This is a genomic window from Corynebacterium guangdongense, from assembly GCF_030408915.1.
GTDB classification, from domain to species: Bacteria; Actinomycetota; Actinomycetes; order Mycobacteriales; family Mycobacteriaceae; genus Corynebacterium; species Corynebacterium guangdongense.
Map to the genome: position 1 here is coordinate 1584119 of NZ_CP047654.1, position 55745 is coordinate 1639863.

Genomic DNA, 55745 nt, shown 5'->3' on the forward strand with positions numbered 1-55745 from the left:
ACACCGAGGAGGACGTGGACACGATGGTCCGCAAGATCGCGGAGCTGCGGATCCTTGACGGGGAGGTCAACGTCGTCGACGCCCGGGCGCCCGTACTGCTCGTCAGCCAGTTCACGCTCCAGGGCCGGACCGCGAAGGGACGGCGCCCCTCGTGGACCGATGCCGCGCCGGGTGAGGTCGCCCAGCCACGGTTTGAGGAGGTGGCGGCTGGACTGCGCTCCCGGGGCCTGGAGGTGGAGACCGGCCGTTTCGGCGCGCTGATGAAGGTTGCCTCGGTCAACGACGGCCCCTTCACCGTTCTGGTGGACACCCGCTGAACGCCTGCCCTACCCCCTGCGCCACCCCCGGTGCGGAACGGCTGGTAACGCTTCGGGAACTTTATCCGGGCGTCAGCCGTTGGAGGGGTTAAGACTGGACTTCAAAGGAGGCCACGGATGACATCACCATCCTCCCAGGATTTTTCCGAGAACACCCAGAACGGCGAAGAAAAGGTTGATCGCCGTTCGCGTCGCAATCAGACCAACGACAATCCGTCAGCAGACCTGGTGCGCGTGTATCTCAACGGCATCGGCCGCACGGCCCTGCTGAACGCCGAGGAGGAGGTCGATCTCGCCCAGCAGATCGAAGTCGGCCTGTATGCCCAGCACCTGCTGGACGATCCGGACGCCAAGCTGACCCGCGCCCAGAAGCGCGACTACAAGATCCTCGCCCGCCAGGGGCGCAAGGCCCGCTCCCACCTGCTGGAGGCCAACCTCCGTCTCGTGGTGTCGCTGGCCAAGCGATACACCGGCCGCGGCATGCCGTTGCTGGATCTCATCCAGGAGGGCAACCTCGGACTCATCCGCGCGATGGAGAAGTTCGACTACGCCAAGGGATTCAAGTTCTCCACCTACGCCACCTGGTGGATCCGGCAGGCCATCACCCGTGGCATGGCCGACCAGTCGCGCACCATCCGCCTCCCGGTGCACCTGGTAGAGCAGGTCAACAAGCTCTCCCGCATCAAGCGCGAGCTTTACCAGAACCTGGGCCGTGAGGCCACGAACGAGGAGCTGGCGGACGAGTCCGGCATCGAGGAATCGAAGATCGAGATGCTGCTTCGGCAGTCGCGTGACCCGGTGAGCCTGGACATGCCGGTCGGCGCGGACGAGGAAGCCCCGCTCGGGGACTTCATCGAGGACGCCGAGGCCACCGACGCCGAATCCGCGGTCGTCGCAAGTCTGCGCCACTCCGACATCCGGGACGTGATCGGCACGCTGGAACAGCGCGAACAGGACGTCATCCGGCTGCGCTATGGCCTCGACGACGGCGTCCCGCGCACCCTGGACCAGATCGGCCGCAAATTCGGGCTCTCGCGCGAGCGCGTGCGTCAGATCGAGCGGGAGGTCATGAGCAAGCTGCGCGACGGCCACCGCGCCGATCGCCTGCGCGATTACGCCCTCTAGCGGGCCCGGGCCCCATCACCCGCCGTCGACGCCGAGCGTCGCCCGGCGGGTGCATGCGTTAAGAAGCGCTTATTAAGCCTCCCCGCGATTCGGGTAGGATACCTATAGTTGTCACGACCGCGCACGGGCCCGGCCGGCCACGCGGCGGTGCCCGCCGCCGCGGGTCACCATTGGAAAGGGGAACCATCAGATGAGGGAACTCGTCGACACCACCGAGATGTATCTTCGCACCATCTACGAACTGGAAGAGGAAGGCATCACTCCCCTGCGGGCCCGTATCGCCGAGCGCCTGGAGCAGTCGGGGCCGACCGTGTCCCAGACCGTCGCCCGCATGGAGCGGGACGGTCTGCTCATCGTCCGCCCGGACCGCAGCCTGGAGATGACCGAATCCGGCCGCGAACTGGCCACCTCCGTGATGCGCAAGCACCGCCTGGCCGAGCTGCTCCTGACTGACGTTCTCAAGCTGGACATCCACCAGGTCCATGACGAGGCCTGCCGCTGGGAGCACGTCATGAGCGAGGAGGTCGAGCGCAAGGTGGTCGAGCTGCTCCCCGACGTCTCCCGCTCCCCCTTCGGCAATCCGATCCCGGGACTGAGCGAGCTGGGCGTGGAGGTCACGGAGCAACCGGACGCGGGTGTGCGCGCCATCGACCTCAAGCAGTCGACGCCGGTGCGCGCCCGGATCGTCCAGATCAACGAGATCCTGCAGGTGGACGCCGCCCAGTTTCGCGCGCTCAATGAGGTCGGTATCGTCGTCGGTGCCCAGGTCGACATCGTCAACAGGGATTTCACCGTCACGATCACCACCGAGTCTGGTGCGACGGTGGAGCTTTCCGACGACCTCGCGCACGCCGTGCGCGTCGAGAAGATCGACGCCTAGAACCCCCTTTCCCGAAGGAAGCGATTTTCTGTGAAGCTGCTGGTCACCGGCGGAGCCGGCTACGTCGGAAGTGTGTGCGCAAAGGTACTCCTCGAAGCCGGGCATTCGGTCACCGTCCTCGACAACTTGACCACCGGAAACCGCGAGGCCGTTCCGGCCGAGGCAACCTTCGTCCAGGGCGACGTGCCGGACATGGCCAGCGAAATCCTCGCCGACGGCGGCTACGACGGCGTGGTCCACTTCGCCGCCCGCTCGCTGGTCGGCGAATCCATGGAGGTGCCCGAGGAGTACTGGCGCGACAACGTCGTCGCCACCCTCGGCCTGCTCGAGGCGATGCGTCGCCACGAGGTCACCAACCTCGTGTTCTCCTCCACCGCCGCCACCTACGGCGAACCGGAGCAGGTGCCGATCACGGAGGACATGGCCACCAACCCGACCAACCCCTACGGCGCCACCAAGCTGGCGATCGATTACGCGATCACCTCCTACGCCCAGGCGCACGGCATCGGCGCGACCAGTCTGCGCTACTTCAACGTGGCCGGCGCCTACGGGGAGGTAGGCGAGAACCGCGACGTCGAGACCCACCTCATTCCACTGATCCTGCAGGTGGCTCTCGGTCACCGCGACAAGATCTTCATCTTCGGCGAGGATTGGCCCACCCCCGACGGGACCTGCGTGCGCGACTACATCCACGTCCGCGACCTCGCTCACGCCCACGAGCTCGCGCTGGAAACCAACCGGCCCGGCAGCCACCGCATCTACAACCTCGGCTCGGGCGACGGCTACTCCGTGCGCGAGGTCATCGACATGTGCCGAACCGTCACCGGCCATCCGATCCCGGCCGAGGTCGCCCCGCGCCGCGCCGGCGACCCGGCGACGCTGATCGCCTCCTCGCGCAAGATCATGGAGGAGCTCGGCTGGGACCCGCAGTACACCGATCTGGAGACCATCGTCACCGACGCGTGGGCCTTCACCTCCCAGCTCGGCGACCGGGCCCACAGCGCCCGCCGGGCCCGGACCGTCACTCCCAGCCGCTGATCGTCCCGTAGCCACAGCCGTCGCAGTCCGAGGCCACCCGCCCCGCGATCCGGCGACTCTCAACCACCGCCGACTCCGTGATCTCCGCGAGCCGACCGATCAGCGAGGCCTCCAGCAGGCACCCGGTGAGCACATGGTCGGGGAACTCCTCCATTGACGCCATGAGGGCGTGCTGGGCCATCATCGGCAGCTGTCGCCGCGCCTGCACCACGGCATAGGCGCACAGCGCATTGGCCCGGACCGTTCCGGTGAACGTCCGGGCGACGGCCAGCAGGACGGGTGCGGCGGCGGGGCCGGCCTCCACGAGGGTGTGCAGGGCCAGGTCGCGGGCCCGGACATGAGCCAGCGCGACGCCCACGGAGGCCAGAAGCTCGACGTCGCCCTCGGCGGCGTCGGTGAGCGCCGCAGGGTCGCCCACGTCATCGACCTCGCCGATGGCGTACCCGGCGTCGACGGCCAACGACAGGAGCCGGTGGTCGTCCCGGTGACAGGGCCGGGCGAGAATCGGATCGACGAGTTCCTCCACCAGTCGCTGCACCAGGGCCGTGTCGGCGTCGGAGAGGCGCCGGTTGCCCGGCCCCAGCTTCTCGACGGCCTCCGCCCGGGTCGGCTCCGGCAACGACCCGGCGCGGTGCCACGGGTCCATGGCCACAGTGGTGACGATCTCGGGGAGCTGCCCCGCCGTCCAGGGGTCGGTTTCCGCGGGTGCGGCGGGTCCGAAAACCATCGAGTAGGTCTCCCCGGCAAGGATCTCCGGGACATACCAGCACCCGGCGATCGGCAGGTCCCTGTCCCCGGAGGCGGCGTGGAGCGCCCCGGCGACGGCATCGCCGCGATCCAGGTCCCCACTGACGATGACGGCGAAGAGAAGGTCGCAGTCCAGGGGCGTTCCCGGCGCGGCGGCCATGTCGAGGAGGGCGGTGAACGCGCAGTCGTCGTCGAGGTCGACGCGCAGGACGGGTCCGAGGGCGTAGCGGCCGGAGTCGGGGTGGAGTCGGTCGAGGCCGATCATCAGCAGAGACTCCTGCGGGTAGAAGCCGAGAATGGCGGGCAGATTGGCGATGAGCGGACCGGGGTTGGCGAGGACGGCGGTGGTCTCTGTCTGGCTGGTGTCTCGGTAGGTCATGGCCGTCAGTCTCACCGGCGTCGTCGGCCCCCGCGCGGCGTGGCCCGCCCGGGGGCCAAATCCTGTGGATAACCCGGGTTGTTAAATTGAGGGTGGCCGGGCCCGGGAATTTTCTGGCCGGTCCGGCCGTTGAACCCTGTATGGGCGCGAACCCCGTCCCGGGGGCGCGTTAGAGTCGTTGAGTAGCGGTTTGAGGCAAGGAGGCCTGTCATGAGCGACGAAAACAGGATGTATGAGTTGGAGTACCCCTCCCCGGAGGTGGGTTCGGACCAGGCTGACGGTCCGACGATGATTATCGCTCTCCAGGGGTATGCGGACGCCGGTCACGCCATTGACGGGGTCTCCCGGCATCTGCGGGCCGCGCTGGAGTCGGCCACGATCGCTTCGTTCAGCAATGACGAACTGATTGATTATCGTTCCCGTCGGCCGGCGGTGACCCTGGAGCAGGATCATCTGGGGGAGTTCACCGATCTGCAACTGGACATCCGTGTGCTGCGCGACGCCAATGACAAGCCCTTCCTCCTGTTGTCGGGTCCGGAGCCGGATTTCCGCTGGGAGAGCTTCACCCAGGCGGTCGCGGACCTGGCCGACAAGTACCGGGTCGGGCGCACCATCAGCCTCTACGCCTCCCCAATGCAGGTGCCCCACACTCGTCCCATGGTGGTGATGGCGCACGGCAATTCCAAGGACCTGGTCGGGGATCTGGTGACCTGGGATGCCCGGCTCACCGTTCCCGGCGCGGCTGCGCTGTTCATCGAGCGGGAGCTGCACAAGCGCGGCCACAATGTGGGTGGCTTCACGGCGCAGGTGCCGCATTACCTCTCCCAGTCGCCGTACCCGCTGGCGACGCACCAGCTGCTGACCGCCATCCAGGACGCGACCGGGCTCAAGTTCCCGCTGCGCAGTCTGGAGGCGGACATTCAGCGGGCGAACCAGCAGCTGGGCCAGTACATGGAGGCCAACCCGGAGATCATGCATCTGGTCCACGCACTGGAGGCGCAGTACGACCAGGAGCTGGAGCGTTACCGCCAGAAGCATCCGGACATGCGTCTTCCCGGCGAAGAGGCGATGCCCTCGGGCGATGAGCTGGGTGCCGAGTTCGAGGCCTTCCTGGCCTCGATCGAGGACGGGACCAATGCCCCGGAGGAGCCGACCAGCCGGGGCCGCGGTGAGCTCAACGGCCCGTCGTCGGAAAACATCTTCCCGCTCGGTGAGGACGCCGGTGAGACCGATGAGGACACCGACCCCGGGGAGGACTCCGGCGAGGGCCGGCGCCCGGAGTAGGCGCGCCCCTTCCTTTCTGCTCCACGCCCGCCGGGTCGACGCGTCAGCGGTACCCCGGCGGGCGTGCGCGTCGATACACCGAGGGGGTGAAGTACCCTGGCAGGCGTGACTCTCGCCGAAATGCTTCCTGACCTGACAGACGTTCCCGAGTCGCTTCTGGATGAAGCCATCTGGGGGAGCTTCCTCTCCTGGACGCGTACCCGGGGCATCAGCCTCTACCCGGCTCAGGAGGAGGCGTCCCTGGGGGTGCTGGCCGGTGACAACGTCATCCTGGCCACGCCCACGGGATCAGGCAAGTCGATGGTGGCCAACGCGGCGCACTTCATCGCCCTGGCCAAGGGGCAGCGCACGTTCTACACCGCGCCGATCAAGGCACTGGTGAGCGAGAAGTTTTTCGCACTGTGCGAGATCTTCGGACCCGAGAACGTCGGCATGATGACCGGTGACGCAACGGTAAACGGCAAGGCCCCCATCATTGCGGCGACCGCGGAGATCGTCGCCAACATCGCGCTGCGTGACGGCGCTGACGCGGCGATTGACCAGGTGGTCATGGACGAGTTCCACTACTACTCGGAACCCGACCGCGGTTGGGCGTGGCAGGTACCCCTGCTCGAGCTTCCGAAGGCGCAGTTCCTCCTCATGTCGGCGACCCTGGGTGACACCGCCTGGCTGGAAAAGGACCTCACCGCCCGCACCGGCCGTGCGACGACCTATGTCGGCGGTTCGGAGCGCCCCGTCCCCCTGGACTTCCACTACGTCTACTCCCCCGTGCACGAGACCATCGAGGAGCTTCTCGACGCCGGCAAGGCCCCGATCTATGTCGTGCACTTCTCCCAGCGGGAGGCCACTGAGCGTGCCCAGGCGATGACCAGCCTCAAGATCATCGACGAGGAGACCAAGCAGCGCATCGCCGCCGAGATCGGCGACTTCAAGTTCACCACCACCTACGGCAAAGAGCTGTCCAAACTGCTGCGCCGGGGCATCGGCGTGCACCACGCGGGCATGCTGCCGAAGTACCGACGACTGGTGGAGAAACTGTCGCAGACCGGACTGCTCAAGGTCATCTCCGGCACCGACACCCTGGGCGTGGGGATCAACGTGCCCATCCGCACTGTGCTGATGATTGGACTGGCCAAGTACGACGGCACGCGGCAGCGCATCCTCAAGTCCCGCGAGTTCCACCAGATCGCGGGCCGCGCCGGGCGGGCCGGTTATGACACCGAGGGCACCGTCGTGGTCGAGGCGCCGGAGCACGAGATCGAGAACGTCAAACTGCGCATCAAGGCGACCACGGATCCGAAGAAGGCGAAGAAGATTCGCAAGAAGTCCGCCCGCGAGGGCGAGGTCACCTGGTCGGAGAAGACCTATGAGCGGCTCACCGTCGCCGAGCCCGAGCAGCTGAACAGCCAGTTCAGGGTCTCCAACTCCATGTTGCTCAATGTGCTGGCCCGCCACGGCGAAACCTACGAGCACATGAAGCACCTGTTGCGCACGAACCACGACACGCGCAGCAAACAGAACGCCGACATTCTCACCACATTGGAGCTCTTCCGCGGCCTGCTGAGAGCGGGCCTGGTCAAGCGCCACGTCAAGGGCCGGGACATCTACGGACGCACCTACCACCTGGTCAAGGAACTGCCCCGGGACTTCGCGCTCAACCAGCCGCTGGGTCCCTTCGCCCTGGCTGCCCTGTCGCTGCTCGACCCGGAGAGCGAAACCTACACCCTCGACATCATCAGCGTCTTCGAGGCGATCCTCGACGACCCCCGGCAGATCCTCAAGGCGCAGGAGTCCGCCGCCCGGGGCGAGGAGATCGCCCGGCTCAAGGCGGACGGGGTGGAGTACACCGAGCGCATGGCGCTCATCGAGGAAGTCACCTACCCCAGGCCGCTGGAGGAGCTGCTCGAGCAGGCCTTCGAGACCTTCGGGGAGGGCAACCCCTGGGCCAAGGAGTTCGAGCTCTCCCCCAAGTCCATCGTCCGAGACATGATCGAACATGCGATGACCTTTTCCGACCTGGTCGCCACCTACTCCCTGGCGCGGTCGGAGGGGGTCGTGCTTCGCTACCTCACAGACGCCTGGCGCACGCTGCGCAATTCCGTCCCGGCCGAGTACGTCACGGAAGAACTCGCCGACATCATCGAGTGGCTCGGCGCGCTGATCAAGCAGGTCGACTCCTCGCTGGTCGACGAGTGGGCCCGGATGGGCGACGAGGACACCCCCATCGATGAGGAGACTCTCCAGCGCGAGCTGGCCTTCGGCGTCGAGGACCCGGAGGCGCTGACCGCCAATCCGCGAGCCTTCACGGTCATGGTCCGCAACCTCTTCTTCCGCCTGGTCGAAATGTTCGCCTTCGAGCGCGAGGAGCAGCTCGAGCAGATCGTCGGGTACCTCGGCGACGAGGCGCCCGACTGGGCAGCCGCCCTGGACGACTACTTCGCCGAGTACGCTGACATCGACACCACCAACGCCGGCCGCGGCCGTGAGTACTTCCACGTGGAAAAGCACGACCGTCGGTGGACGGTGCGCCAGACGATCAAGGATCCGGAGGGCGACAACTCCTTCGCACTGGTCGGGGTCGTCGATCTGGACGCCTCCGATGAGGCCGGGGAGGTCCGGCTCGAGCAGCTTCGGGTCGAGCAGGTGTGAGGCCTTTTCGATAAAATCGAAATGGGTCCCGCCCGGATGGCCTGAAACTTATTGCCTGTATGTATAGTTATAGCCATGAGCAATAAGGAGTATCGCCCGACGTTGGCCCAGCTGCGCACGTTCGTGACGATTGCCGAGAACAAGCACTTCGGTACCGCCGCCAACAAACTGAGCATTTCCCAGCCTTCACTTTCCCAGGCCCTGGTGGCGCTGGAGACGGGACTCGGAATCCAGCTGATCGAGCGTTCCACCCGAAAGGTCATCGTCACCCCCGCCGGCGAGCAGCTCCTGCCCTACGCCAAATCGACGCTGGAGGCCGCCGACGCCTTCCTGGCCCAGTCCCGTGGCGCGCACGGCACCCTGACCGGCCCGCTGACCATCGGCCTCATCCCCACGATCGCCCCCTACATCCTGTCGGGCCTGCTCTCGGCCATCAACGAGGAGTTCACCGACCTGGAGCCGCGCATCGTCGAGGAGCAGACCAAGTACCTGCTCCAGCAGCTGCGCGACGGCCAGATCGACGTTGCCGTCATCGCCCTGCCTTCGGAGGTCACCGGCATGATCGAGCACTCCCTGTACACGGAGGATTTCGCCGTCGCACTGCCGGAAGGCCACCCGCTTGCCAACCGCAACGACCTCACGCTGGAGGATCTCGCCGATCTCGAGCTGCTGCTGCTCGACGACGGGCACTGCCTCCGCGACCAGGTCCTCGACCTGTGCCGACGGGCCTCCCTCAACCCCTCCGAGGTCACCAACACCATCACCCGCGCCGCCTCGCTGACGACGATCATCCAGCTGGTCATCAGCGGTCTCGGCGCGACCCTGGTCCCGATATCCGCCATCGAGGCCGAGGCCCGCCGACCGGGTGTGGCCATCTCCTACTTCGCCGAGGGGGTCCAGGCCGAACGCGAGATCGGACTGGTCTACCGCTCCTCCTCCACGCGCTCGGTCGAGTTCCTGCGCCTGGGTGAGCTAGTCACCTCCGCCTTCCAGACGGCCGTCGCCGAGCAGGAACCCGTGCGCTCCGAGGCCGTCGTGAAGTAGCCCCGCCCACGTCCCGAAAGCCAGGGCACCCCGCAGAAGCCTTCTGTGGGGTGCCCTGGCTCTTGTCGCGGTGGCGGCCGTGTCAGCGGGCCGGAATCGCCCCACCGGCCGCCTGGCGGTACATGTGCGCCTGGGCCAGGTACCACGGGCCGACGAGGAAGATCGCCGCGACGCCGAAGGTCAGCACGACGGCCAGGACAGCCAGGACTCCGGCCGCCGCATAGGTCAGCAGCAGCCGCAGGTAGTTCCGGATCCCGGCCCGGAAGCCCTCCCGGACGGAGCCGAGAAGATCGGCCCGGCGCTCCACCAGGTAATAGGGCATGAACACGACCAACGGGTTTAACAGGACGCTGACCAGGAGCACCAGCGCGAGCGCCCCGACCAGGGCAGCCAACCACGCGGCAAGCTCCGCCTCGGTGGCCAGGTCGAGCGCCGTCGGATCGGCGAACTGGTCGACGGAGCCCAGGAGGATCCCGCCCGCCACCAGCGCCATCAGCGCGGTCGTCAGGAGGCCGATGATGAACTGCAGCAACAGGGTCGGCCAGAAGTTGACGTCCCGAGTGAAGTGGCCCCACCCCATACCCGGCTCATCGACCTGGTGCAGCGCTCCACGCAGGGCGAACACGCCGACCGCCACCAGCGCCAGGCTGACCAGAACATTGAGCACGGAGCTGACCGCCATACCCGCGCCGTTCACCCCCGGCGTGCCAACGAGGCCGCCGATCGCACCGGCCAACCCCGAGAAGGCCATGAAGACCAGCACCCCGAGAATCCAGACGGGCCAGTTGCGGTAGGCCTGCCGAAACCCCCAGGAAATGGCACGCATGACGTCAATTCGACCGCTGCCCTGTTCCATGGCGGCCGCGCCGAGCGGCCGGGGTCGGTACCCGCCGTCGACTCCCTGGCGGTAGCCCATCCCGTAGCCCATTCCGTAGGAGGGGAAGGCGTGGGGACCGGCGTCCTCCGGATGGGGTGTCGGCCGGTAGGCGGGAAGATCCGGGGAGGCTTTGTCGGCGCCGTCACGTCCGGCCTGGTCGTCGTCGTTGGGGGATCCGTGGTACGGACTGCTCATCGCTGGCTCGCTTTCTTCCGGGTTTGCCGTCTCCTACGCTATCAGCGCCCGGGCCACTGTCGCCGCGCCGAATTCCCGCTGACCTCGCGGAAAGGTAGGCTGTCAAGTCGACTATGACTAGTGCTGCTGATGCCCCCACCCGCGATGAACTCTACGACGCGCTCGCCGGAGTCTCGCTCGCCGACGAGCGCTCCTTCCGGCGACGCCTGCGCAAGGCCCGCGCGCCCAAGGCCCTGAGCGCGATCGGCGACGAGATCGCCCAGGCCGCCGCCCGGGTGTCGGCGATCGACGCCGCCATCCCGGAGATCGAGTACCCCGAGCAGCTCCCGGTCTCCGCCCACCGCGACGAGATCGCGGAGGCCATCGAGAACAACCAGGTCGTCATCATCGCCGGCGAGACCGGCTCCGGCAAGACGACCCAGATCCCCAAGATCTGCCTTGATCTGGGGCGGGGACGCCGCGGCCTCATCGGCCACACCCAGCCGCGCCGACTCGCGGCCCGCACCGTCGCCGAACGCATCGCCCAGGAGCTGGGACAGCAGATCGGCGAGACCGTCGGCTACGCCATCCGCTTCGACGACCGGATCTCGAAAACCTCCGCGGTCAAGCTGATGACTGACGGCATTCTGCTGGCGGAGATGCAGCGCGACCGATACCTCAACGCCTACGACACCATCATCATCGATGAGGCCCACGAGCGTTCGCTCAACATTGACTTCCTGCTCGGTTACCTGAAGACGCTGCTGCCCCAGCGCCCCGACCTCAAGGTGATCATCACCTCCGCGACGATCGACCCGGAGCGTTTCGCCGAGCACTTCGCGTCGGCCGACGGCTCCCCGGCCCCGATCATCGAGGTGTCCGGGCGCACCTACCCGGTGGAGATCCGCTACCGCCCCCTCCAGTTCGAGGCGGCGGGCAAGCTGGTCGATCAGGACCCGCTGGACGGACTGTGCGAGGCCATCGAAGAGCTCATGGCCGAAGGCCCGGGCGACATTCTCTGCTTCTTCGCTGGAGAACGCGACATCCGCGACGCCATGGAGGCCATCGAAGGGCGCCGCTGGCGGGGCGTGGAAGTCACCCCCCTGTTCGGGCGACTCTCCAACGAAGAGCAGCACCGAGTCTTTAGCCCCCACTCGGGCCGGCGCATCGTGCTGGCGACCAACATCGCCGAGACTTCCCTGACCGTGCCGGGCATCCACTACGTCGTGGACACCGGCACCGCGCGCATCTCCCGATACTCGACCCGCACGAAAGTGCAGCGTCTGCCGATCGAGCCGATTTCCCAGGCGTCGGCGAACCAGCGTTCAGGACGTTCCGGCCGTGTGGCCGACGGTATCGCCATCCGTCTGTACTCCCAGGAGGACTTCGAGTCCCGCCCCGAGTTCACAGACCCGGAGATTCTGCGCACCAACCTGGCCAGCGTCATCCTCCAGATGATCTCGCTGCACCTGGGTGACATCGAGGCCTTCCCCTTCATCCAGCCCCCGGAGAACAAGGCCATCCGGGACGGGGTGAACCTGCTCCACGAACTCGGCGCCCTCGAGGAAACGAAGGACGCCACCGACTCCCCGCACGTGCTCACCAAGGTGGGCCGCGAGCTCTCCCGACTGCCGGTCGACCCCCGGATGGCCCGCATGCTCGTCGAGGCCAACCGTCTCGGTGTCCTGGACGACGTCACCGTCATTGTCGCGGCCATGACCATCCAGGACGTGCGTGAACGCCCCACCGAGGAAAAGGCGCAGGCTGATCAGAAGCACGCCCGCTTCAAGGACCAGAACTCCGATTTCCTGGCTTCGCTCAAACTATGGGACTACATCAACGAATCCCGCGACGACCTCTCCGGCAACCAGTTCCGCAAGCGCATGAAGTCGGAGTACCTCCACTACATGCGTATCCGCGAGTGGTACGACCTCGTTCGCCAGCTGCGCGACGTCTCCCGCCAGCTCGGCTGGTCCCGCCGGGAGGACGTCGCCACCCCGCGGGATCCGGACGGCATCCACCAGTCACTGCTGACGGGACTGCTGTCGAACATCGGAGCGCGGATCGGCAACTCCAAGGAGTTCCAGGGCGCCCGTGGCACCAAGTTCATGGTCTTTCCCGGGTCTGCGCTGGCCAAGAAGCCCCCGGAGTTCATCATGGCCGCGGAGCTGGTCGAGACCTCGCGCCTATGGGCACGCGACGTCGCCTCCATCGAGTCCGTCTGGGTCGAGCGCGCCGGCGGTGCCCTGCTCAAGCACACCTATTCCGAACCGGTGTGGTCCCGCAAACGCGGCGCGGCCATGGCCCACCAGAAGACCACCCTATACGGGGTGACCATCGTCGCCGACCGGCTGGTCCCCTACCACCGGGTCGACGCCGAGGCCGCGCGGGACATGTTCATCCGCCACGCGCTCATTGAGGGTGACTGGAACACCCACCACGAGTTCTACCGCCGCAACTCCGACCGTCTGGCCCACGCCGCCGAGTTCGAGGAGAAGGCCCGCCGACGCGGCCTGGTGGTTGACGAGGACACGCTCTTCGACTTCTACGACGCCAAGCTTCCGGACTCGGTGACCACCTCGCGTACCTTCGACCGGTGGTGGAAGACAAAGGGGACCGAGGACCCGGACTTCCTCGACTTCGATCCCGCCGCCCTGCTCAGTGACGATGCCGCCGCCATCACCGGGGAAGCCTTCCCGGACACGTGGCGGGCCGGAAGCCTGACCTTCGATCTCTCCTACCTCTTCGAACCGGGCCATCCCCGCGACGGCGTGAGCGTGCACGTGCCCGTTCCTCTGCTCGCCGGCGTGAGCACCGAGGGGTTCGACTGGCTGGTGCCTGGTCTGCGCGAGGAGCTGGTCACCGAGCTGATCAGATCCCTGCCCAAGCCGGTGCGCCGCACGGTCGTTCCGGCACCGGATTTCGCTGCCCGGGTGATGCCGTTGCTGCGCCCGCTGGAATCCCCCCTCATCGAGCAGGTCGCCGACGCGTTGCGTCACCTGGGGGGCCACGGCATCAACGCCATCGACTTCCAGCCCGCGAAGTTGCCGCCGCACCTGAAGATGACCTACGCGGCCGTGGACAAGCGCGGCAAGATCATTGACTCGGACAAAGATCTCGCCGTTCTCCAACAGCGCCAGGCCGGTGCGGTCCGGGCGTCGGTGAGCAAGCGGGCCCGCAACGTCGAGACGGATTCGGTCCCGACGTGGACGGGTGAGAATCTCGGTGACGTCCCGGAGGAGATCACCCAGACCATCGACGGCCACCAGGTGAAGGCCTACCCCGCGTTGGCCGCCACCAAGGACGGCGTGGAGGTCAAGGTTCTGCCCACGAAGGCCGCCGCTGACGCGTCCATGATGACGGCGACGCTGACGATGCTCATGCGCTCCATCACTGTCAACGCCAAGCAGATGGTCAAGGGACTCCCCCTGCAGCAACGCGTGGCCATCGACCATTACCCGCACGGCGGCCTCGACGGCCTGGTCGAGGACGCCCGAGTCGCGGCCATCCGCGACCTGATGATGAAGAACGGTGGCCCGGTCCGCTCCCCGGACAAGTTCGAGGAGCTGTGTGCCCGGGTCGCCCCCGGAGTCCCAGGAGAGGTGCGTCGGGTGGTCGTGGGGCTGGCCCCGGCGCTGGTGATCCACTCGAAGGTGGTCGCGGAACTGGACAAGTGGTCAGGTCCCGCCATCGACGACATGAACCGCCAACTGGACTTCATGCTTCCCAGGCAGGCGATCACCGTCCACGGGCTGATTCACCTGCAGCACCTCGGCCGATACCTTGACGCCATGCTCATTCGGCTCCAGGAGATGGGGCTGGATCCGGACAAGGACGCTGACCGGCAGGACGTGGTCGAATCGGTCAAGCGGTACCTCTCGACGAAGCTGAAGACGTTGCCGACACACAGGGCCAATTCCAAAGCCGTCCGCGACATCGGCTGGATGATTCAGGAACTGCGTGTCAGCCTGTTCGCACAACGTCTGGGCACCGCCCGGCCCATCTCGGCCCGCCGGATTGAAAAGGCGGTCGACAAACTCTAATCGTCGCGGTCGCGTCGGCGCATGAGCCGGATCTCCGACTCGAAGTCCTCCGCGCTGTCGAAGGACTTGTACACCGAGGCGAAGCGCAGGTAGGCCACCTCATCCAGTTCGCGCAGCGGATCGAGGATGGCCAGGCCGATCTGGTTCGCGTCGACCTGGGAGCTGCCGTGACCGCGCACGGTCTCCTCCACCTCCTGCGCGAGCTTTTTCAACGAGTCGTCGGACACGTCCCGCCCCTGGCACGCACGACGGACGCCTCGGATGAGTTTTTCCCGGCTGAAGGGCTCGGTCAGCCCGTTGCGCTTGACCACCAGGAGAATGGCCTTCTCCATGGTGGTGAATCGGCCGTGGCACGAGGTGCATTCCCGCCGACGACGGATTGTGGTGCCGGCGTCGATGACGCGGGAATCAATGACTCGGGACTGCTCATGGTGGCAGAACGGGCAATACACGTGGGGTCACCGTTTCAGAATGGTGGGCGGAAAAACTGCTGAAGGCCAAGTGTAGACCCGGCCCCGACCGGGACTGAAGCCGCCGCTGAGCGGCGCAGCACCCCGGCCTACTTGGCCACTTCGGCGGTCACGGTGGAGACGTAACCGGGCTCCAGGGCCGGTTCCGCCTCCGCCAGCAGGTGCAGTGAGCCGGCCACGAGAGTGAAACCCAGCGCCGCCCCGAGCAGGAAGGTTCGCCGGTTCTCCCGGCGAATGTCGCCGGCGCCCCGGAGAGCCCCGGCGGGAGATTCCCCTTCGGTGGCGGACAGTGGCCGGGGGCAGTTCGGTGTGAGTGTTCGAACGGGGGCGCCGACCTGTGCGCCGCACCGGCCCGGCGTCGGCTCCCAGACGGAAGCCGCAGGGACCACCCGGCTGATCGACGTGTTGTGGCGACGGTTGGTGCTGTTCAGAACGGAGGAATGGGTCATCGTCATGGTCCTGTCTGTGGGGGCGTTGAGGTGAAATCTACGAGGGCGGGCCGACACCGTTCGACCAAAACCGCTCACACGTTCGATACCGCTCGTGTGTTCGATTAAAGCATTCGTTCGAAAATTTGTCCACAGTTCCGCGATCCTGCTCGAACATGAGTGCAGTTTCGTGATAGGAAAGAGGGTGACGTCTGCTTGACCCGGCAGAACGCCCGACAAAACCAGGAGCATCCATGGCCGAGAAGAAGACGGCGAAGAAGAGCGGCAAGCAGAAGCCGGACGCCGCAACCCTAAGTGACCGGCAGCGACGGATTCTCGAGGTCATCCGTGACGCCATCGTGCTGCGCGGCTACCCGCCCAGCATCCGGGAGATCGGTGACGCCTGTGGCCTGCATTCGACCTCCTCGGTGGCCTACCAGCTCAAACAACTGGAGGAGAAGGGCTTCCTCAAGCGCGATCCCAACAAACCCCGCGCCGTAGACATTCGTCACCTGAATGAGAACGGGATGGGCCCGGCGGCGCCGGCATCGACCGGTCGGGCCGCCGCGCCGGCGAAGGCCGGATCCCCGGACGACACGGTCGGCACCACCTATGTTCCGGTCGTCGGCCAGATCGCGGCCGGCACGCCGATCCTCGCCGAACAGAACATCGACGAGTACTACCCGATGCCCGCCCACCTGGTGGGCGACGGAGAGCTGTACATGCTCCGGGTGGTCGGCGAATCCATGCGTGACGCCGGCATCCTGCCGGGCGACTGGGTCGTCGTCCGCTCGCAGAAGGTCGCCGAGAACGGCGACTTCGTCGCCGCGCTCCTCGACGGCGAGGCCACCGTCAAGGAGTTCCACAAGGATTCCTCCGGCGTCTGGCTGATGCCGCACAACGACGCCTTCTCCCCCATCCCCGGTGACGACGCCGAGATCATGGGCAAGGTCGTCTCTGTCATGCGCAAGCTCTGAGCGCCCTCCCCCCAGCGTGCCCGCCGGGCGCCGGGCGCGACCGGTCGGCGCCCGTGGTTTTCCCACCACCCCCGCTGGGGACCCGACTCGGCGAAAGTCCGAATGTTTGGGAATAATGGGGCCAGAATGTCCGAATGGTCATATGCCGGAAAGTCCGGGAGTGCGAACGGGAGGGGAAACCATGTACGCCGAGGAACGTCGTCGCCAGATTGCCTCGTTGACCGCGGTCGAGGGCCGGGTCAACGTCACCGAACTCGCCGAGAAGTTCGGTGTCACCGCCGAGACGATACGACGGGACCTTGCGGTACTCGACCGCGAAGGCATCGTGCACCGGGTTCATGGTGGCGCAGTGGCCAGCCAAAGTTTCCAAACCACGGAGTTCACGCTCGATGACCGCTTCCGTTCCGCCCCTTCGGCGAAACTGGCCATCGCCCGCGCCGCGGTCGAGCACCTCCCCCCGGCGGGCGGGTCCGTGTTCCTCGACGCCGGCACCACCATCAACGCCCTGGCCGATCTGATGGCGGAGAACCCGGCGGCCGACCAGTGGTCGGTGGTCACCAACAGCCTCCCCATCGCGCTGAGCCTGTCAGCCCGGGATCTCGACTCCGTGCAGCTGCTGGGCGGCCAAGTCCGCTCCATCACCCAGGCCGTGGTCGGTGACACCGCCCTGCGCACGTTGGCGCTCATGCGCGCGGACGTCGCGTTCATGGGAACCAACGCCCTGACCCTGGACCACGGCCTGTCGACGGCGGATTCACAGGAGGCCGCGGTCAAGGCCGCGATGGTGACCAACGCCCATAAGGTCGTCGTGCTCTGCGACGCGACCAAACTCGGTAACGACTATCTCGTCAGTTTCGCCGCCATCGACCAGATCGACGTCATAATCACGGACTCGGCGGCCCCGGAGCCCTTCATCGAGGCACTGCGTGAACGGGAGATCGACGTCATCATCGCCGACGCCGAGTAAGCCTGTCCCCCGGTTCCGGATGCCGGGGATCGTGAGCGTAGTCGGTAACATCATTCCCAGACATCCGGTTGGTGCCAGGCTTTCCCGGCCGCACGCCGGGGCCGGGAGGGAGACCGCCGCACCATGATCACCACTTTGACGCCCAATCCGAGCATCGACCAGACGATGGCGCTCAGCGAGGAACTTCACCGCGGGCGGGTGCACCGGCCCCACGAGGTGACGCGTACCGCAGGCGGCAAGGGCATCAACGTCACCCGCGCCATCGCCCTGGCAGGGCGTTCTTCCGTGGCGGTCTTCCCTGCTCCGGCCAACGATCCCTTCATCGCCCTCGCACTGGAGTCAGGCTTCCGTTTCCACAACGTCGACGTCCACGACCTGGTCCGGATCTGCATGACGGTGACCGAACCGGACGGAACCACCACCAAGTTCAATGGCCCGGGCGCGCGTCTGTCGGCGAATGAGGCGGATCTCCTCGTCCAGGATTTCCTCATCTCCTCCTACAACGCCTCCTCCGTCGTCCTGGCGGGTTCGCTGCCGCCCGGCCTGGACATGGACTGGTACAGCACGGTGATCGAGCAGGTGCGTGCGCAGCGTCCGGAGATCTTCATCGCCGTCGACACCTCGGGGGAGGCACTGTGGGAGACCGTCCACGGTTCCGCCACGGGCACGCCCGACCTGATCAAGCCCAACTCCGCAGAGCTCGCGACCCTGGTCGGCTCCGACTGGAGCGGCGACGACATGGAGGCCGCGGCCGCCGAGGGTGATTTCGCCCCCGTTGTCGCCGCCACCGCCGCCCTGCGCGATCAGGGCATCTCCCAGGTACTGGTCACCCTGGGCGGGGCAGGGGCGTTGCTGGCCACCGAGGAGGGATCCTGGCACGCCAGTCTGAGCGAGCCGGTCACGGTGGTTTCCACGGTGGGGGCGGGCGACGCCGCCTTGGCCGGCTATCTCATGGCCCTGCACTCCCGCCGGTCTCTGCCGGTGGCCCTGGCCCAGTCAGTCGCCTACGGGACCGCGGCCATTTCGCTGCCGGGCACACAGATGCCCACGCCCCAGCATGCCGACGCCCGGCTGATCAACGTCGTCCCCGTCACAGTCTGACGCTGCCCCCTCACCGTGCTTTACACTGTGATGGCATCACGCTTCCGAACGGAAAGGGACACTGAGCATGGCCAGCAGGATTGTCAGGGTGGGATCCACCGTCGGCCTGCACGCCCGCCCTGCCGCAGCAATCGCGGACGTGGCGCTGACCTTCAACGAGGAGATCATGCTCCATCTCGTGGGCGAGGATGACGAGGGCGCCGACGCCAGCTCCTCGTTGATGATCATGGCGCTCGGTGCCCAGCAGGGAGACCGGGTCGAGGTCAGGTCCACCAATCCGAAGGCGGTCGACGCGATCGCTGATCTCGTCGCCGCCAATCTGGATCACGGTCGACGCGACGCGACCTTGTGACGGCCCCGCGGGGCAGCGTGCCTCACGCCTTCGCCCAGTGGAGGTCCACAGTCATCCGGTCGCTGTCCGGGTCGATGGAGACGTACTCCTCCCAGGCGATCGCACCCCGCCCATTCCCGGCCTTCCTCGCATGCGCGGCTAGGACGTCCCAGGCGAGGGCGAGGCCATCACCGCTGCCCCGGTGACGAAGGCGCCACGTGCGCAGGTCGCCGTGGCGAACGACCTTGAAGGGGCTGGCGTCGGCAAGCTGGTCCTGGAGTAGTCGCACGGTGTCCAGGCGCACGGGGAAGCCGCCGGCGAGGTCGACGGTGTCGCCGAGCGGGCTGAAATAGTAGCAGCGCGCCGGCCCGGCGGGCCGTACCTGCGCGGTTTTCAGCACCTCGTGGGCGTGGCCGTAGACGCTGTCGAAGTAGGACTGCATCTGGACGGTGGGTATTTCCCTCCGGTCGACAAGGGCGGCGTGGGCAGGGACAAACTGGGTAGTAATATCAGCCATACCCATACGATAACTAAGTTCGATTAATTATCACATCGCGTGTCGGATAGAAGCGGCCTTCGCCGACGGTGCGGTAAAGCTTCATCATGATCGGGTAGCCGACGAGGATGCCAATCGAGCCCCAGGCGATGCCCTCCAGCGGGACGCCGGCGACGGTGATCGACAAGTTGCCGATGCCGGCGATGAGGGCAACGGCCGCGGCGGCGAGGTTGACCGGGTGGGTGAAGTCCACCCGGCTGTCCATCCAGATGCGCACCCCGAGCAGACCGATCATGCCGTAGAGCATGATGGTGGCTCCGCCGAGGACGCCGGCCGGGATGGTGAAGATGAGGGCGCCGAACTTGGGAACGAAGGCGAGGAGGACGGCGAATATCGCGGCGATCCAGTAGGCCGCGGTCGAGTAGACGCGGGTTGCGGCCATGACGCCGATGTTCTCCGCGTAGGTGGTGGTGCCGGAGCCGCCGAATGAGCCGGCCAGGGTGGTGGCGATGCCGTCGCCGATCAGGGCACGGCCGGACAGGTCGTCGAGGTCGCGGTGGGTCATCTCCCCGACGGCCTTGACATGGCCGATGTTCTCGGCGATGAGGACGATGAGCACCGGCAGGGTGACGAGGATGGCGGAGGCCTGGAACTCCGGTGCGTGGAACTGCGGCAGGCCGACCCACGGGGCGTCGGCGATAGCCTGCGAGGCGCCCTCGGAGAGGTTGCCTGTCACCGCAGCGAAGACCCAGCCGATGACCACGCCGATGAGGATGGACAGGCGCGAGACCATGCCCCGCCCCAGGACGGTGCAGCCCAGGATGCCCAGCAGCGTGACGAAGGCGACCAGGGGCTGAGTCTCAAAGTTGGAGGTGGCGGCCGGTGCCAGGTTGAATCCGATCAGCGCGACGATCGCGCCGGTGACCGCGGGAGGCATGATCGCGTCGATGACCCGCTTGCCCGCCACGTGGACGATGACGCCGACGAGGATCAGCGCCAGGCCGGTGACCAGGAGGCCACCGAGCTGGGCCCCGATGCCGTGGGCCTGGGAGGCCGACAGCGGGGCGATGAAGGCGAAGGAGGAGCCGAGGTAGCTGGGCAGACGGTTGGCGGTGACCAGCAGGAAGATTATCGTGCCGAGACCGGAGAAGAGCAGGGTCGTGTTGACGGGGAATCCGGTCAGCGTCGGCACCAGCAGGGTCGCACCGAACATGGCGACGACATGCTGCATGCCGATGCCGATGGTGCGGGGCCAGCTGAGGCGCTCATCCGGGGCGACGACATCGCCGGGGGCGATGGCCTGGCCATCACCGTGCAGGGTCCATCCGAAGGTTTTGTTCACAGGCCCCAATTATGGCCTGCCCCGGCCGTATTCACCCAACCGAGCGGGAAGAATCCTCGGGATCGTCAGTGTCCGGGACGTCCTCCCCGTCGGCGGGGTCCTCCCCCGCCCGGTCGACGACGAAGTCGGTCAGGGAGTCGGCGACGACGCCGGGCAGGCGCACGTCGAGCAGAGTGCCCTCGTTCGCGTATTCCTCGCTGAGGACAGTGCCGACCTCATGGATCTGGGCCACAAGGTCGCCTCGGGTGAAGGGAATGAGCAGCCGAACGTGGGCGTCGCGGGCGTTGAGATGCAGCTCGACGCGCGCCATGAGCTCGTCAATCCCCTCCCCGGTGGCCGCGGAGGTGAAGACGACGTCGTCATTGCCGAGGACGTGCCGCAGCTCGGCGAGCACCAGCGGGTCGGCCTGGTCGATCTTGTTGACGACGATGATCTCCGGGGGCATGGTCTCCCCCGTTTCCCGCACGATCTCGTAGAGGACCTTGTTGACGGCCTCGATCTGCTTGAGCGGGAAAGGATCAGAGCCGTCGACGACGTGCAGGATCAGGTCGGCGCCGAGAACCTCCTCGATCGTGGATTTGAAGGCCTCGACCAGCTGGGTAGGCAGGTGCCGGACGAAGCCGACGGTGTCGGTGAAGACCACCGCGCGCCCGTCGGCGAGCTCGGCGCGGCGGGTGGTCGGGTCGAGCGTCGCGAAGAGTGCGTCCTCGACCAGCACACCGGCCCCGGTGAGGGCGTTGATGAGGGAGGACTTCCCGGCGTTGGTGTACCCCGCGATCGCGATCTGCGGGGTCACCGAGGCGCGGCGTCGGGAGCGCTTGATCTCGCGGGCGGTCTTCATGCCCTTCAGCTCGCGGCGCAGCTTCGCCATATCGGTGCGCAGCCGGCGCCGGTCGGACTCGATCTTGGTCTCGCCGGGGCCGCGCAGGCCGACGCCGCCGTTGGAACCGGCACGGCCGCCCGCCTGGCGGGAGAGGTTTCCGCCCCAGCCGCGGACGCGGGTGTAGAGGTACTCCATCTGGGCCAGCGAGACCTGGGCCTTGCCCTCCTTCGACTTCGCGTGCTGCGCGAAGATGTCGAGGATGAGCATGGTGCGGTCGATGACCTTGGTGTTGAGCTTGTCCTCGAGCGCGATGAGCTGGCCCGGAGAGAGTTCACCGTCGGCGATGACGGTGTCGGCGCCGGTGGCCTGGATGATCTCACGCAGCTCGGCGACCTTGCCGGAACCGATGTAGGTGCCGGGGTCGGGCTTGTCCCGCTTCTGGTAGAGCATGTCGAGCACCTCCGCGCCGGCGGTCTCGGCGAGCGCGGTGAGCTCCTCCATGTTGGCCTCGACCTCGGCGGTGGTGCCCTCGGTCCACACGCCCACGAGGATGACCTGTTCCAGGCGGACCTGGCGGTACTCGACCTCGGTGATGTCCTCGTGGTCCTGGGAGCGAATCTCTGAACCGCGGGTGACGCGACGGAAGGAATCGCGCTCCGCGAGGTCCTGTTCACCGGTCGTGGGGGTGGCGTTGATGAGCCCGCTCAGGTCCGTGCCGGTGTCCTCGCTGGAGTCGGCCTGGGGGGCGTTGTCCCGGAAAGCGCGGGCCAACAGATCGTCATGCTTGTCAGAATTGGTCATTAAGCCCTATTCTTCCACGCAATCGCCCCGGGGCGTATTCGTCCCCACCCACGCACAGGATAAGGTAGTCAGGTATGAGCACCGATTTGAAGAGCATCGGCCTCGGTTTCGACCGTTGGCAGGACGCCGTGGAAGCCGCCATCGCCACCGACCGTCTCGCAGTCACCGGCGAAGTCCGCGGTGGCCAGCTGATTCAGTACTCGGACAACTCAGGCGCCCAGATCAACATCCTCGCCGTGGAGCCCTTCGCCACCTACGCCGGGTTCGACTCCGCGACCCGCACCTACGGCAACGTGAGCATGGTCAATGATGTCCTGGCCTACCTCGAGGTGATGGACCCCTTCGGCAAGTCGATGATGGCCGTCACCGCCAACCTGGCGCAGGGACCGATCCTGGTGGACGAGCCGACCCAGGAGTGGGCCGAACTCGGCGTCACCGCCCTGGTGCTGGGCCACAAGGTCTACGACTCCACCGACGTCTACCAGGAGACCACCGGGGAGCTCGTCGGCCAGCTCATCTCCGAGGGCGCCCAGATCGTCGCCGCCGGCGACGGGGCCGCCGCCCCGGACGCTTCCGCGCAGTTCTCCGCCCGCGTCCTCGAGGCGGAGTACCGCATCAACCAGCTGACCAACCAGCGTTTCATCTATGCACAGGTCGACGGCGCCTTCCCCTTCGACGTCTGTCTGCCGGACGCCGAGGAGCTTCCCCAGCCGGGCAACGTCATCGTCGGCACGGCCGTCATGACCGCCGCCGTGAAGTCCCCGATGGGCGGGGGCTGCGGCGGGTGCGGCGGCTCCTGCGGCTGCGGCGGTCACTAGGTTCCCCGAAGCGAGCGAGCATGGGCATCCCCACCGGTATCGCGCTGATGATCGGCGCCACGCTGGCGGCGGTGCTCATGCTTCTCGCTTTCAAGACGCTCGGGCTGGTCCTGGGCATCTCCCTCGTCCTCGGCACGGCCTTCTACATTTCCGGGCGGCGCCCCTCGGACCGGCAGGAGAAGCTGCGTTCCTCGCTGCGCCACGCCGCCGGGGACCTCAGCGACGTACTGGGCCTCTACGAGCAGTTCGCCTACTCCGAGGACGCCGAGCACCTCGCCGACCGCACCCTGCACCGGCCCGAACTGCTCAACCCCGACTCCGAGTCTCCGGACGTCTCGGCGTATCACCACATGCGCGCAACCGCGGAGCGCTTCCTCCGCCGGCTGGACACGCACCTGGCGGACGAGACCCTCAGCGAGACCGAACTGGAGAATCTCCTGGCCATCACCGACCAGCGCTCCCAGCAACTGCAGGAGGCCTGGTGGCGGGCACGCGTCGCCGCGAAGGAGATCGGGCCGGGACACTAACCGGGCGAAAAGGAACCGACTGAAGACGATCGCGCCCCGACCGGCCCTTAACCGCCCAGCGCCCTCCTGGCCTGTGCCACGGTGTCCCCGGCGGCGTCCAGCCAGTTGATGCGCTTGTCCCGGTTGAACCAGGAGCGCTGTCGGCGCACGTAGCGCCGGGTTCCGGTGACGGTACGCTCCACCGCGGTCTCCAGGTCGTATTCTCCGCGCAGGTGGGCGAAGACCTGGGCGTAGCCGATGGCCCGCCCGGCGGTGGAGTCCTCGAGCAGACCGTGGTCCTCGATCAACCCCTGTGTCTCGGCTACCAGACCCTGCTCGAACATCTGGCGGGTGCGCACGTCGATACGCGGGTTCAGCCACTCCGGGGTGGTGCGCAGCCCGAGCAGGATCGTCCCCCATCGCGGCGCCGCGTCGCGGGGCGGTTGTGAGGCCTGGTAGGGCTGGCCCGTCAGTTCAATGACTTCCAGGGCGCGCACCGTCCGACGCGGATCCTTGTCCTCGATGGTCTCCGCCGCCTGCTTGTCGACGCCGGCCAGTTCCGCATGCAGCGCGTCCACCCCGATGTCCGCCAGCCTGGCCTCGAACTTCGCGCGCACCGCCGGATCCGTCGGGGGGAACTGCCAGTCGTCGACGAGCGACTGCACGTAGAGCATCGAGCCGCCGACCAGGATGGGCCGTTTACCGCGGGAGGCGATTTCCTCCACCGCGGCCACGGCCTCGCGCTGGTAGCGGGCGACCGAGGCGGCTTCGGTGACGTCCCAGACGTCGAGCATGTGGTGCGGGATGCCCTCGCGTTCCGTCACCGTGAGCTTGGCCGTGCCGATGTCCATGCCGCGGTAGAGCTGCATGGAGTCCACGTTGACGATCTCCCCGTCGAGCTCATGCGCGAGGACCAGGGAAAGCGCCGATTTTCCGGAGGCGGTGGGACCGACGATCGCGATGGGTGTGGTCATGGCTGACACCCTACTGAGCCGGCCCGACGCACCAGGCCGCCAGGTAGCGGCCGACGCCGAGGTGGGTGTCGTGGTATTCGAGGTTCGCCCGTCGCACGGGCAGCGCCGCCAGTTCCAGCCAGAGCCGGGGTTCGATCACCCCGGCGTCGTCAAGCTCTGCGTGGTTCAGGCACAGGCCGGCGCCCGCCAGCAGGCCGAGGAGCGCCCGGTGAGCGTCGCCCGCCCCCTCGAGCAGCGCGAGCGGGGCGCGGTCGGTCATGCCGGCGGAACCGTCGACAGCGACAATTGTCAAGGCCTCGGGGTTGATTTCACCGATTCGGTCGCGCACAGAGGTGATTTCACGGCCACCGAGGACGTGGCGAGCGACCAGCTCGGGAAGGTGATGCCCCTGCCCGACGGTGACCTGTGGGGCGCCCCAGGCGCGGAAGGAGCCGACCTGCCCGGTGCGCCAGCGCTCGTCCCGGCTGGCGACCAGCTCGATCGGTCGGCCTCCGGCGCCGAGGCGGGCGACCAGCTCTCCGGTGCGACGGGCGAGCTCACGCGATGCGTCTTCGGCCGGCGCCAGGTCACGGACCTGGGCAGGCGAGGCCGACATGACGATCAACGGGGCGGAATCTGTGCGTGTGTCCATCACCGTTCCACCCTAGCGGGGTGTATCCAAGGTCGGATTTATGTCCCGGCGACACCACCGGCACCCCCTGCGCGGTATGTTGTTTATGTTCCCGAACCTGTTCCCCTTTCGGCCCCGTTCCCGGCCCGAAGCCGGGGGCAGGTTCCACCGGCAGCCGCGTCGCGCGGCGCACCGACCACACCAAGGACGAGATGATGACCACTTCTTCGACCCCCTCCCCGAACCCCGACGCACCGAAGCCGACGGCCCCCCGGCCCGGCCCGAAGCCGGGTCCTCGCCCCGGGGCTCGTCCCGGCGTGACCCCGACCCCGACCCCGGTTCCGGTGGCCGCGCCACCCGCCAACGACCCCTCGAAGTTCGGCCGGATTGACGCTGACGGCACCGTCTTCGTCACCACCGCCGACGGCGGCGAGCGCGAGATCGGCTCCTGGCAGGCCGGCACCCCGGAGGAGGGCCTGGCCCACTACGGCGCCCGCTTCGACGACCTGGCCACCGAGATCGAGCTCCTTGAGGCCCGCCTCATCGCCCATCCGGAGGAGGCCGCCACGCTCCGCACCCAGGCCGAGGAGCTCAAGGCCACCCTGCCGACCGCCGCAGTCATCGGCGATCTGCCCGCCCTCGACAAGCGTCTGGACTCCATCATCGGACACTCCGAGGAGGCCGGGGAGCAGGCCAAGGAGGCCAAGGCCCGGCGGCGCGAGGAGGCCGTCGCCGCCAAGGAGGCGCTGGCCGCCGAGGCCGAGGAAATCGCGGAGAACTCCACCGACTGGAAGGGCGCGGGCGACCGCATCCGCCAGATCCTCGACGAATGGAAGCAGATCAAGGGCATCGACAGGAAGACCGACGACGCCCTGTGGAAGCGCTACTCCCGCGCCCGCGACGCCTTCAACCGTCGCCGCGGCTCCCACTTCGCCGAGCTCGACCGCACCCGTGCGGACGCCAAGCGCAAGAAGGAGGACCTCGTCGCCCGTGCGGAGGCCCTGCAGGAGTCCACGGACTGGAACGAGACCGCCCGTGCCTACCGCGACCTGATGAAGGAGTGGAAGGCCGCCGGCCGCGCCCCGCGCGGGGACGACGACAAGCTCTGGAGCCAGTTCCGGGCCGCCCAGGACAGGTTCTTCGGTGCCCGGGACGCGGTCAACGCCGAGCGGGACCAGGAGTTCGCCACCAACGCGCAGGCCAAGGACGCCCTGCTGGCCGAGTACGACGCCCAGATCGATCCGGCCAAGGGCCTCGACGCCGCCAAGGCGAAACTGCGCGAGCTGCAGGAGAAGTGGGAGGAGATCGGCTTCGTCCCGCGTGGTCAGGTCCGGGAGTACGAGGACAAGATCGGCGCCATCGAGCAGCGCGTCTCCGACGCCGAGGACGCCCGGTGGCGTCGCACCGACCCGGAGGCCCAGGCCCGCGTCGACCAGTTCCAGGCCAAGGCCGACGACTTCACCGCCCAGGCCGAGGCCGCCGAGGCCAAGGGCAACGCCAAGAAGGCCGCTGACCTGCGCGCCCAGGCCGCTCAGTGGACCGAGTTCGCCGAGGTCGCCCGCAACGCCGTCGAGGGGTAACCCCCATGCCGCAGATTGCGCAGTTCGATCGGCCGGTCGCCTCCGAAGAACCGTCCGACGACCTGCGCACTTTTGTCTTCATGGCCAACCTGGCCGCCCAGGAGGCCACCGGGGACGCGGCCGCTAGCGTATCGCTCGAGCGGGTCTTCTCCCGCCTGAAGGGCTCCTCCGAGTCGGATTCGATCCTGCTCGCGCTGGTCGACGGGCAACTCGACGCTCCGCGCTCCGCGCTCGGGCACCCGCTCATCTCATCCTCCGCGCCGGAGGACGCCTCCCCGGTGCACGACGTCCTCGGCTTCACGCACCTGAGCGTCCCCCTGCTCGAGGAGCGCGACATCATTGAATTCGAACTCGTCCTCGACGTCGAGTACCTGCCGATGCCGGGCGAGGATCTCGGTGAGCAGGCCCGCACCGTGATCCGCACGCTCGTCGACGCCGTCGTTGACGCCGCCCGCACCCTGGGCCGCCACGTCCTCCAGATCTGGATCGTCCATCCCGTCGGGCAGACCCCGGGCACCGGCCCGATGGCCAGGAGCCTCGCCGCCCTCGGCTTCGAGCGGGCGCTGACCGAGGTGCAGTCGGCGCTGCCCGTCCCCGACTCCCGGCCCGCCGCTCTGCCGGAGGATCTGCGCGTCGAGGTCGTCTCCGACTACGCCGTTCCCCCACACCTCATCGACGACGTCCTGACGCTGCTCTCCGACGCCTCCACCGACGTCCCACACGGCGGTCTGCGCACCGAACGCGCCGTGTGGACGCCGCAGCGCCTCTCCGACGCCGCCGCCCGGCTGCACGACCGGGACGGCCATCACCTGCTGGTGCTGCTCGTCGACGCCGAGGGCAGTGCCCTGGCCCTGACCGAATTCATGACGCACGCCGGCTCCACCCCCGGCGTCGTCGAGCAGGGCGTGACCTTCGTGGCCGCCAGGCACCGCGGGCGGGGGTTCGGACTAGCGGTCACGCGCTGGGGCCTGACCGCGCTCCGCGAGACCTGGCCGGACGCCACCCGGGTCTATACCTCCAACGCCACCACCCACGAGGCGATGCTGCGCATCAACGACGCAGTGGGCCGAGAACCCGTCAGCGGGTCCTCGGCCTGGCAGCGCGTGCTGGGGTAGTCTCTCCGGCTAGTCGCCGGTGGTGCCGTGTCGCCGGGCCGCGCGCTGGCGTCGGTCGTCGGCAAGCAGCGGGTTCGGCTGGGCAGCGGCCTCCCCGCCCGTCCTGGCCTCGCGCTGGGCGTAGCCGACCTCGTCGAGATTGGCGTGGCGGGCCCGCTCCTCGGCGATGCGGGCCTGTTCGGGACTCCTGCGCAGGGCGACTATGGCATAGGCGATCTCGGCGATGAACACCGCGACGACGGCCACGGCCATGCCGACGCCGACGTTGACGCCGTCGTCCGCGGAGGAACGGGTCATGCGCAGCCACATCGCGAACAGCGAGTAGAACACCCCGACCGTGACGAACATCCATGCGATCAGGCCGAAGACGGTGCGACGGGTGAGCACGGTCAGCGTCGTAAAGACGCCCAGGCCGCCGAGCATCAGCCAGGCGAAGACGTACTCGGTGATCTTGATGCCGGAATCGACCGCGGCCGGCAGGCGGAAGGTGACCTCAAAGCCCCGGACGTCACCCGCGTGCGGCACGACTAGGTAGACCGCGTAGAGGACCAGCGCCGCGACCAGCCACCACAGGTAGGGGCCGAGGGTCATGCGGCCGGCGGCCTTCTTCTCGGCCTCAGCCAACTGCCGGTTGGTTTCGGCGGCCGCCAGGGTGCTGGTGACCTTGTCCACGGCGTCGCGGCGTTCGCCTCCCCTGTCGGCGCTCGGGTCGGGGTGCGCTGCGGGCTGCTCAGTCACGTCTGAATCGTCTCCAGTTGCTGCGGTGGGTGGTGTCTCGGGGTCCATCCTAGCCCCGGTCGCGCTCAGGCCCGGCCGGGTGCGCCGATGGAGGGCAACCCCAGTCCCACCCCGATCGGCGCGGTGGTCGGGACCGTCCCGGCCGCGGCGTTGTCGCCGGCGCGGGTACGCCGGTGGGTGTGGACGCCGGAGTCCGCGATGAGGAAATAGGGCTTCGAGTCGGTGATCGTGACCGTCACGACGTCGCCCGGGCGAATCTCACCGTCGAGGTTGCCGGCGGGATCGAAATGGACCAGGCGGCCGTCACGGGCACGGCCGGACATGCGGTGGCTGCGCGAATCCTTGCGGCCGTCCTCCTGGACGAGCAGCTCCGCCTCCGTTCCGACGAGCCTGGCGTTGTCTTCTTCGGCGATGCGGTCCTGGAGCTCGACGAGTCGTTCGAAGCGGTGCTGGACGACGTCCTTGGGGATCTGCTCCGCATACTCCGCGGCCGGGGTACCAGGCCGCGGCGAGTACTGGAAGGTGAAGGCGCTGGTGAAACGGGCACGCTCGACGACGTCGAGGGTGGCCTGAAAATCCTCCTCCGTTTCACCGGGGAAGCCGACGATGATGTCGGTGGTGATGGAGGCATCCGGAATCTTGGCACGGACCTCGTCGAGGATGGCGAGGAACTTGGCGGAGCGGTAGGAGCGGCGCATGTCCTTGAGCACCTTGTCCGAGCCGGACTGCAGGGGCATGTGCAGCTGCGGGCAGACGTTCGGGGTCTCCGCCATCGCGTCAATCACGTCGGAGGTGAACTCGGCCGGGTGCGGCGAAGTAAAGCGCAGGCGCTCCAGGCCCTCGATCCGCCCGCAGGCGCGCAGCAGCTTCGAGAAGGCCGAGCGGTCGCGCTCCAGCTCCGGGTCGGTGAAGTTCACCCCGTAGGCGTTGACGTTCTGTCCCAGCAGCGTGACCTCCGTGACGCCCTGATCGACCAGCGCCTGCACCTCAGCGAGGATGTCGCCCGGGCGACGGTCCGCCTCCTTGCCGCGCAGGCTGGGCACGATGCAGAAGGTGCACGTGTTGTTGCAGCCCACCGAGATCGACACCCAGCCGGCGTAGGCGGATTCACGCTTGGCGGGCAGCACGGAAGGAAACTGCTCGAGCGACTCGACGATCTCGACCTGCGCCTCGTCGTTGTGGCGGGCACGTTCGAGCAGCGCCGGCAGCGAGCCCATGTTGTGGGTGCCGAAGACGGCGTCGACCCAGGGCGCGTTCTTGATGACGACGTCCTTGTCCTTCTGGGCCAGGCAGCCGCCCACGGCGATCTGCATGCCCGGACGGTTGTCCTTGGTCTGCTTGAGATTGCCCAGCGTGCCGTAGAGGCGTTTGTCGGCGTTCTCACGGACCGCGCAGGTGTTGAACACGACCAGATCCGGCTCTTCGCCCGGCGCTACGGCCGAGTAGCCGGCGGACTCCAGGAGTCCGGATAATCGCTCCGAATCGTGCACGTTCATCTGGCAGCCGAAGGTGCGGACCTCGAAGGTACGCCCCTCGCCCGAGTTGTCCGCCGGGGCGGGAATGGTAGCCGGATCGAGGGGGCCGTGCTGGGAAAGATTCAGGTGCTGCTTCACGCCCGTGATTCTAGTGAGTAGTTCGGGGGTGACCTAACTGACCAGCCCCCCGTCGCAACCTGCGGATTCACCCACCCTCGGGTGTAGTCACTGATATGATCAAAAGCCCTTTGCTAGCAACGCTTCCCCGGCTATATGTGTCATGCCTAACATGTAAAACATGACTAAGCCCACGCACGCTGAGAAAGGTGCAGACAATCACATGATCGTCATGGAGAACGTGGACAAGTTCTTTGACGATTTCCAGGCCCTGACGGACATCAACCTCACCGTCCCCGCCGGACAGGTCGTCGTCGTGCTCGGCCCGTCCGGGTCCGGAAAATCCACCCTCTGCCGCACGATCAACCGCCTCGAAACCATCGACAACGGCACCATCAAGATCGACGGCGTGCTCCTTCCCGAGGAGGGCAAGGGCCTGGCGAGGCTGCGCGCCGACGTCGGGATGGTGTTCCAGCAGTTCAACCTCTTCCCCCACATGACCATCAAGGACAACGTCACCCTGGGGCCGAGGAAGGTCAGGAAGCAGTCCAAGAGCGAAGCGGACGCGAACGCGATGCGCCTGCTCGAGCGCGTCGGTATCGCCAACCAGGCCGACAAGTACCCGGCCCAGCTCTCGGGCGGCCAGCAGCAGCGCGTGGCCATCGCCCGCGCCCTCGCGATGAACCCCAAGATCATGCTTTTCGACGAGCCCACCTCCGCCCTCGACCCGGAAATGGTCAACGAAGTCCTGGACGTCATGGCCGGCCTGGCTAAGGAGGGCATGACCATGGTCGTGGTCACCCACGAGATGGGCTTCGCCCGCAAGGCCGCCGACCGCATCCTCTTCATGGCCGACGGCAGGATTGTCGAGGACGCCACCCCGGACGAGTTCTTCTCCAACCCGAAGTCGGAGCGCGCCAAGGACTTCCTCGGCAAGATCCTCGCCCATTAGACGCCCGGCACCACTTACACAGAACATTCGACAAGGAGCACCACCATGCACCGCAACTTCTCCCGAATCTCCGCCACCCTCGCCCTCACCGCGGCGGCCGCCACCGCCCTGGTCGCCTGCTCCGATTCCTCCGGCGGCGGGGACGGCCTGCTCGCCAACATCGAGTCAGGCGCCGTCACCCTCGGCACCAAGTACGACCAGCCCGGCCTGGGCATGCGCAACCCGGACGGCACGATGACCGGGCTCGACGTCGACGTCGCCACCTACGTCGTCAACTCCATCGCCGAAGAGAACGGCTGGGCTGAACCGGAGATCACCTGGCGCGAGACCCCCTCGGCCCAGCGCGAGACCCTCATCCAGAACGGCGAGGTCGACATGATCACCGCGACCTACTCCATCAACTCCGGCCGCGCCGAATCCGTCAACTTCGGCGGCCCCTACCTGGTGACCCACCAGGCGCTTCTCGCCCGCGCCGACGATGACTCCATCACCGGCCTCGAATCCCTCGACGGCAAGATCCTGTGCTCGGTCACAGGCTCGACCCCGGCGCAGAAGGTCAAGGAGACCCTGCCGAGCGTCCAGCTGCAGGAATACGACACCTACTCCTCCTGCACCGAGGCACTTCGCCAGGGCAACGTCGACGCCATGACCACGGACGCCACCATCCTCAACGGCTACTCCGAGCAGGCCCCGGGTGACTTCCAGGTCATTGAGATGACCAAGGACGGCAAGCCGTTCACCGACGAGTACTACGGCATCGGCCTGGCCAAGGATGACCAAGAGGGCACCGACGCCATCAACGCCGCCCTGGAGAGGATGCAGGAGGACGGGTCCTTCGACGAGTACGTCTCCGCCAATCTCGGCGCCGGCGAAGGCATCACCCCGGGCACCCCGGGCGATCTCTCCTTCCTCGACCAGTAGCCCCGTGAAGTCGCGCCGCCGTCGTGGTTCACGGCGGCGGCGTACTCATGCCCCACCCACCTGCTTCGCGAAACCCCAGCACTCAAGGAGGCACCACCGCCATGAATCCTTTGCGGGACGCCCTGTGGCCGGACATCCTGTCGGCCTTCTGGCTCACCATCCAGCTGACCATCTACTCCGCCATCGGCGCGCTCATCCTCGGCATCATCCTGACTGCGATGCGCGTCTCCCCCGTCCGGGTGCTTCGTTCGTTGTCCGCGACCTACATCAACACGGTGCGCAACACCCCGCTGACGCTCATCATCCTGTTCTGCTCCTTCGGGCTCTACCAGAACCTCGGCCTCCTGCTCGCCGACCGGCAGTCCCCGACCTTCCTCGTCGACCAGAACTTCCGTCTCGCCGTGCTCGGCTTCGTGCTCTACACCTCCACCTTCGTGGCGGAATCATTGCGCTCGGGCATCAACACCGTCCACTTCGGACAGGCCGAGGCCGCCCGTTCCCTGGGCATGAATTTCAACCAGCTCTTCAGCCTGATCGTCTTCCCCCAGGCCATCCGCGCCGCCACCGTACCGCTGGGCAACACCCTGATCGCCCTGACCAAGAACACGACGATCGCCTCGGCCATCGGCGTCGCGGAGGCCTCCCTGCTGATGAAGTCCGTCATCGAGATGCACGCCAACCAGCTGTTCCTCATCTTCGGCGCCTTCGCCCTCGGCTTCATCATCCTCACCCTGCCCATGGGCCTGGCGCTGGGTTCACTCTCCAACCGACTGGCGGTGAAGAAGTAATGTCGAACGTCCGCGCCACCGTCCTCTACGACGCCCCCGGGCCCGTCGCCCGCCGCAACAACACCGTTTATTCGGTCATCACCACTGTGGTGCTCCTCGCAATCATCGGGTGGGTGCTCTGGACGCTGAACAACAACGGCCAGCTCGCCGCCTCCAAGTGGCGACCGTTCATCGATCCGCAAACGTGGACGACGTACCTGTTGCCCGGCCTGTGGGGAACGCTCAAATCCGCGGTGGCCTCCATCATCCTTGCGGTGGTCGCCGGCGTGCTGCTCGGCCTGGGACGACTCTCCGAAGTTGCGCTGGTCCGCTGGATCTGCGGCATCATCGTCGAATTCTTCCGGGCCATTCCAGTGCTGCTGCTGATGATCTTCCTCTACCAGTTCTTCGCGGTCTATGACGTCGTCCCACCCCGCGACCTGGCTTTTGCCGCCGTGGTCGTCGCGCTGACGCTGTACAACGGCTCGGTCATCGCCGAGATCCTGCGGGCCGGCATCAAGTCCCTGCCCAAGGGACAGACCGAGGCAGCCCGGGCGCTGGGGCTGTCGCATCGCCAGACCATGTGGCAGATCCTTCTGCCCCAGGCGGTCGCGGCGATGCTGCCCGCCCTGATTTCGCAGATGGTCATCGCGCTCAAGGACTCCGCCCTCGGCTACCAGATCGGCTACGTCGAGATCGTCCGCTCCGGCATCCAGTCCTCCTCCGCCAATCAGAACTACCTGGCTTCCCTGATCGTGGTCGCGATCATCATGATCGCCATCAACTGGGGTCTGACGCTGCTGGCCGAACGGGTTGAACGTCAGCTACGTGCTGGCCGGGCCCGCCGGAACATCTTCGCCAAGGTACCCGAGGAACCCGATCAGGGCATCGACACCAAGGACAACGTCAACGTCGACTGGCACGCCCCGGGCTACCGGGAAATCCGTAACCCGGCCGAGTAGGAGCTGCTACCCGGAGTCGGTCTCAGAGAGGTTCTCGATGCGTGCGTCGAGGACCTCTCTCGCTATCTGCATCGACATTGCGTTGGGGAAACCACGCCGAGCGAGGACGCCCACGACCCTGCGCAGAGCCTTCTGGTACTCCTGATAGTCGGCGGGCGCCTCCCGCAGGGAACGGGCCTTCTTTTCGGCGAACTTCCGAGCGGTGGCCTCCTCGTCCTCGGCGTCGATCTGATCGAGGGCCTCGGCGCGGATCGACCCGTCGACGCCCTTGTCGCGCAGCTCACGGTCGAGGGCGCTGGCGGACTTGCCCCGGCGGGCGTGCCGCTGGCGCACCCATTCGCGGGCGAAGGCGGCGTCGTCGATCAGCCCGGCCCGGGTGAGATCGTCGATGACCTCGTCCACGGTTCCCGGATTGAACTCAGCGTCAATCAGGCGGCCGCGCAGCTCCGCCCGTGACCGGGCCCGCTGATCGAGCAGGCCGAGAGCGCGCTTGCGCACGCTGGCCTTGGCTTCCTCTGCTTCGGCGTCGAACAGTCCCGTGCCGGAGGTGCTGGCGGCGTGCTCGGCCAACGCCTGGCGGAGCTGCTCGATCTTCTCCGGATCCGGTTTACTCGTCATCCTCATCATCGAAATCGACGTTCGGGACCATGTCGACCGGGTCATCACTCAAGTCGTCCCCCACACCCGGGACGGCCATATCCTGGTTCTCCTCGCCGGCCTTGGCGGCGAACTCCCCGATGCCGAGCTTCTCGAAGATCAGACGCTCGATCTCGTCGGCGAGATCCGGGTTCTCCTTGAGGAAAATGCGGGCTTTTTCCTTACCCTGGCCGAGCTGGTCGCCGTTGTAGGTGAACCAGGAGCCCGACTTCTTCACGATCCCGTTCTCGACGCCCAGATCGATGATCGAGGACTCGCGGGAGATGCCCTCGCCGTAGATGATGTCGAATTCAGCGATCTTGAACGGCGGGGACACCTTGTTCTTGACGACCTTGACTCGGGTGCGGTTGCCGATGGCGTCCTGCCCCTCCTTCAGGGTCTGGATCCGGCGGACGTCCAGACGCACGGAAGAGTAGAACTTCAGGGCCTTGCCGCCGGTGGTGGTCTCCGGGGAACCGAACATGACCCCGATCTTCTCACGCAGCTGGTTGATGAAGATGGCGGTGGTGCCCGAATTGTAGAGGGCACCCGTCATCTTGCGCAGTGCCTGGGACATGAGTCGGGCCTGGAGACCGACGTGACTGTCGCCCATCTCGCCCTCGATCTCCGCCTTCGGGGTCAGTGCCGCGACGGAGTCGATGACGATGATGTCAATGGCGCCGGAACGAACCAGCATGTCAGCGATTTCGAGGGCCTGCTCGCCGGTGTCCGGCTGGGAGACTAGGAGGTTGTCCGTGTCGACGCCCAGCTTCTTAGCGTAATCCGGGTCCAGGGCATGCTCCGCATCAACGAACGCGGCGATACCGCCGGCCTTCTGGGCCTGCGCGATGGCGTGCAGGGCGACCGTCGTTTTACCCGAGGACTCCGGACCGTAGATCTCGACGATCCGGCCGCGGGGGAACCCGCCGATGCCCAGGGCGACGTCAATGGCGGTGTTGCCCGAGGAGATGGTCTGGATCGGGGCACGCTGCTGGTCACCCAGCCGCATGACCGCACCCTTGCCGAAGTCCTTCTCGATCATGGACATCGCCGCGTCGAGCGCCTTCTTACGGTCGGAATCCGGGGCTGCGAGCTTGCTGCTGCCGGAGGTCTTCTTAGCCATGTGATCTTTCCTTCTGTCGTATGTTGTCGATGCCGGTGCCGTCATGAACGGCGCACATCGGAAATCGGAACCCTCTCACCCAGTTAGACTGCGGGGAACGCTCACAGGCTCCCCGGATGCCGATTGCTCAGGTGCGAACACTAGCCGGATCGACGGACATCACCGGATTTCACCCTCGAACTTACACGCACAATTGTTCGAATGCGACTCGGGCGCCGGCGGGATTCTCAGTCGCCGGGGCGGTCAATTCCGAGCCGCCGCTCCTCGGGAATGTCAAAGTCCTCGCAGAGCCCGCGCCAGACGTCCCGGGGGTCGACGCCGGCGTCGATGAGCTCCTCAGCCGTCCCCGCCCCTCCTTCACCGACATGGAGAACGTGGGAATGGGCAATCCACTTGCCCTCCTGCTCGCCGAACTCGTCGGCGAGGAGCTGATGGAATTCCGTCAGACGCATACCCCTCATCGTAGCCACGGTGCCACCTCAGGACTCCAGCGCCCGAAATTCGCGTCGTTTGCAGGTTGAACGATGTTTAATGTAAGATGTTCGGTATGACTACCACCACCTCCACGCGGGGCTCGGCCCGAAGCTCCATGATCGACCTGGCCTACGTCGCCATCTTTGCTGCCCTGGTCATCGTCTTCGCGTTCGTGTCCATCCCGGTCGGCGCCGCGGGCGTCCCGGTCGTCCTGCAGAACGCCGTCATCGTCCTGGCGGGCCTCGTCCTCGGTGGCAGGCGCGGCTTCCTCGCTGCCGCACTGTTCCTTGCCCTGGGCCTGGTCGGACTTCCGGTCCTGGCCGGTGGCCGGTCCACGCTGTCCGCCCTCGGCGGCCCCACCGTCGGCTACCTGGTCGGTTACCTGCTCTCCCCGGCGGTCGCCGGCGCCCTCGCGTACCGCGCCCGTCCCCGGCGCCGCGGCGAACAGATCGCCTGGTTCAGCATTGCCGCCGCGGTCGGTCTGCTCGTGCAGTACGCCTGCGGCATCCTCGGCCTCATGTGGCGCTCGGGCCTCTCCCTGGCCGAAGCCACCGTGTCCCAGGCCCCGTTCATCCTCCCGGCTCTCGGCAAGTTCGCGGTCATGGTCATCATCGCCCTCGCCGTGCACGCCGCCTTCCCGGATCTGCTGTCGCGACCGAAGCACCCGGGCAAGTAGTCTTCCGCGTCATGCCCGTCATTTCCTTCCAGGACGTCGTCGTCTCCGTCGATCCGGCGGACGGATCCGGCTCGCCGCAGACCATCCTCGGCCCCCTCACCACCGCCTTGAGCGAAGATCGCATCGGCGTCATCGGCGCCAACGGCTCAGGAAAATCGACCTTGGCCAGGCTCATCAACGGCTTGGCCGATCCGACCTCCGGCAGCGTCACCGTCGACGGTCTCGACGTCTCCGCCCACGGCCGCGCCATCCGGCGCCGGGTGGGCTTCGTTTTCTCCGACGCCGACAGCCAGATCATCATGCCGAGCGTGCGCGAGGACGTCGCTTTTTCCCTCCGCCGGCTCAAGCTCACCCGGCAGGAACGCGACTCCCGGGTCACCGGGGCACTCGACCGCTTCGGTCTGCTTCCCCACGCCGCCGACTCGCCGCACACCCTCTCCGGCGGTCAGAAGCAGCTGTTGGCGTTGGCTGCGGTGCTGGTGATGGAACCGGAGCTCATCATCGCCGACGAACCGACCACCCTCCTCGACCTGCGCAACCGCATGCGCATCGCCCGCGAATTCGCCCGCCTCGAGCAGCAGCTGCTCGTCGTCACCCACGACCTCGACCTGCTCACGGAGTTCGACCGAGTGCTGTGCATTGAGGGGGGTCGCATCGTCGACGACGGGGCGCCCCGCGACGTGATCGCCGCCTACGTCGATCGTATGGGCGCAGAGGTCCCGGGCGCTGGCCAGGGTGACGGTCGCCGCTGATGGCCCAGTTCAGACTGTCCCTACCGCTGGGTGTCCACGTCCCGGGCAGCACGGTGATTCACCGGCTGCCGGCCGGGGTCAAATTCCTCGTCCTGGTGGTCTTCATCCTTGCCGTGGCCGTCTTCGCCCGCGAACCCGGGCAGGTCCTGGCCGCCGCGGCACTCGTCGCGGCAGGCTTCGCCGTCGCCCGCATCCCCGCCCGTGTGGCGCTGGGCCAGGTCCTGCCGGTCATCCCCATCCTGCTCCTGCTCGGCGCCTTCCAGTGGTGGCAACGCGGCTGGGAGCTGGCGGTAGCGACCGTCGTGGGCATCCTCGCCACGGTCGCGGCAGCGGCTCTACTGACCCTGACCACGACCATCACCGAACTAATGGACGCTTTCGACCGCGGGCTGCGGCCCCTCGTTCGCTTCGGCCTGCCCGTGGACACGATCACCCTGGCGATGGCGATGACCATCCGGCTCATCCCCCTCCAGGCCGCGGCCGTACATGAAGTGCTCGAGGCCCGAAAGGCCCGGGGCCTGGGGTTTTCCCTGGCGGCCCTGGGCATCCCCGTCATCATCCGGTCCATCAAACGGGCCCGCGATCTCGGCGAGGCCCTCATGGCCCGCGGCGTCGGGGATTAGGCACGTCAAGGCGTGGTTCACCGCCGAAGTGCCGACGGTGGCGGAAGACGGGGCATTAACGCATACGTGTGCGTATTCCCCGCCCCGCACCCCGGCCGAAGGGTCGCACACGTGTGCGCCCCCGGACACGACTGCGCCCCGTCACCTCCTGCTACGGTGACGGGGCGCAGGGCGCGGGCAGTGTCGGCTATACCTCGCCGCGCAGCTCGCGCATGCGCTGCTGAACCGCGTCGTCGGCAACGTTGGCGGCGCCGGCGTTGCCGGACTCGATGGCCGGGTTGGCGGCGCCGGCCTCGACGGCCTCGACGGCCTTGCCCTGGCTCATTTCCGCGCGGATCTGCTCCAGGCGGGAGTGGCCGGCCAGTTGAACCCCGGCCGCCTCGACCTCGGCCATGCGGCCCTGGACGGAGTTCTGGGCGAGCTCGGCCTGACCGAGGGCGTTGGCGTAGCGCTTCTCGATCTTGTCGCGCACCTGGTCGAGGTTCGGCGTGTTGCCCGAGGAGACGGCGCTCATGGACTGCAGGGACTCGGCGACCTTCTCCTGCATCTTGGCCTGCTCGAGCTGGCTGAGCAGCTTGGTGCGCTCGTTGACCTTCTGCTGCAGGGCCATGGAATTGCGCTCGACGGCCTGCTTGGCCTGCGCGGCCTGCTGCAGGGCCTGGTCGTGGAGGGTCTTGGTGTCCTCGACGCCCTGCTCGGCGGTCACCAGCTGGGCGGCGAAGGCCTCTGCAGCGTTCTCGTACTCCTGGGCCTTCTGCATGTCGCCCTCGGCGCGGGCCTTGTCCGAGAGTTCCAGCGCCTGACGGGTGTTGCCCTGCAGCTTCTCGATCTCACCCAGGCGGCGGTTCAGCTGCATCTCCAGCTGACGCTGGTTGCCGATGACCGCGGCGGCCTGCTGGGACAGCTCCTGGTGCTGACGCTGGGCCTCCTCGATGGCCTGCTGGATCTGGATCTTCGGGTCCGCGTTCTCCTCGATCTTGGTGTCGAAGAGCGCCATGAGGTAGTTCCACAGCTTTGCAAAGGGGTTCGCCATGTCCGGGGACCTTTCTGAGGGGTGAAATCGTTAAATCGAGTTAATTCGCGCATACGTGAGCGCGCTCATGTTGACCATGGTAGCGGAGGCCGGGACCTCGCGCGTGCCGGTTTACTCCGCTGCCGCCGGCGTCGTGTTGGCGAGTTCGTCGTTGACGCTGGGCATGGTCATGATCGACGCGGCCTCAATGAGCACGTCGGCGACCGAGGCGTTGAGCGCGTGACAGACGCTCGCCAGCAACTCGGAGGAGACCTCCTTACGGCCGCGTTCGAGTTCGGACAGGTAACCCGGCGAGACCCGGGCCTGTTCGGCGAGTTCACGCAGGGTGACGCTCTTGTCCGCCCGGTAGGCGCGCAGCGCCAGCCCCAGCGCCTCCCGCAGGAGCATCTTCGGCTTTGCCTGGGTCAGCGCTGTCTCGGCGTTGAACCGAGGATCCATCAGTGCAAGTGCAGTTTTAGTAGCCATTGCCCACTACAACGGATGTCCGCCCCATTTTGTTCCCCTTCCCCGAAAGTTTTCTTCACCGGAAATTCACCCCCGCGACAACACGGCACCGAGCAACTCGGACAGGGCCGCCGCCACCGACCAGCCACGAATCTCGCTCCGGTCCCCAACCATCACTGGGACGGGCTCGGGGGAATGCCTGCCGGGAGCGACGCCCATGTGCCCTTCGGCGCGGGCGCGCACCGCCACGGTCTCCCGACCCGGGCCCGCGATGCCGATGAAGACCTCGCCGACCGGGTGCCCGTCCTGCGGATCAGGTCCCGCGACCCCGGTGAGGGACACCCCCCAGTCGGCCCCGCACACCCGGCGGGCGCCCTCGGCCATGGCCACGGCGGTGTCGGCGGAGACAGGGCCGGCGTCGGCAAGCAGCTGCTCGTCGACGCCCGCCAGGCTGTGTTTGAGATCCGTGGCGTAGGTGACCAGGCCCCCGCGCAGAACCGCGGACGCCCCCGGCACGGAAGCGACGGTGGCGCTGGCCAGGCCGGCGGTGAGGGACTCGGCGAAGGCGAGTGTCTCGGCACGTCGCGTCAGTTCGGTGACGATGCGGGCGGGGGCCTGGTCAGACGGGATCACCGGGCGTTTTCCCGCCGATAGTCGAGCAGGTATTGGACGCCGGTGACGACCGTGACGAGGACGGCGGCCAGCATGACCAGGTAACGCGGCCAGAACATCCAGTCACCGAGCGGGAGCAGGTAGAGTCCGACGGCCAAGGTCTGCAGTGTCGTCTTGATCTTGCCCCCCTTGGAGGCCGGGACGACCTTGCCGTTGCGCAGCATCCACATCCGCCAGAAGGTGATGCCGAACTCACGGATGACGATGACGACGGTCATCCAGACAGGCAGCAGACCGACGATGTTGAGGCAGACCAGCGCCGTGGTCATCAGCGCCTTGTCGGCGATGGGATCGGCGATCTTGCCGAAATCCGTGATGAGGTTGCGGGCGCGGGCGATATCCCCGTCGAGCTTGTCGGTGATCATCAGCGCGACGAAAAGCGCGAGAGCCCACCAGAATCGCTCGCCCAGGACGAGCCAGGCGAACAGCGGAATGAAGATGATGCGCAGGCTCGTCAGCACGTTGGGCAGGTTGAAGTTTTCCTCCAGGTAGTTGCGCCCGGACGGCTGCCGATCTGTGGTGTTCACAATGGTCACCCTACCTCTTCAACCCCGGCGGGCAGCATTGGCGCTAGTCTCGGGCGCATGAACTACTTTGCCGTGACCTACCGCTACCCCGAAGGCGACGAGAACATCGCCCGTGTGCGCCCCACCCACCGTGAGTTTCTCAGGGGCCTGCTCGACGAGGGCGTCCTCGTCGGCTCCGGCCCCTACGAGGGCGGCGACGCGCTGATCCTCATCCGGCTGGCCGAGGGGTCGACCGTCGCCGACGCGGAGGCTCTCATGGACCGGGATCCCTACGCCCTCGAGGGTGTCCTGCCGGGCCGCGAGATCAAGGCCTGGACCCCGGTCCTCAACATCTTCGACTAGTTCCCCGGAACGCGAAAAATCCCCATGCACCGGTGTCGGGCATGGGGAGACTTCGTGATCCGGCTAGTGGATGTGCCCGCCGGACGGGTCGCCGCCCGGGCCGGACAGGACATTGCCGTCCCAGTCGAGCTCGTTGCCGTTCTCGTCGACCATGTAACCGTTCTCGTCGACGTAGTGCTTGTTGCCGAAGTCGTCGTAGTCGACCTTGCGGGAACGATTCGGGTCGATGGCGCCCTGAGCGCGGTCACGGGCGTCCTTCCACAGCGAGAGCACCACGGTGACCGTGAGCAGCGCGACGATGACCAGGAGCGAACCGGTCGTGGAGATCTCCGGGCCCCAGTGGACGTTCTCGCCGCCGTTGATGAAGGGAAGGTTGTTGTTGTGCAGGGCGTGCAGCAGCAGCTTGACGCCGATGAAGCCCAGGACGGCGGAGAGTCCGTAGGACAGGAAGACGATGCGGTCCAGCAGGCCGTCAAGCAGGAAGTACATCTGGCGCAGCCCCATCAGGGAGAAGGCATTGGTGGTGAACACCAGGAACGCCTCGGTGGTGATGCCGTAGATGGCGGGGATGGAGTCGAGGGCGAACATGACGTCGACCAGGCCGATGGCCACCAGCGCGACGAACAGCGGGGTGAAGACGAGCTTGCCGCTCTGCTTGAGCCACAGGTGATCGCGGAAGTAGCGGCCGGTGACCGGGATGACCTTGCGGATCCACCGGATCAGGCGCATGTCGTCCGGGCTGGTTTCTTCGGCGTCGCGAACCTCGTCGACAATGAGCTTGACGGCGGTGAAGATGAGGAATAGCGCGAACAGGTAGAAGACGTCGGACCAGGCCGCGATGATCGCCTGGCCCAGCAGGATGAAGATGAGACGGAACGCCAGGGCCATGATGATGCCCAGGAGGAGGACCTTCTGCTGGTAGCGGCGGGGAATCTTGAAGGCGCCGAAGATCAGCGCGAAGACGAAGAGATTGTCAACCGACAGGGCCTTCTCCGTCACGTAACCCGTGAAGTACTGCATGCCGTGCTCGCCGTCCCAGACGACCCAGACGACGACGCCGAAGAGCAGGGCCAGGCCGACGTAGAACAGGGTCCAGAGACCGGATTCCTTGAGCGTCGGCTCATGCGGGGTGCGCACGTGGGTGATGAAGTCGAAGGCGAAGAATCCCAGGACCACGACGATGGTCAGGATCCAAATCCATAGAGGTACAGACATAGGTAGGTAAACCCTCCGGTCAGTAAAAAGAATACGGTAAGTGACCGGAGGTCTCCCCCACCAGCCCGCTTCCGGGGGCTGGCCGGCACCGCCGGGCCCGTGACGGGCCGTGCTGACGACAGTGCCGTTTGATGGGGTACTCCCCTCCACACGTCGAGCCAGTGTAGCGGAACACCGGTCGAGCGCATAGATCAGATCTAGAAAGCCCCGCCGGTGGGATTGTACGTGGCGGTGACGGTGCGGCCGTCTCCCCCGTCGGCGTCACCGGGGTCGGCGTCCCAGTCATCGCCCGTCGACGGCGCCGCACCCTCCGTGCCGGAGTCGAGCAGCCCCTGCTCCTCGAGCACCTCACGGGGAGCGTCCGCGGGATCGGCTCCCTTGATCATCCAGAGGATCGTGTCGAGCTCCTCCGGCTTGATGAGGACGTCACGAGCCTTGGACCCGAGCGAGGGGCCGACCACGCCCCGGGTCTCCATGAGGTCCATGAGCCGGCCGGCCTTGGCGAATCCGATGCGCAGCTTGCGCTGGAGCATCGAGGTCGAGCCCAGCTGGGAGGTGACGACGAGTTCGACGGCCTCGAGCAGGTCGTCCATGTCCTTGCCGATGTCATCGTCGATGACCTTCTTTTCCTCGGCCTGCTTGTCGTCGGTGACGCCCTCGGTGTAGTTGGGCTGGGCCTGGTCCTTGGCGGCGTCGACGACGGCCTGGACCTCCTCGTCGGTGACGAAGGCGCCCTGCAGGCGCTTCGGCTTGCCGGCGCCCTGCGGGATGAACAGGGCGTCGCCCATGCCGATGAGCTTCTCCGCGCCGCCCTGGTCGAGGATGACGCGGGAGTCGGTGAGCGAGGAGGTCGCGAAGGCCAGTCGGGACGGCACGTTGGTCTTGATCAGACCGGTGACGACGTCGACGGACGGACGCTGGGTCGCCAGCACCAGGTGGATGCCCGCGGCACGGGCCTTCTGGGTAATACGGACGATGGACTCCTCGATCTCCTTCGGAGCGGTCATCATGAGGTCGGCCAGCTCGTCGACCACGCAGACGATGTACGGGTACGGCTCGAGCTCCCGCTCGGACCCCGGAGGAGCCTGGTACTCGCCGGAGAGCACCTTCTTGTTGTAGTCCTTGACGTGGCGCACGCGCGCGGACTTCATGTCCATGTAGCGCTGCTCCATCTCCTCGACGAGCCACTGCAGCGCGGCCGAGGCCTTCTTCGGCTGCGTGATGATCGGGGTGATCAGGTGCGGGATGCCCTCGTAGGGGGTGAGCTCGACCATTTTCGGGTCGACCAGGATGAGCCGGATCTCCTCCGGGGTCGCGCGGGTGAGGATGGAGACCAGCAGCGAGTTGACGAACGCGGATTTACCGGAGCCGGTGGAACCGGCGACCAGCAGGTGCGGCATCTTCTGGATGGAGTGGGAGACGAACTCGCCCTCGATGTCCTTGCCCAGGCCGATGAGCATCGGATCGTGGTCGGACACCACACTCGGGGCAGTGAGAACGTCGGCCAGGCGGACCATCTCGCGGTCGAGGTTGGGGACCTCGATGCCGACCAGCGACTTGCCCGGGATGGGGGTCAGCAGGCGCACGTTTTCCGTCGCCACGGCATAGGCCAGGTTGGACTGGAGGTTGGTGATCTTGGAGACCTTCACGCCCGGGCCCAGCTCGACCTCGTAGCGGGTGACTGTGGGGCCGCGGGAGAACCCGGTGACCTGCGCGTCGACCTTGAACTCCTCGAAGACGTCGGTGATGGCCTCGATGATGCGGTCGTTGGCCTCGGTGCGCGTCTTCGGGGCCGTGCCCGGGATGAGGAGATCAGTGGAGGGCAGATCGTAGCTGCTGTCCACGCCCGGGGTACGCGGAGCGGGCGGGGTCGCCGGCTTCGGTTCGCTCTCCGACTTCGGGGTCGTGGCGGGGACGGCCGCAGCGTCGATGCCGGAACGGGCCACGATCGCCTGGCGCATGGCCTCCCGGGAGGCGGCCACGGCGTCGGCGCCGGGCTCGGTCTTGACCACCGGCAGCTCGTCGGTCTGCGGGCCCGCGTCGGAAGGCGTCGGTTTCGGGGTCTGCCGGCGCGGCTTGGCGACGCTGGCAGCGGCCGTCGCCGGCGGCGCAGCGTCGTCGAGTGGCTCGTCGTCAAGCAGGTCGTCGTCGAAGAGGCTGCGCTGCACCCGCTTCGTGGCGCCGGCGTCCTCGCCGTCGACCGGGTAGTTGTCCATCGGGGTCGAGGAACGGCGGGGCGCGCTCACCCCGCGGGGGCTGAGGCGGCGGGGGCCGCGGCCAGCGCGGCCCGAGGCCCGCTCCTCCAGCTCCGTGTCGACATGGCCGTAGAGGTCCTCGTCCTCCTCGCCCTCCCCGGCGTCGTGGCCGCCCGGCAGGCGGAGCCCGCCCCCGACGCTGTCGAGGATGAGTTCGACCATCTCGCGCACGGTGATCCCGGTGACTCGCAGTGCTCCGTAGATGATGAGCAGGAGCAGCAGCGGCACGGCGACGTAGGAGCTGAACCCGGCTGCCAGCAGACCACCGGTCCAGGCCCCCAGGGCGCCACCGGCCCCCATCCGCCCGTCCCAGTCGGTGGGGTTGCCGGAGAAGATGTGGATGAGGCCCAGCATGGCGACCGTGATGATCGACAGGCCCAGGGCGACGCGGCCGCGGACGGCGGTGCTGGCCCGCAGGTCGAGCATGAGGGCGATCGCGACGGCCACCAGCGCCACCGGGAGGATGAGGGCGCCGGCGCCAATGACCAGATGGGCCCCGGTGGCGATGACGTGGCCGATCGGGCCGGCGACGTCGAGCCAGACGGAGGCGCCGAGCACCGCGGCCAGGCCGATCAGCAGCAGTCCGTAGAGATCCGCGTGCTCCGCGAGGGCACCCTCCCCGGGTTCGTCATCGTCATGCTCGGCCTGGATGACCAGCTCATCGGCCGCCGGGACACTCGCGCGCCGACGGGTCCGCTTCGACGCACCTTTCTCGATCTCATTCTTCTGCGGCATGGTCTCCTCTCCGGTCGTAACTGGTTCCCCATAGATGTCGGAGTCGTTGAAGCGGCTCCGACGCAGGCGCCCGACCCCGCGCGTCATCGAGCCGACCCCGCGGGCGGTGGCCCCGACCAGCGCACCGATGCCCTGGCTCACAGGCTTGAAGGCGCTGCCCGTTCTTTCCGTGGAGGTGGCGGCGGCACGGTGGGCGGTGGCGCTCAGTTGGGTCGTGGCGGCGGGACCAGCGGGGCGGCTCGAACCCGCCGAGCGGGAGGATCCGCGGCCCGGACCGGCGGATCTCCGATCGCTCTTGCGGGACGACTTCTTAGTCGAGCTGGTGGCAGACATGCCTGCCACTCTAGTGACAGTCGCCCCAACCTTCACATCTGCCACACCGGTCCCGGCACCGTTTTCACGGTACCGCGACCTCTCGGACCCCTCAGGCGCCCGGACGCGAGACCGCCGATACGTCGCCGTCGATCTCCACCTCGACCGCGTCACGTCCGAACACCCACAGCAGCAGCTCCCCCACCGCCCCGGACACCCGTACCACGTCGTCACCGCGCCGGCTGACGCCCCTTCGGCCGCCGACGACGATGGGCGTGGATCCCCGCGGAGTCAGCACGACCGGCAGACGCGAGCCGCGCAGCATCATCGGCGCCGAGATCTTCAGGGCCGTCCCCAGCTGCTCCTCGACGGCCCGACTGAACTCGCGTGGCTCCACGACACCCCCACCCCGCCGCACGTCCTCGTGATGGACGAAGTGTTCCGCGGCATTCACCTTGGAGTCAAGGAAGGAATAAGGACTCAGGCGCGGGGGTCCGGCCGCCCAAGCGTCGACCAGCTCATCGAAGTCGCGGGCCTTCTGCTGCTCCATGGCCCTGACCAACCTGGGTTCCAGCACGGGCAGGGCCACCCCGCCGGCGGCGAGGAGGTTATTCTCCCGGACGTAGAGGTGGGCGGCGAGGTCGCGGGTGCTCCAGCCCTCGCACAGCGTGTCCTGGTCCGGGCCGGTCCGGTGGAGCAGGTCGGCGAGGTGGCGTCGTTCAGCAGCGGAAAATGACATGGCCCCAGCATAGAGTGCTGGGGCCGGTCAGGCATGGGAGCCTTAGAGCGACTCGCGGGCCGCCTCGACGTCCTCGTCGTCGACCGCACCGGTGTCGGCGGCGATCGGGACGATGGTCGGCAGGATCATCGGCTCACGGCCGTACTTCTGGGAGATGTGCCTGCCCAGACGGCGGCGGAGCTGCTGAACCATGCGGTAGATGTCGTTCTCGCCCTCAGCGGCGAGATCGTTCATCGTGTTCTCGGCGATCTCGACGAGCTCGAGAACCTGGCCACGGTCGTCCTCGGCGACGCCGGTGGTCGACACCTTCGGCGCCTCCAGCAGGCGGCCGGTGGAATCGTTGATGACGGCGGTCACGGAGACCACGCCGCCGGACCCCAGGGCGGTGCGGTCAGCCAGGACGTCGGCCTCAACCTCGCCCATGGAGTTGCCGTCGACGTAGAGGTGACCGACCGGGAACTGGCCGACGACCTGGGCCTTGCCGTTGTTGAGATCGACGACGACGCCGTTCTGGGCGAGCATGATGCCCTCCCGCTTGACGCCCGTGGAGACCGCCAGGTCGCCGTTGGCGCGCAGGTGGCGCCACTCGCCGTGCACCGGCATGGCGTTCTTCGGACGGGCCGCGTTGTAGAGGAACAGGAGCTCGCCGGCGTATCCGTGGCCGGAGGCGTGGACGTTGGCGTCCTTGTTGGTCACGATCTCCGCGCCGATCTGGGAGAGGTTGTTGATGACCGAGAAGATGGCCTCCTCGTTGCCCGGAATCATCGACGAGGACAGGATGATCAGGTCACCCGGACGGATCGTGATCTGGCGGTGCTCGCGACGGGACATGCGCGAGAGCGCGGCCATCGGCTCGCCCTGCGTACCGGTCGTGACGAGCATGACCTTGTGCGGGGCCAGCTTGGCGGCCTCGTTGATGTCGATGATCGTGCCGCGCGGGGCCTTCAGGTAGCCCATCTTCTCGGCGATCTCCATGTTGCGGATCATCGAGCGGCCGTTGAAGGCGACCTTGCGGTTGGAGGCGACCGCGGCGTTGACCGCCATCTGCACACGGGAGACGTTGGACGCGAAGGAGGAGAGGACCACACGCTGGCGGGCGTTGGCGACCAGACGGATCAGGGTGGTCTCGATGCCGGCCTCGGAGTTCGAGATGCCCGGGGTCGTGGCGTTGGTCGAGTCGCACAGGAAGAGATCGATGCCCTCGTCGCCGAAGCGGGACAGCGCCGGCAGGTCGGTCGGCTTACCGTCGTACGGGGTCTGGTCCAGCTTCACGTCGCCGGTCATGACGACGTGGTTGCGGCCGGCCTTGATGGACACGCCGAGCGCGTCCGGGATGGAGTGGCCGACGGTCCAGAAACGGAGGCGGAAGGGGCCGACGTTGAGGTCGGAGTCCTTGGTCACCTCATGCATCTTCGGACGCTGACGGTGTTCCTTGGTCTTGGCCGCGATCAGTGCGAGGGTGAACTTCGCCGAGTAGATCGGGATGTCGTGGCGCAGTTTCAGCAGCCACGGGATGGCTCCGATGTGGTCTTCGTGGCCGTGGGTGATGACCATGCCGTCGATCTTGTCGAGCTTGTTCTCGATCGGACCAAAGTCCGGCAGGATCAGGTCGACGCCCGGCTCACCCGAGGACGGGAAAAGCACGCCGACGTCGACGATCAGCAGACGGCCGTTGTACTCGAAGACCGTCATGTTGCGGCCGATCTCGGAGATGCCGCCCAGGGCGTAGATGCGCAGCGAGCCGTTGGCCTGCTTCGGCGGCTCCGGCAGACGCTTGGTCAGGTCGTGGCCCTGCATGGACTTCACGACGTTGCGACGGCCGCGGGAGTTGTTGTTGTTGCTGTTGTTGCTGTTGTTGCCGCCGCGGTTCTCGCCGCCGGCGTTGTTCTCGGCGCCGGACCCGCCACGGCCACGGCCGCGGCCACCACGGGAGCGGGTGCGGGTGCGGTTGCCGCCACGGTTGTCCTGGCTGTCTTCGCTCTGCGCAGCCGTGGACTTCTTCCCGGTGTCGGAGTCGGCCTCACCGGCGGACTCGATTGACTGGCGGGACGGGGCGGCGGCGACGGCCTCCTGAGACGGGGCCTGGAAAACGGGGGCGACGTCAGCTGCTGCGGCGCCGGCGTTCTCCTCCGGCGGGCCAGCCTTGCGGGTGACCTTCCGGGAGCGGTTACGGGGTTCATTCATATTTATAGGACTCCAGCTTGTTCCAGATCACGGCGGAGTTCCTCGAGTTCTGCGTCGTCAGGAGCGACGACCGGCAGACGCGGGTTCCCCACCTCAATGCCCTGCAGTCGCAGGGCAGCTTTTGCGAAGCTGACTCCACCCAGGCGGGCCTGGGCGCGAATCAGCGGGGTCAGATTGTCGGCGTTGATTTCACGGGCACGCTCGAACTCACCGCCGTCGAAGGCGTCATAAAGCTCGCGCAGCTTGTGCGGAGCGGCATGACCGATGACGGAGATGAAGCCGGAAGCGCCCATGGCCAGCCACGGCAGGTTGAGCGGGTCGTCGCCGGAGTACCAGGCCAGACCCGTGGAACGAATCAGTGTGGTGGCCTGGCCGATGTCTCCCTTGGCGTCCTTCATCGCCTTGATCGACGGCACCTCGGCCAGACGGGCGATGGTGTCGGCCTCGATCGGGATGGCGGATCGACCCGGGATGTCGTACAGGCACACCGGAAGGTCGGTGGCGCCTGCGATGGCCGTGAAATGCTGGACGAGGCCCTTCTGACTCGGCTTCGAGTAATAGGGCGTGACAACCAGCAGAGCGTCGGCTCCGGCGTCCGCGGAGAGGCGGGCCAGTTCCATTGATGCGGCGGTGTCGTTGGTGCCGGCGCCCGCGATGATCTTCGCGCGGTCCCCGACCTCGTCCTTCACGTTCTTGAGCAGGTCCAGTTTCTCCGCGACCGTCGTGGTGGGCGACTCGCCGGTGGTTCCGGCAAGCACCAGTGAATCGACGCCATTGTCAACGAGGTGCGCGGCTACCCGCCTACCTGCCTCTACGTCGAGTGCGCCGTCACGGTCGAAGGGGGTGACCATGGCGACGCAGACGGTTCCGAAGTGCTCGACTCCGATTTTCGCGGCCAAACCTGTGCTCATGGCTTCACAGACTACCCGCACCTCGCCGAGAGTGAGGTATCGCACCGCACGACACCCCGAAAATACGACCTATCCGACGTAGGGACTGACCGCCATGCGCGAACCGTCCGATAGTTCGGTGACGAGAAAATCAGCGAAGAGCGTCGGCGCCTGCTCACCGAGGATGTCCAGGCACGCCATGGCCACGGCGCGGATCTCCTGGTCTGCGTGCTCGCTGGCCCGGGCGGCGATGAAGTGGCGCCAGGTGCGGTAGTTGCCCGTCACGACGATGCGCGACTCCGTGGCGTTGGGCAGGATCGCCCGGGCGGCCTGGCGCGCCTGCTTCTTGCGCAACAGGGCGTTCGGTTCGTCGGCAAGCTTCTCCTCCAGCGTCGCCAGCAGCTCGTCGTAGATGAACCGGGACTCGTCGGCGGCGCGCAGCAGGATGCGGGAGAGCTCCTCGTCGCGGGCGATGGCCGGCGGGAGGACGATCTCCGCCCCGACGGTCGGCACGAAGCGCTGGGACAGCTGCGAGAAGGAGAAATGTCGGTGGCGCACCAGCTCATGCGTGCAGGAGCGCGAGATGCCACGGATGTACATCGTGGCGGTGGCGTGCTCCAGCAGCGCGTTATGCCCCACCTCCATGATGTGATTGAGGTAGGACTCGTTGCTCGCGGTGCGCGGATTCGGCTTGTCGAAGGACTCGTAGCAGGCCCGCCCGGCGAACTCCACCAACGCCTCGGCGTCGGTGGCGGTGGCGTCGACGGACCAGTCGACGTCGGCGGGGGCCGTGAACTGCGTGGCGGCGATGAGCTGGACGTCGAGGGGATGGGCCGTGGCCATACGTCTACAGCCCCAGGTAGGAGTCCAGGCCAATGGTCAGGCCCGGGTAGTCGGCGACCTTGCGCACCCCGGTGAGCACGCCCGGGACGAAACTGGTGCGGCCGTAGGAGTCCTGGCGGATGGTCAGGGACTGATCCTGGGTGCCGAAGATGATGTCCTCATGGGCGACCATGCCGGTCATGCGCACGGCATGAACCTTGACGCCGTCGACGTCGGCGCCCCGGGAACCGTCAAGCGCCTGGTCGGTGGCATCCGGCATCGGATCCATGCCAGCTTCGCGACGCACCGCGGCGATGCCCTGGGCGGTCTTGATGGCGGTGCCCGACGGGGCGTCCAGCTTCGTCGGGTGGTGATACTCGATGACCTCGGCCGATTCAAAGAAGGCGGCCGCCTGCCGGGCGAAAGCCATGGCCAGGACGGCGGAGATGGCGAAGTTCGGGGCGATCAGAACGCCCACCTCCGGCGAGTCCTTCAGCCACTCGCGCACCTTCTCGTAACGCTCGTCGGTGAAACCGGTGGTGCCGACGACGGCGTGGATGCCGTTGGCGATGCAGAACTCCAGCGTGCCCATCACCGCGCTCGGCTGGGTGAAGTCGACGATCACCTCGGCCCCGTTGTCGACCAGCACCTGCAGGTCGTCGCCCTGATCGACCTCCGCGACGAGCTCGAGATCGTCGTTCTGGTTCACGCCGTCAACCACGGCGCTTCCCACCCGACCGCGGGCTCCGACGACTCCGACCTTGATGGACATAGATGACTCCTCTGCATGGGGGTGGCTTATCTCGGCCCCCAGTCTAAACCGTGCGATGGCGGAACAGTTGCTAGCCTGGCCCGCATGGCACCACGCAAGACCGCGGCCGAACGGGCCGCCGAAGATCTCGCCACGGCGATGGAAAAGATGAACTCGTGGCCGGAGCCTTATCCGGCCGTCGCCGCGGCGCTGCACGCCACGATCGGCGCCGTGGACGACAGGCTCACCGCCCGGCTCTGGTACGGCGGCGTCGGCTACGCCCTGGGCCCCCGGGAACCGGTCCTCGTCTTCTTCCGCGTCGACGAGGACCTGATGTCCATCGGCACCACGGAGAAGTCCGATCTGACTCCTGTCCAAGGCGCTGAGCTCATCCCAGCCGCCTGGTACCTGCGGGCCACCGAACCCGTGGTGGCTGACTCGACCCTCGAGGAAGTCTCCGGGGTCGTCCGGCGCGCCCTGGGACGGAGCGACTCATAACGGTTGGCTCACGAATTTCCATCATGGGCGACGTGGCCCGTCTAAGTCCGTAAAGTTGCTGATATGACACATGCGCCACAGAACTCCCAGGTCCGTCGCCGTCCCGCCTGTGCGGTGACCGCGTTGACAGCCGCGCTGGCCTTGACCCTGGTGGCCTGCGGCGACAGTGCCGACCCGGCACCGGCCACCGTCACCCCGACGCAGACCACCACCGCGACCGCCTCCCCCGCCAGCCCGGCCAGTGGGAACGGGTCGGCATCGGCCTCGGCTTCCGCCTCGACCCCCGCTTCGACCCCCGCCTCCGCCCCCACCACGGCGTCGCCGGCCGCCACGACCACCGGAGCAGGGATGCTCGGCCGCCCCGACACCTCGGCCAAGAGGTCCGAGGCCGCAGGTGAGTATGACCTCGCCCCCGTCGACGTGCGCGTCGGCTCCCACGAGGGCTTCGACCGGGTGGTCTTCGAGTTCGCCGGGGCCGGCACCCCGGGCTGGTTCATCGACTACACGACCGAACCCCGCCAGCAGGCGTCCGGGGAGCCCATCGCCTTCACGGGGGACGGCGCCCTGAACGTCATGATCACCGGGGTTCCGTACCCCTTCGACGCGAGTGTCCCCGAGGAAGAATGGATTTCCGCCGGCCCGGTCGCGGGTGAGGCAGGCGTGATCGCCGGCGTGACCCACGACAGCATCTTCGAGGGACAGGCACAGTTCACCGTCGGGATCAGCGGAAAGCAGGCCCCCGCCTACTCGGTGACCCTGCTCGAGGAGCCGACCCGCGTGGTCATCGACATCAAGAATTAGGCCTCGAAAACCTCGTTCTCCGTCGGCATCCAGGAGGTGCCCCTGGGGCGTCGAAAAGCCATCGGCAGCCCCCGGCAGTTCTCCCAGTCGATCCCGTCGGTGACCTGGACGTGCACGTGCGGTTGAGTGCTGTTACCCGAGTTTCCGCACTCTCCGAGACGCTCACCGACGCGCACCCAGTCCCCCGCCTGCACCGCGACCGAGCCCCGGCGCAGGTGACACACCGAGACCACCAGCCCATCCCGGCGGCGGAGGGAGACGGTGTTGCCTGTGATAGCGCGGACGCCGCCGCGGCGGTAGCGCCCGCCCTGGCCCAGAATGTAGGCCGCCAGCGTCAGCTGCGAGCGGCGGGCCGCGTGGTCCACCTCCCCGTCATGAACGTCCACGACCAGCCCCTCGCAGGGGGCGGTCACCGCGCGTCCGAACCCCGGGAAGAACTCCGGCTCTTCCCGCCAGAAAGCGGAGCGCCAGCTCAGGGGCGCGGAGCTGCCGTCGGACTCCACCCCGACCAGATCGACCGCGTAGGTTGTCCCCAACAGGTGACTGCCGTGGCTGGGCACCCCCCGCGCGGGGCTGTTGCGGGCCAGCCACCAGCCGGACACCGGGAACTCGATCGTGACGGGAATCATGGACACCACTCTGGCACGAACGGACCCCGTGCGCCCCACCGGGTCGGAAAATGCCGGCGCCCGCCCGGCCCCGGAACAACCTGGGGCCCGGCGGGCGTGAGGCGGGCGGGAACTAGTTGTCCTCGTCCACCATGACCAGCGAGATCTTGCCGCGGTTGTCGATGTCGGAGATCTCGACCTGAAGCTTGTCGCCGACGTTGACGACGTCCTCGGTCTTCTCGACGCGCTCGCCGTGGCCCAGGTTGGAGATGTGCAGGAGTCCGTCCTTGCCCGGGGTCAGGGAGACGAAGGCGCCGAAGGCGACGGTCTTGACGACGGTGCCCAGGAAGCGCTCGCCGACCTTCGGCAGCTGCGGGTTGCCGATCGAGTTGATCTTGTCGATCGCGGCATTCGCGGCCTCGCCGGTGGCGGCGGAGACGAACACGGTGCCGTCGTCCTCGATGGAAATGTCGGCGCCGGTCTCCTCGGTGATGGCGTTGATGTTCTTGCCCTTCGGGCCGATGAGCTCACCGATCTTGTTGACCGGAATGCTCAGCGAGGTGATCTTCGGGGCCAGCTCGTTCATCTCGTCCGGACCGGAGATGACCTCGGCCATCGTGTCCAGGATCTGCAGACGGGCGTCCTTGGCCTGGGCCAGGGCGTCGGAAAGCACCGTGGAGGGGATGCCGTCGAGCTTGGTATCCAGCTGCAGGGCGGTGATGAACTCGGCGGTGCCGGCGACCTTGAAGTCCATGTCGCCGAAGGCGTCCTCGGCGCCGAGGATGTCGGTCAGGGCGACGAACTTCTCCTTGCCGTCCACTTCGCCGGAGACCAGGCCCATCGCGATGCCTGCGACCGGCGCGGCCAGCGGGACGCCGGCGTTGTACAGCGACAGGGTCGAAGCGCAGACGGAGCCCATGGAGGTGGAGCCGTTGGAGCCGAGGGCCTCGGAGACCTGACGGATCGTGTACGGGAAGTCCTCGCGCGACGGGATGACCGGGGTCAGGGCACGCTCGGCGAGCGCGCCGTGCCCGATCTCGCGGCGCTTCGGGGAGCCGACGCGCCCGGTTTCACCGGTGGAGTACGGCGGGAAGTTGTAGTGGTGGATGTAGCGCTTGGACTTCTCCGGGCTCAGCGCGTCAAGCTGCTGCTCCATCTTGAGCATGTCCAGGGTGGTCACGCCCAGGATCTGGGTCTCGCCACGCTCGAAGAGTGCGGAGCCGTGGGCGCGCGGGATGAGCTCGACCTCGACGCCGAGGTCACGGATGTCGGCCGGGCCGCGGCCGTCGATGCGGAAGCCCTCGGTGAGGATCTTGGTGCGCACGATCTGCTTCATCAGCGCGTTGTAGGCGGCGCGGATTTCCTTCGCGGCGGTGGCGTCGTCCTCGGCGTCGACGTCGTCAAGCAGCGCGTCCTCGATCTCGACCATGTAGGCGTTGGTGGCGTCGTCGCGGGCCTGCTTCCCCTCGGTGGCCAGCAGCTGCTCCAGCTTGCGGGCGGCCTTCTTCTCCACGAGGGAGAAGGTCGCGTCGGAGTACGGCGGGAAGAGCTGGAACTCCTGCGTTTCCTTGGCGGCGCGCTCAGCCAGACCTGCCTGCGCCTCACACAGGGTGCGGATGAAGGGCTTGGCGGCCTCCAGTCCCTCGGCGACGGTATCCTCGGTCGGCGCCGGGGCGCCGTCCTTGACCAGCTGGATGACGTTGGCTCCAGCGCCGGCCTCGACCATCATGATGGCGACGTCGTCGACGGTGCGGCGGCCCTGCTTGCGGGTGACCATCCGACCGGCGACGACCATCTCGAAGACGGCGCGCTCGTGCTGGGCATGGTTCGGGAAGGCGACCCACTGGCCCTCCGGGTGGGCGTCGTCGGCAATGAGGGCGATGCGCACGCCGCCGACGGGGCCGGAGACCGGCAGGCCGGAGAGCTGGGTGGCGGCGGAGGCGCCGTTGACGGCGACGACGTCGTAGTACTCCTCCGGGTTCCAGCTCATCACGGTGATGACGACCTGAACCTCGTTGCGCAGGCCCTTGACGAAGGTCGGGCGCAGCGGACGGTCGATGAGGCGGGCGGCGAGGATGGCGTTGGTCGACGGGCGGCCCTCACGACGGAAGAAGCCGCCCGGGATCTGGCCGGCCGCGTACATGCGCTCCTCGACGTCGACGGTCAGCGGGAAGAAGTCCAGGCCCTCGCGCGGGTTGTTGGATGCGGTGGTGGTGGCCAGCAGCATCGTCTCGTCGTCGAGGTAGGTGGTGACGGCGCCACCGGCCTGTCGGGCGAGCTGCCCGGTCTCGAAACGGATGGTGCGGGTACCGAAATCGCCGTTGTCGAGGACGGCGTTTGCTTCGGTGATGCCGAAATCCTCGTCAACGACGACTTCGACGGAGTTGTTCGGGGTATGGGTGTTGCTCAATTTCACTCTCCTTAGAGTGCTCGGTCGGCGATCATCGATGTCGCCGGTATAGTTCGTTCGCATATTTGCAGGTGCAACGCGCATGAGACTACCAGCTCACCACCGTCCTGTGCCATTTCGCGAGCCGGTCGACGGCGCTTCGCGCACTGGCCGGCGCTCAGCTCCCGGTCGATAGAATGGCCGTATGTTTCTGGTCATCCTCGTCGCCCTGTTGTGGGCGCTACCCTCCGTGATTCGAATCTACGGCCCGACCGGTGAACGCCGCTACCGGGACGAGGGGTGGATTCGCCCGACCGGCGGATGGGTGCTCGGGGCCCTTGCCGTCGCCGTGACCGTGATCATCCTGTGGCTGATCACGCTGCTGGCGGTGCCGGCGACGATCTACGGCGCCGAAC

The 55745-nt window shown here is 67.2% G+C and carries 54 protein-coding genes (2 of these 54 running past the window's edge); 27 read left to right on the plus strand and 27 right to left on the minus strand.

Features of this window, described 5'->3' with window-relative positions; all coding sequences use genetic code 11:
• The 4 genes from dtd to galE all read left to right on the plus strand — a co-directional run.
• Positions 1-317, plus strand: partial view of a D-aminoacyl-tRNA deacylase gene (gene dtd / locus CGUA_RS07535; protein WP_290194303.1) — the 3' portion only. 121 nt of this gene lie to the left of the window's left edge; 317 of the gene's 438 nt are visible here — the last part of the coding sequence; its start codon lies beyond the left edge, outside the window; it ends in the stop codon at positions 315-317.
• Positions 318-434: 117 nt separating this feature from the next.
• Positions 435-1442, plus strand: a complete 1008-nt coding sequence (locus CGUA_RS07540; protein WP_290194305.1) for a sigma-70 family RNA polymerase sigma factor — start codon at positions 435-437, stop codon at positions 1440-1442.
• A gap of 190 nt (positions 1443-1632) precedes the next feature.
• Positions 1633-2322, plus strand: coding sequence for a metal-dependent transcriptional regulator (locus CGUA_RS07545; RefSeq protein ID WP_290194307.1), 690 nt, complete (start codon positions 1633-1635; stop codon positions 2320-2322).
• A gap of 30 nt (positions 2323-2352) precedes the next feature.
• Positions 2353-3360: a UDP-glucose 4-epimerase GalE gene (gene galE / locus CGUA_RS07550; protein WP_290194309.1), complete on the plus strand. Its 1008-nt coding sequence runs from the start codon at positions 2353-2355 to the stop codon at positions 3358-3360.
• Here the strand turns inward: galE and CGUA_RS07555 are convergent.
• A complete protein-coding gene (locus tag CGUA_RS07555) occupies positions 3344-4486 on the minus strand; it encodes a DUF4192 domain-containing protein (protein WP_290194311.1) in 1143 nt (380 codons plus the stop codon). The genes galE and CGUA_RS07555 overlap by 17 nt on opposite strands.
• Before the next feature lie 210 nt (positions 4487-4696).
• On the opposite strand from CGUA_RS07555, the gene CGUA_RS07560 reads away from it, so the two are divergent.
• The 3 genes from CGUA_RS07560 to CGUA_RS07570 all read left to right on the plus strand — a co-directional run bounded on the left by CGUA_RS07560 (position 4697) and on the right by CGUA_RS07570 (position 9463).
• Positions 4697-5770 (plus strand): PAC2 family protein, encoded by a 1074-nt coding sequence (locus CGUA_RS07560; RefSeq protein ID WP_290194313.1) that lies wholly within the window; start codon positions 4697-4699, stop codon positions 5768-5770.
• A 105-nt stretch (positions 5771-5875) separates the two neighbouring features.
• The gene (locus CGUA_RS07565) at positions 5876-8419 is read left to right on the plus strand and encodes a DEAD/DEAH box helicase (protein WP_290194315.1); all 2544 of its coding nucleotides are present in this window, start codon (positions 5876-5878) and stop codon (positions 8417-8419) included.
• Positions 8420-8494: 75 nt separating this feature from the next.
• Positions 8495-9463, plus strand: a complete 969-nt coding sequence (locus CGUA_RS07570; RefSeq protein ID WP_290194317.1) for a hydrogen peroxide-inducible genes activator — start codon at positions 8495-8497, stop codon at positions 9461-9463.
• Positions 9464-9545: 82 nt separating this feature from the next.
• Here CGUA_RS07570 and CGUA_RS07575 read toward each other — a convergent pair whose 3' ends face one another.
• The gene (locus CGUA_RS07575; protein WP_290194319.1) at positions 9546-10535 is read right to left on the minus strand and encodes a hypothetical protein; all 990 of its coding nucleotides are present in this window, start codon (positions 10533-10535) and stop codon (positions 9546-9548) included.
• A gap of 113 nt (positions 10536-10648) precedes the next feature.
• Here CGUA_RS07575 and hrpA point away from each other — a divergent pair, with 113 nt between their 5' ends.
• Complete coding sequence (hrpA, locus tag CGUA_RS07580; RefSeq protein WP_290194322.1) at positions 10649-14557, plus strand: ATP-dependent RNA helicase HrpA; 3909 nt, start codon at positions 10649-10651, stop codon at positions 14555-14557.
• Here the strand turns inward: hrpA and nrdR are convergent.
• Positions 14554-15009, minus strand: coding sequence for a transcriptional regulator NrdR (nrdR, locus tag CGUA_RS07585; protein ID WP_290194323.1), 456 nt, complete (start codon positions 15007-15009; stop codon positions 14554-14556). The genes hrpA and nrdR overlap by 4 nt on opposite strands.
• A gap of 107 nt (positions 15010-15116) precedes the next feature.
• Positions 15117-15482: a hypothetical protein gene (locus tag CGUA_RS07590; RefSeq protein ID WP_290194326.1), complete on the minus strand. Its 366-nt coding sequence runs from the start codon at positions 15480-15482 to the stop codon at positions 15117-15119.
• 227 nt (positions 15483-15709) lie between these two features.
• On the opposite strand from CGUA_RS07590, the gene lexA reads away from it, so the two are divergent.
• The 4 genes from lexA to CGUA_RS07610 all read left to right on the plus strand — a co-directional run bounded on the left by lexA (position 15710) and on the right by CGUA_RS07610 (position 18852).
• Positions 15710-16432: a transcriptional repressor LexA gene (lexA, locus tag CGUA_RS07595; protein ID WP_290194328.1), complete on the plus strand. Its 723-nt coding sequence runs from the start codon at positions 15710-15712 to the stop codon at positions 16430-16432.
• 181 nt (positions 16433-16613) lie between these two features.
• The gene (sugR, locus tag CGUA_RS07600) at positions 16614-17399 is read left to right on the plus strand and encodes a transcriptional regulator SugR (RefSeq protein ID WP_290194329.1); all 786 of its coding nucleotides are present in this window, start codon (positions 16614-16616) and stop codon (positions 17397-17399) included.
• Positions 17400-17522: 123 nt separating this feature from the next.
• The gene (locus CGUA_RS07605; RefSeq protein WP_290194331.1) at positions 17523-18500 is read left to right on the plus strand and encodes a 1-phosphofructokinase family hexose kinase; all 978 of its coding nucleotides are present in this window, start codon (positions 17523-17525) and stop codon (positions 18498-18500) included.
• Positions 18501-18567: 67 nt separating this feature from the next.
• The gene (locus tag CGUA_RS07610) at positions 18568-18852 is read left to right on the plus strand and encodes an HPr family phosphocarrier protein (RefSeq protein WP_290194333.1); all 285 of its coding nucleotides are present in this window, start codon (positions 18568-18570) and stop codon (positions 18850-18852) included.
• Positions 18853-18874: 22 nt separating this feature from the next.
• Here the strand turns inward: CGUA_RS07610 and CGUA_RS07615 are convergent, their stop codons facing one another.
• From CGUA_RS07615 to hflX, 3 genes are read right to left on the minus strand one after another with little or no spacing between them, the layout of a single operon-like run.
• Positions 18875-19348 (minus strand): GyrI-like domain-containing protein, encoded by a 474-nt coding sequence (locus tag CGUA_RS07615; protein ID WP_290194334.1) that lies wholly within the window; start codon positions 19346-19348, stop codon positions 18875-18877.
• 13 nt (positions 19349-19361) lie between these two features.
• Positions 19362-20669 (minus strand): uracil-xanthine permease family protein, encoded by a 1308-nt coding sequence (locus CGUA_RS07620; protein WP_290194336.1) that lies wholly within the window; start codon positions 20667-20669, stop codon positions 19362-19364.
• A 31-nt stretch (positions 20670-20700) separates the two neighbouring features.
• Positions 20701-22293, minus strand: a complete 1593-nt coding sequence (gene hflX, locus CGUA_RS07625) for a GTPase HflX (RefSeq protein ID WP_290194338.1) — start codon at positions 22291-22293, stop codon at positions 20701-20703.
• Positions 22294-22367: 74 nt separating this feature from the next.
• Here hflX and CGUA_RS07630 point away from each other — a divergent pair, with 74 nt between their 5' ends.
• Both CGUA_RS07630 and CGUA_RS07635 read left to right on the plus strand, forming a co-directional pair.
• Positions 22368-23111, plus strand: a complete 744-nt coding sequence (locus tag CGUA_RS07630; RefSeq protein WP_290194339.1) for a hypothetical protein — start codon at positions 22368-22370, stop codon at positions 23109-23111.
• Positions 23112-23131: 20 nt separating this feature from the next.
• Positions 23132-23638, plus strand: coding sequence for a hypothetical protein (locus CGUA_RS07635; RefSeq protein ID WP_290194341.1), 507 nt, complete (start codon positions 23132-23134; stop codon positions 23636-23638).
• A 47-nt stretch (positions 23639-23685) separates the two neighbouring features.
• Here the strand turns inward: CGUA_RS07635 and miaA are convergent, their stop codons facing one another.
• Together miaA and CGUA_RS07645 are read right to left on the minus strand one after the other, a co-directional pair.
• A complete protein-coding gene (miaA, locus tag CGUA_RS07640; RefSeq protein WP_290194343.1) occupies positions 23686-24591 on the minus strand; it encodes a tRNA (adenosine(37)-N6)-dimethylallyltransferase MiaA in 906 nt (301 codons plus the stop codon).
• 10 nt (positions 24592-24601) lie between these two features.
• Positions 24602-25222: a hypothetical protein gene (locus CGUA_RS07645; protein WP_290194345.1), complete on the minus strand. Its 621-nt coding sequence runs from the start codon at positions 25220-25222 to the stop codon at positions 24602-24604.
• 194 nt (positions 25223-25416) lie between these two features.
• On the opposite strand from CGUA_RS07645, the gene CGUA_RS07650 reads away from it, so the two are divergent.
• Both CGUA_RS07650 and CGUA_RS07655 read left to right on the plus strand, forming a co-directional pair.
• The gene (locus tag CGUA_RS07650) at positions 25417-26781 is read left to right on the plus strand and encodes a DUF349 domain-containing protein (RefSeq protein ID WP_290194347.1); all 1365 of its coding nucleotides are present in this window, start codon (positions 25417-25419) and stop codon (positions 26779-26781) included.
• A 5-nt stretch (positions 26782-26786) separates the two neighbouring features.
• Positions 26787-27896 carry a GNAT family acetyltransferase gene (locus CGUA_RS07655; protein ID WP_290194349.1) on the plus strand — a complete coding sequence of 370 codons (1110 nt, stop codon included), beginning with the start codon at positions 26787-26789 and terminating at the stop codon, positions 27894-27896.
• A 9-nt stretch (positions 27897-27905) separates the two neighbouring features.
• On the opposite strand, the gene CGUA_RS07660 is transcribed toward CGUA_RS07655, so the two are convergent.
• Entirely contained in the window at positions 27906-28634 is a 729-nt protein-coding gene (locus CGUA_RS07660) for an Rv2732c family membrane protein (protein ID WP_290194351.1), read from the minus strand.
• A gap of 65 nt (positions 28635-28699) precedes the next feature.
• Positions 28700-30196 (minus strand): tRNA (N6-isopentenyl adenosine(37)-C2)-methylthiotransferase MiaB, encoded by a 1497-nt coding sequence (gene miaB / locus CGUA_RS07665; RefSeq protein WP_290198344.1) that lies wholly within the window; start codon positions 30194-30196, stop codon positions 28700-28702.
• A gap of 253 nt (positions 30197-30449) precedes the next feature.
• On the opposite strand from miaB, the gene gluA reads away from it, so the two are divergent.
• From gluA to CGUA_RS07685, 4 genes are all read left to right on the plus strand, one after another.
• On the plus strand, positions 30450-31178 hold the full coding sequence (gluA, locus tag CGUA_RS07670; RefSeq protein ID WP_290198345.1) for a glutamate ABC transporter ATP-binding protein GluA: 729 nt from the start codon (positions 30450-30452) through the stop codon (positions 31176-31178).
• Between the two features lie 45 nt (positions 31179-31223).
• On the plus strand, positions 31224-32099 hold the full coding sequence (locus tag CGUA_RS07675; RefSeq protein ID WP_290194353.1) for a glutamate ABC transporter substrate-binding protein: 876 nt from the start codon (positions 31224-31226) through the stop codon (positions 32097-32099).
• A 101-nt stretch (positions 32100-32200) separates the two neighbouring features.
• Positions 32201-32887 carry an amino acid ABC transporter permease gene (locus tag CGUA_RS07680; protein ID WP_290194355.1) on the plus strand — a complete coding sequence of 229 codons (687 nt, stop codon included), beginning with the start codon at positions 32201-32203 and terminating at the stop codon, positions 32885-32887.
• Complete coding sequence (locus CGUA_RS07685) at positions 32887-33828, plus strand: amino acid ABC transporter permease (protein ID WP_290194357.1); 942 nt, start codon at positions 32887-32889, stop codon at positions 33826-33828. The genes CGUA_RS07680 and CGUA_RS07685 overlap by 1 nt, the downstream gene beginning before the upstream one ends.
• A gap of 6 nt (positions 33829-33834) precedes the next feature.
• Here CGUA_RS07685 and recX read toward each other — a convergent pair whose 3' ends face one another.
• From recX to CGUA_RS07700, 3 genes are all read right to left on the minus strand, one after another.
• Positions 33835-34446 (minus strand): recombination regulator RecX, encoded by a 612-nt coding sequence (gene recX / locus CGUA_RS07690; protein WP_290194360.1) that lies wholly within the window; start codon positions 34444-34446, stop codon positions 33835-33837.
• Complete coding sequence (gene recA / locus CGUA_RS07695; RefSeq protein ID WP_290194363.1) at positions 34436-35587, minus strand: recombinase RecA; 1152 nt, start codon at positions 35585-35587, stop codon at positions 34436-34438. The genes recX and recA overlap by 11 nt, the downstream gene beginning before the upstream one ends.
• A 227-nt stretch (positions 35588-35814) precedes the next feature.
• The gene (locus tag CGUA_RS07700; protein ID WP_290194365.1) at positions 35815-36039 is read right to left on the minus strand and encodes a DUF3046 domain-containing protein; all 225 of its coding nucleotides are present in this window, start codon (positions 36037-36039) and stop codon (positions 35815-35817) included.
• Between the two features lie 95 nt (positions 36040-36134).
• Here CGUA_RS07700 and CGUA_RS07705 point away from each other — a divergent pair, with 95 nt between their 5' ends.
• The 3 genes from CGUA_RS07705 to CGUA_RS07715 are packed head-to-tail and all read left to right on the plus strand — an operon-like array spanning position 36135 to position 38112.
• Positions 36135-36737, plus strand: a complete 603-nt coding sequence (locus CGUA_RS07705) for a biotin transporter BioY (RefSeq protein WP_290194367.1) — start codon at positions 36135-36137, stop codon at positions 36735-36737.
• Between the two features lie 11 nt (positions 36738-36748).
• Positions 36749-37489 (plus strand): energy-coupling factor ABC transporter ATP-binding protein, encoded by a 741-nt coding sequence (locus tag CGUA_RS07710; RefSeq protein ID WP_290194369.1) that lies wholly within the window; start codon positions 36749-36751, stop codon positions 37487-37489.
• Positions 37489-38112, plus strand: coding sequence for a CbiQ family ECF transporter T component (locus CGUA_RS07715; protein WP_290194371.1), 624 nt, complete (start codon positions 37489-37491; stop codon positions 38110-38112). The genes CGUA_RS07710 and CGUA_RS07715 overlap by 1 nt, the downstream gene beginning before the upstream one ends.
• Before the next feature lie 187 nt (positions 38113-38299).
• On the opposite strand, the gene CGUA_RS07720 is transcribed toward CGUA_RS07715, so the two are convergent.
• The 4 genes from CGUA_RS07720 to pgsA form a co-directional block, all read right to left on the minus strand.
• Positions 38300-39145, minus strand: a complete 846-nt coding sequence (locus CGUA_RS07720) for a PspA/IM30 family protein (protein WP_290194373.1) — start codon at positions 39143-39145, stop codon at positions 38300-38302.
• Between the two features lie 111 nt (positions 39146-39256).
• Complete coding sequence (locus CGUA_RS07725) at positions 39257-39583, minus strand: helix-turn-helix domain-containing protein (RefSeq protein ID WP_290194375.1); 327 nt, start codon at positions 39581-39583, stop codon at positions 39257-39259.
• Positions 39584-39676: 93 nt separating this feature from the next.
• Entirely contained in the window at positions 39677-40222 is a 546-nt protein-coding gene (locus CGUA_RS07730; RefSeq protein WP_290194378.1) for a CinA family protein, read from the minus strand.
• Complete coding sequence (gene pgsA / locus CGUA_RS07735) at positions 40219-40788, minus strand: CDP-diacylglycerol--glycerol-3-phosphate 3-phosphatidyltransferase (protein WP_290194381.1); 570 nt, start codon at positions 40786-40788, stop codon at positions 40219-40221. Before pgsA ends, CGUA_RS07730 begins: the two co-directional genes overlap by 4 nt.
• Positions 40789-40845: 57 nt before the next feature.
• Between pgsA and CGUA_RS07740 the strand changes: the two genes are divergently transcribed.
• Positions 40846-41130 (plus strand): YciI family protein, encoded by a 285-nt coding sequence (locus CGUA_RS07740; protein WP_290194382.1) that lies wholly within the window; start codon positions 40846-40848, stop codon positions 41128-41130.
• 63 nt (positions 41131-41193) lie between these two features.
• On the opposite strand, the gene CGUA_RS07745 is transcribed toward CGUA_RS07740, so the two are convergent.
• From CGUA_RS07745 to dapB, 7 genes are all read right to left on the minus strand, one after another.
• Positions 41194-42345, minus strand: coding sequence for a TerC family protein (locus CGUA_RS07745; RefSeq protein ID WP_290194385.1), 1152 nt, complete (start codon positions 42343-42345; stop codon positions 41194-41196).
• A 197-nt stretch (positions 42346-42542) separates the two neighbouring features.
• Positions 42543-45677: an FtsK/SpoIIIE family DNA translocase gene (locus tag CGUA_RS07750; RefSeq protein ID WP_374725034.1), complete on the minus strand. Its 3135-nt coding sequence runs from the start codon at positions 45675-45677 to the stop codon at positions 42543-42545.
• 82 nt (positions 45678-45759) lie between these two features.
• The gene (locus tag CGUA_RS07755) at positions 45760-46386 is read right to left on the minus strand and encodes a TIGR03085 family metal-binding protein (RefSeq protein ID WP_290194389.1); all 627 of its coding nucleotides are present in this window, start codon (positions 46384-46386) and stop codon (positions 45760-45762) included.
• A gap of 42 nt (positions 46387-46428) precedes the next feature.
• Positions 46429-48570, minus strand: coding sequence for a ribonuclease J (locus tag CGUA_RS07760; RefSeq protein ID WP_290194391.1), 2142 nt, complete (start codon positions 48568-48570; stop codon positions 46429-46431).
• 2 nt (positions 48571-48572) lie between these two features.
• The gene (gene dapA, locus CGUA_RS07765; RefSeq protein ID WP_290194393.1) at positions 48573-49481 is read right to left on the minus strand and encodes a 4-hydroxy-tetrahydrodipicolinate synthase; all 909 of its coding nucleotides are present in this window, start codon (positions 49479-49481) and stop codon (positions 48573-48575) included.
• A 69-nt stretch (positions 49482-49550) separates the two neighbouring features.
• Positions 49551-50303, minus strand: a complete 753-nt coding sequence (gene thyX / locus CGUA_RS07770) for an FAD-dependent thymidylate synthase (protein WP_290194395.1) — start codon at positions 50301-50303, stop codon at positions 49551-49553.
• Between the two features lie 4 nt (positions 50304-50307).
• On the minus strand, positions 50308-51054 hold the full coding sequence (dapB, locus tag CGUA_RS07775; protein ID WP_290194397.1) for a 4-hydroxy-tetrahydrodipicolinate reductase: 747 nt from the start codon (positions 51052-51054) through the stop codon (positions 50308-50310).
• An 84-nt stretch (positions 51055-51138) separates the two neighbouring features.
• Here dapB and CGUA_RS07780 point away from each other — a divergent pair, with 84 nt between their 5' ends.
• Together CGUA_RS07780 and CGUA_RS07785 are read left to right on the plus strand one after the other, a co-directional pair.
• Positions 51139-51531, plus strand: a complete 393-nt coding sequence (locus CGUA_RS07780; protein WP_290194399.1) for a DUF1801 domain-containing protein — start codon at positions 51139-51141, stop codon at positions 51529-51531.
• Positions 51532-51594: 63 nt separating this feature from the next.
• Entirely contained in the window at positions 51595-52332 is a 738-nt protein-coding gene (locus CGUA_RS07785) for an AMIN-like domain-containing (lipo)protein (RefSeq protein WP_290194400.1), read from the plus strand.
• On the opposite strand, the gene CGUA_RS07790 is transcribed toward CGUA_RS07785, so the two are convergent.
• Positions 52329-52961 (minus strand): M23 family metallopeptidase, encoded by a 633-nt coding sequence (locus tag CGUA_RS07790; protein WP_290194402.1) that lies wholly within the window; start codon positions 52959-52961, stop codon positions 52329-52331. The two genes, CGUA_RS07785 and CGUA_RS07790, sit on opposite strands and share 4 nt — an antisense overlap.
• A gap of 112 nt (positions 52962-53073) precedes the next feature.
• Complete coding sequence (locus CGUA_RS07795; protein ID WP_374725035.1) at positions 53074-55413, minus strand: polyribonucleotide nucleotidyltransferase; 2340 nt, start codon at positions 55411-55413, stop codon at positions 53074-53076.
• Between the two features lie 121 nt (positions 55414-55534).
• Here CGUA_RS07795 and CGUA_RS07800 point away from each other — a divergent pair, with 121 nt between their 5' ends.
• Positions 55535-55745: the beginning of a CPBP family intramembrane glutamic endopeptidase gene (locus CGUA_RS07800; protein ID WP_290194407.1), read on the plus strand. Its footprint extends 329 nt past the window's final position; 211 of the gene's 540 nt are visible here — the first part of the coding sequence; its start codon is at positions 55535-55537; the stop codon falls past the right edge of the window.

What these genes read in the sequence shown, in the direction of transcription:
- CGUA_RS07545 (WP_290194307.1), top strand. Translation starts at nt 1,633, where the DNA reads ATGAGGGAACTCGTCGACACCACCGAGATGTATCTTCGCACCATCTAC.
- CGUA_RS07745 (WP_290194385.1), bottom strand. Translation starts at nt 42,345, where the DNA reads ATGTCTGTACCTCTATGGATTTGGATCCTGACCATCGTCGTGGTCCTG.
- CGUA_RS07555 (WP_290194311.1), bottom strand. Translation starts at nt 4,486, where the DNA reads ATGACCTACCGAGACACCAGCCAGACAGAGACCACCGCCGTCCTCGCC.
- CGUA_RS07675 (WP_290194353.1), top strand. Translation starts at nt 31,224, where the DNA reads ATGCACCGCAACTTCTCCCGAATCTCCGCCACCCTCGCCCTCACCGCG.
- thyX (WP_290194395.1), bottom strand. Translation starts at nt 50,303, where the DNA reads ATGGCCACGGCCCATCCCCTCGACGTCCAGCTCATCGCCGCCACGCAG.
- CGUA_RS07650 (WP_290194347.1), top strand. Translation starts at nt 25,417, where the DNA reads ATGACCACTTCTTCGACCCCCTCCCCGAACCCCGACGCACCGAAGCCG.
- CGUA_RS07655 (WP_290194349.1), top strand. Translation starts at nt 26,787, where the DNA reads ATGCCGCAGATTGCGCAGTTCGATCGGCCGGTCGCCTCCGAAGAACCG.
- CGUA_RS07635 (WP_290194341.1), top strand. Translation starts at nt 23,132, where the DNA reads ATGGGCATCCCCACCGGTATCGCGCTGATGATCGGCGCCACGCTGGCG.
- CGUA_RS07700 (WP_290194365.1), bottom strand. Translation starts at nt 36,039, where the DNA reads ATGCGTCTGACGGAATTCCATCAGCTCCTCGCCGACGAGTTCGGCGAG.
- CGUA_RS07790 (WP_290194402.1), bottom strand. Translation starts at nt 52,961, where the DNA reads ATGATTCCCGTCACGATCGAGTTCCCGGTGTCCGGCTGGTGGCTGGCC.
- dapA (WP_290194393.1), bottom strand. Translation starts at nt 49,481, where the DNA reads ATGAGCACAGGTTTGGCCGCGAAAATCGGAGTCGAGCACTTCGGAACC.
- CGUA_RS07540 (WP_290194305.1), top strand. Translation starts at nt 435, where the DNA reads ATGACATCACCATCCTCCCAGGATTTTTCCGAGAACACCCAGAACGGC.
- CGUA_RS07560 (WP_290194313.1), top strand. Translation starts at nt 4,697, where the DNA reads ATGAGCGACGAAAACAGGATGTATGAGTTGGAGTACCCCTCCCCGGAG.
- CGUA_RS07610 (WP_290194333.1), top strand. Translation starts at nt 18,568, where the DNA reads ATGGCCAGCAGGATTGTCAGGGTGGGATCCACCGTCGGCCTGCACGCC.
- CGUA_RS07785 (WP_290194400.1), top strand. Translation starts at nt 51,595, where the DNA reads ATGACACATGCGCCACAGAACTCCCAGGTCCGTCGCCGTCCCGCCTGT.
- CGUA_RS07740 (WP_290194382.1), top strand. Translation starts at nt 40,846, where the DNA reads ATGAACTACTTTGCCGTGACCTACCGCTACCCCGAAGGCGACGAGAAC.
- CGUA_RS07780 (WP_290194399.1), top strand. Translation starts at nt 51,139, where the DNA reads ATGGCACCACGCAAGACCGCGGCCGAACGGGCCGCCGAAGATCTCGCC.
- CGUA_RS07685 (WP_290194357.1), top strand. Translation starts at nt 32,887, where the DNA reads ATGTCGAACGTCCGCGCCACCGTCCTCTACGACGCCCCCGGGCCCGTC.
- CGUA_RS07720 (WP_290194373.1), bottom strand. Translation starts at nt 39,145, where the DNA reads ATGGCGAACCCCTTTGCAAAGCTGTGGAACTACCTCATGGCGCTCTTC.
- dapB (WP_290194397.1), bottom strand. Translation starts at nt 51,054, where the DNA reads ATGTCCATCAAGGTCGGAGTCGTCGGAGCCCGCGGTCGGGTGGGAAGC.
- hrpA (WP_290194322.1), top strand. Translation starts at nt 10,649, where the DNA reads ATGACTAGTGCTGCTGATGCCCCCACCCGCGATGAACTCTACGACGCG.
- CGUA_RS07755 (WP_290194389.1), bottom strand. Translation starts at nt 46,386, where the DNA reads ATGTCATTTTCCGCTGCTGAACGACGCCACCTCGCCGACCTGCTCCAC.
- recA (WP_290194363.1), bottom strand. Translation starts at nt 35,587, where the DNA reads ATGGCTAAGAAGACCTCCGGCAGCAGCAAGCTCGCAGCCCCGGATTCC.
- CGUA_RS07710 (WP_290194369.1), top strand. Translation starts at nt 36,749, where the DNA reads ATGCCCGTCATTTCCTTCCAGGACGTCGTCGTCTCCGTCGATCCGGCG.
- CGUA_RS07605 (WP_290194331.1), top strand. Translation starts at nt 17,523, where the DNA reads ATGATCACCACTTTGACGCCCAATCCGAGCATCGACCAGACGATGGCG.
- CGUA_RS07760 (WP_290194391.1), bottom strand. Translation starts at nt 48,570, where the DNA reads ATGAATGAACCCCGTAACCGCTCCCGGAAGGTCACCCGCAAGGCTGGC.
- CGUA_RS07680 (WP_290194355.1), top strand. Translation starts at nt 32,201, where the DNA reads ATGAATCCTTTGCGGGACGCCCTGTGGCCGGACATCCTGTCGGCCTTC.
- CGUA_RS07570 (WP_290194317.1), top strand. Translation starts at nt 8,495, where the DNA reads ATGAGCAATAAGGAGTATCGCCCGACGTTGGCCCAGCTGCGCACGTTC.
- CGUA_RS07715 (WP_290194371.1), top strand. Translation starts at nt 37,489, where the DNA reads ATGGCCCAGTTCAGACTGTCCCTACCGCTGGGTGTCCACGTCCCGGGC.
- CGUA_RS07590 (WP_290194326.1), bottom strand. Translation starts at nt 15,482, where the DNA reads ATGACGATGACCCATTCCTCCGTTCTGAACAGCACCAACCGTCGCCAC.
- CGUA_RS07630 (WP_290194339.1), top strand. Translation starts at nt 22,368, where the DNA reads ATGAGCACCGATTTGAAGAGCATCGGCCTCGGTTTCGACCGTTGGCAG.
- sugR (WP_290194329.1), top strand. Translation starts at nt 16,614, where the DNA reads ATGTACGCCGAGGAACGTCGTCGCCAGATTGCCTCGTTGACCGCGGTC.
- CGUA_RS07725 (WP_290194375.1), bottom strand. Translation starts at nt 39,583, where the DNA reads ATGGATCCTCGGTTCAACGCCGAGACAGCGCTGACCCAGGCAAAGCCG.
- gluA (WP_290198345.1), top strand. Translation starts at nt 30,450, where the DNA reads ATGATCGTCATGGAGAACGTGGACAAGTTCTTTGACGATTTCCAGGCC.
- hflX (WP_290194338.1), bottom strand. Translation starts at nt 22,293, where the DNA reads ATGACCAATTCTGACAAGCATGACGATCTGTTGGCCCGCGCTTTCCGG.
- CGUA_RS07795 (WP_374725035.1), bottom strand. Translation starts at nt 55,413, where the DNA reads ATGCGAACGAACTATACCGGCGACATCGATGATCGCCGACCGAGCACT.
- CGUA_RS07705 (WP_290194367.1), top strand. Translation starts at nt 36,135, where the DNA reads ATGACTACCACCACCTCCACGCGGGGCTCGGCCCGAAGCTCCATGATC.
- lexA (WP_290194328.1), top strand. Translation starts at nt 15,710, where the DNA reads ATGGCCGAGAAGAAGACGGCGAAGAAGAGCGGCAAGCAGAAGCCGGAC.
- CGUA_RS07575 (WP_290194319.1), bottom strand. Translation starts at nt 10,535, where the DNA reads ATGAGCAGTCCGTACCACGGATCCCCCAACGACGACGACCAGGCCGGA.
- CGUA_RS07615 (WP_290194334.1), bottom strand. Translation starts at nt 19,348, where the DNA reads ATGGCTGATATTACTACCCAGTTTGTCCCTGCCCACGCCGCCCTTGTC.
- recX (WP_290194360.1), bottom strand. Translation starts at nt 34,446, where the DNA reads ATGACGAGTAAACCGGATCCGGAGAAGATCGAGCAGCTCCGCCAGGCG.
- CGUA_RS07645 (WP_290194345.1), bottom strand. Translation starts at nt 25,222, where the DNA reads ATGGACACACGCACAGATTCCGCCCCGTTGATCGTCATGTCGGCCTCG.
- miaA (WP_290194343.1), bottom strand. Translation starts at nt 24,591, where the DNA reads ATGACCACACCCATCGCGATCGTCGGTCCCACCGCCTCCGGAAAATCG.